General features: G+C 60.2%; 40 protein-coding genes. 30 read left to right on the plus strand and 10 right to left on the minus strand.

Annotated elements, in window-relative coordinates:
* Positions 1-437 (minus strand): transcription elongation factor GreA (greA, locus tag AC1D35_RS22655; protein ID WP_477940146.1); only part of this gene is annotated, 437 nt, incomplete at its 3' end.
* 249 nt (positions 438-686) lie between these two features.
* Between greA and AC1D35_RS22660 the strand changes: the two genes are divergently transcribed.
* Together AC1D35_RS22660 and AC1D35_RS22665 are read left to right on the plus strand one after the other, a co-directional pair.
* On the plus strand, positions 687-1,919 hold the full coding sequence (locus AC1D35_RS22660) for a putative DNA modification/repair radical SAM protein (protein ID WP_113308832.1): 1,233 nt from the start codon (positions 687-689) through the stop codon (positions 1,917-1,919).
* Positions 1,919-3,364, plus strand: a complete 1,446-nt coding sequence (locus AC1D35_RS22665) for a UdgX family uracil-DNA binding protein (RefSeq protein WP_477940148.1) — start codon at positions 1,919-1,921, stop codon at positions 3,362-3,364. Before AC1D35_RS22660 ends, AC1D35_RS22665 begins: the two co-directional genes overlap by 1 nt.
* Positions 3,365-3,485: 121 nt before the next feature.
* Here AC1D35_RS22665 and carB read toward each other — a convergent pair whose 3' ends face one another.
* Positions 3,486-6,971: a carbamoyl-phosphate synthase large subunit gene (gene carB, locus AC1D35_RS22670; protein ID WP_113297619.1), complete on the minus strand. Its 3,486-nt coding sequence runs from the start codon at positions 6,969-6,971 to the stop codon at positions 3,486-3,488.
* Between the two features lie 172 nt (positions 6,972-7,143).
* Complete coding sequence (locus tag AC1D35_RS22675) at positions 7,144-8,172, minus strand: zinc-dependent alcohol dehydrogenase family protein (RefSeq protein WP_113308834.1); 1,029 nt, start codon at positions 8,170-8,172, stop codon at positions 7,144-7,146.
* 169 nt (positions 8,173-8,341) lie between these two features.
* Between AC1D35_RS22675 and AC1D35_RS22680 the strand changes: the two genes are divergently transcribed.
* Together AC1D35_RS22680 and ypfJ are read left to right on the plus strand one after the other, a co-directional pair.
* Entirely contained in the window at positions 8,342-8,515 is a 174-nt protein-coding gene (locus AC1D35_RS22680) for a hypothetical protein (protein WP_477852522.1), read from the plus strand.
* A gap of 85 nt (positions 8,516-8,600) precedes the next feature.
* Positions 8,601-9,533, plus strand: a complete 933-nt coding sequence (gene ypfJ, locus AC1D35_RS22685; protein ID WP_113308835.1) for a KPN_02809 family neutral zinc metallopeptidase — start codon at positions 8,601-8,603, stop codon at positions 9,531-9,533.
* 54 nt (positions 9,534-9,587) lie between these two features.
* Here ypfJ and AC1D35_RS22690 read toward each other — a convergent pair whose 3' ends face one another.
* Positions 9,588-10,580: an aldo/keto reductase gene (locus AC1D35_RS22690; RefSeq protein WP_113308836.1), complete on the minus strand. Its 993-nt coding sequence runs from the start codon at positions 10,578-10,580 to the stop codon at positions 9,588-9,590.
* Positions 10,581-10,688: 108 nt separating this feature from the next.
* On the opposite strand from AC1D35_RS22690, the gene AC1D35_RS22695 reads away from it, so the two are divergent.
* The 3 genes from AC1D35_RS22695 to AC1D35_RS22705 all read left to right on the plus strand — a co-directional run bounded on the left by AC1D35_RS22695 (position 10,689) and on the right by AC1D35_RS22705 (position 14,518).
* Positions 10,689-11,594 carry a LysR family transcriptional regulator gene (locus tag AC1D35_RS22695; RefSeq protein WP_113308837.1) on the plus strand — a complete coding sequence of 302 codons (906 nt, stop codon included), beginning with the start codon at positions 10,689-10,691 and terminating at the stop codon, positions 11,592-11,594.
* Between the two features lie 133 nt (positions 11,595-11,727).
* Entirely contained in the window at positions 11,728-12,975 is a 1,248-nt protein-coding gene (locus AC1D35_RS22700; protein WP_113308838.1) for a TCR/Tet family MFS transporter, read from the plus strand.
* A gap of 139 nt (positions 12,976-13,114) precedes the next feature.
* Positions 13,115-14,518: an MATE family efflux transporter gene (locus AC1D35_RS22705; protein ID WP_477940152.1), complete on the plus strand. Its 1,404-nt coding sequence runs from the start codon at positions 13,115-13,117 to the stop codon at positions 14,516-14,518.
* Positions 14,519-14,534: 16 nt separating this feature from the next.
* On the opposite strand, the gene AC1D35_RS22710 is transcribed toward AC1D35_RS22705, so the two are convergent.
* The gene (locus tag AC1D35_RS22710; protein ID WP_113308840.1) at positions 14,535-14,855 is read right to left on the minus strand and encodes an antibiotic biosynthesis monooxygenase; all 321 of its coding nucleotides are present in this window, start codon (positions 14,853-14,855) and stop codon (positions 14,535-14,537) included.
* 113 nt (positions 14,856-14,968) lie between these two features.
* A complete protein-coding gene (carA, locus tag AC1D35_RS22715) occupies positions 14,969-16,174 on the minus strand; it encodes a glutamine-hydrolyzing carbamoyl-phosphate synthase small subunit (protein WP_477940154.1) in 1,206 nt (401 codons plus the stop codon).
* A 366-nt stretch (positions 16,175-16,540) separates the two neighbouring features.
* Between carA and AC1D35_RS22720 the strand changes: the two genes are divergently transcribed.
* Positions 16,541-16,993 carry a GatB/YqeY domain-containing protein gene (locus AC1D35_RS22720; RefSeq protein WP_113297627.1) on the plus strand — a complete coding sequence of 151 codons (453 nt, stop codon included), beginning with the start codon at positions 16,541-16,543 and terminating at the stop codon, positions 16,991-16,993.
* Here AC1D35_RS22720 and AC1D35_RS22725 read toward each other — a convergent pair.
* Together AC1D35_RS22725 and AC1D35_RS22730 are read right to left on the minus strand one after the other, a co-directional pair.
* The gene (locus AC1D35_RS22725) at positions 16,974-17,870 is read right to left on the minus strand and encodes a hypothetical protein (protein WP_113297628.1); all 897 of its coding nucleotides are present in this window, start codon (positions 17,868-17,870) and stop codon (positions 16,974-16,976) included. The two genes, AC1D35_RS22720 and AC1D35_RS22725, sit on opposite strands and share 20 nt — an antisense overlap.
* Before the next feature lie 66 nt (positions 17,871-17,936).
* Positions 17,937-18,476, minus strand: a complete 540-nt coding sequence (locus AC1D35_RS22730; RefSeq protein ID WP_162748478.1) for a hypothetical protein — start codon at positions 18,474-18,476, stop codon at positions 17,937-17,939.
* Between the two features lie 162 nt (positions 18,477-18,638).
* Between AC1D35_RS22730 and dnaG the strand changes: the two genes are divergently transcribed.
* From dnaG to AC1D35_RS22760, 6 genes are all read left to right on the plus strand, one after another.
* Positions 18,639-20,657 (plus strand): DNA primase, encoded by a 2,019-nt coding sequence (dnaG, locus tag AC1D35_RS22735; RefSeq protein ID WP_113308862.1) that lies wholly within the window; start codon positions 18,639-18,641, stop codon positions 20,655-20,657.
* Positions 20,657-22,522 (plus strand): DNA helicase RecQ, encoded by a 1,866-nt coding sequence (gene recQ / locus AC1D35_RS22740; RefSeq protein WP_113308841.1) that lies wholly within the window; start codon positions 20,657-20,659, stop codon positions 22,520-22,522. Before dnaG ends, recQ begins: the two co-directional genes overlap by 1 nt.
* A 92-nt stretch (positions 22,523-22,614) precedes the next feature.
* A complete protein-coding gene (locus AC1D35_RS22745; RefSeq protein ID WP_477940159.1) occupies positions 22,615-23,343 on the plus strand; it encodes a class I SAM-dependent methyltransferase in 729 nt (242 codons plus the stop codon).
* A gap of 66 nt (positions 23,344-23,409) precedes the next feature.
* Entirely contained in the window at positions 23,410-24,597 is a 1,188-nt protein-coding gene (locus AC1D35_RS22750) for a glycine C-acetyltransferase (protein WP_113308843.1), read from the plus strand.
* Positions 24,598-24,618: 21 nt separating this feature from the next.
* Positions 24,619-25,656 carry an L-threonine 3-dehydrogenase gene (gene tdh / locus AC1D35_RS22755; RefSeq protein ID WP_113297632.1) on the plus strand — a complete coding sequence of 346 codons (1,038 nt, stop codon included), beginning with the start codon at positions 24,619-24,621 and terminating at the stop codon, positions 25,654-25,656.
* A gap of 10 nt (positions 25,657-25,666) precedes the next feature.
* Positions 25,667-26,014, plus strand: coding sequence for a GFA family protein (locus AC1D35_RS22760; protein WP_113308844.1), 348 nt, complete (start codon positions 25,667-25,669; stop codon positions 26,012-26,014).
* A 9-nt stretch (positions 26,015-26,023) separates the two neighbouring features.
* On the opposite strand, the gene AC1D35_RS22765 is transcribed toward AC1D35_RS22760, so the two are convergent.
* Entirely contained in the window at positions 26,024-26,575 is a 552-nt protein-coding gene (locus AC1D35_RS22765) for a L,D-transpeptidase family protein (protein ID WP_113308845.1), read from the minus strand.
* Positions 26,576-27,094: 519 nt separating this feature from the next.
* On the opposite strand from AC1D35_RS22765, the gene rpoD reads away from it, so the two are divergent.
* The 8 genes from rpoD to AC1D35_RS22805 all read left to right on the plus strand — a co-directional run bounded on the left by rpoD (position 27,095) and on the right by AC1D35_RS22805 (position 34,656).
* Positions 27,095-29,149 carry an RNA polymerase sigma factor RpoD gene (gene rpoD, locus AC1D35_RS22770; RefSeq protein WP_477940161.1) on the plus strand — a complete coding sequence of 685 codons (2,055 nt, stop codon included), beginning with the start codon at positions 27,095-27,097 and terminating at the stop codon, positions 29,147-29,149.
* Positions 29,150-29,422: 273 nt separating this feature from the next.
* Positions 29,423-29,716, plus strand: coding sequence for a GYD domain-containing protein (locus tag AC1D35_RS22775; protein ID WP_113297635.1), 294 nt, complete (start codon positions 29,423-29,425; stop codon positions 29,714-29,716).
* A gap of 108 nt (positions 29,717-29,824) precedes the next feature.
* Complete coding sequence (locus AC1D35_RS22780) at positions 29,825-30,583, plus strand: DUF930 domain-containing protein (protein ID WP_477940163.1); 759 nt, start codon at positions 29,825-29,827, stop codon at positions 30,581-30,583.
* A 34-nt stretch (positions 30,584-30,617) separates the two neighbouring features.
* Positions 30,618-31,730 carry a DUF930 domain-containing protein gene (locus AC1D35_RS22785; RefSeq protein ID WP_477852526.1) on the plus strand — a complete coding sequence of 371 codons (1,113 nt, stop codon included), beginning with the start codon at positions 30,618-30,620 and terminating at the stop codon, positions 31,728-31,730.
* Positions 31,731-31,834: 104 nt separating this feature from the next.
* Positions 31,835-31,996 (plus strand): hypothetical protein, encoded by a 162-nt coding sequence (locus tag AC1D35_RS22790; RefSeq protein WP_477940165.1) that lies wholly within the window; start codon positions 31,835-31,837, stop codon positions 31,994-31,996.
* Between the two features lie 49 nt (positions 31,997-32,045).
* Entirely contained in the window at positions 32,046-32,843 is a 798-nt protein-coding gene (locus tag AC1D35_RS22795; protein WP_113311781.1) for an APH(3')-II family aminoglycoside O-phosphotransferase, read from the plus strand.
* A gap of 53 nt (positions 32,844-32,896) precedes the next feature.
* Positions 32,897-33,697, plus strand: coding sequence for an AraC family transcriptional regulator (locus AC1D35_RS22800; RefSeq protein ID WP_113311771.1), 801 nt, complete (start codon positions 32,897-32,899; stop codon positions 33,695-33,697).
* Between the two features lie 71 nt (positions 33,698-33,768).
* Positions 33,769-34,656: a DMT family transporter gene (locus AC1D35_RS22805; protein ID WP_113311772.1), complete on the plus strand. Its 888-nt coding sequence runs from the start codon at positions 33,769-33,771 to the stop codon at positions 34,654-34,656.
* Here the strand turns inward: AC1D35_RS22805 and AC1D35_RS22810 are convergent.
* Positions 34,653-35,516 carry an AraC family transcriptional regulator gene (locus tag AC1D35_RS22810; protein WP_113311773.1) on the minus strand — a complete coding sequence of 288 codons (864 nt, stop codon included), beginning with the start codon at positions 35,514-35,516 and terminating at the stop codon, positions 34,653-34,655. The genes AC1D35_RS22805 and AC1D35_RS22810 overlap by 4 nt on opposite strands.
* A 135-nt stretch (positions 35,517-35,651) precedes the next feature.
* Between AC1D35_RS22810 and AC1D35_RS22815 the strand changes: the two genes are divergently transcribed.
* From AC1D35_RS22815 to AC1D35_RS22850, 8 genes are all read left to right on the plus strand, one after another.
* On the plus strand, positions 35,652-36,587 hold the full coding sequence (locus AC1D35_RS22815) for a phytanoyl-CoA dioxygenase family protein (RefSeq protein ID WP_113311774.1): 936 nt from the start codon (positions 35,652-35,654) through the stop codon (positions 36,585-36,587).
* Positions 36,588-36,812: 225 nt separating this feature from the next.
* A complete protein-coding gene (locus AC1D35_RS22820) occupies positions 36,813-37,211 on the plus strand; it encodes a DUF427 domain-containing protein (RefSeq protein ID WP_113300019.1) in 399 nt (132 codons plus the stop codon).
* Positions 37,212-37,348: 137 nt separating this feature from the next.
* The gene (locus tag AC1D35_RS22825; protein WP_113311775.1) at positions 37,349-38,005 is read left to right on the plus strand and encodes a hypothetical protein; all 657 of its coding nucleotides are present in this window, start codon (positions 37,349-37,351) and stop codon (positions 38,003-38,005) included.
* A gap of 123 nt (positions 38,006-38,128) precedes the next feature.
* Complete coding sequence (locus tag AC1D35_RS22830) at positions 38,129-39,352, plus strand: MFS transporter (protein ID WP_477940169.1); 1,224 nt, start codon at positions 38,129-38,131, stop codon at positions 39,350-39,352.
* A gap of 106 nt (positions 39,353-39,458) precedes the next feature.
* A complete protein-coding gene (locus AC1D35_RS22835) occupies positions 39,459-39,812 on the plus strand; it encodes a DUF1428 family protein (RefSeq protein WP_113300022.1) in 354 nt (117 codons plus the stop codon).
* Between the two features lie 73 nt (positions 39,813-39,885).
* Entirely contained in the window at positions 39,886-40,308 is a 423-nt protein-coding gene (locus AC1D35_RS22840; protein WP_113311777.1) for a secondary thiamine-phosphate synthase enzyme YjbQ, read from the plus strand.
* Positions 40,309-40,474: 166 nt separating this feature from the next.
* Positions 40,475-40,780 (plus strand): hypothetical protein, encoded by a 306-nt coding sequence (locus AC1D35_RS22845; RefSeq protein ID WP_113311778.1) that lies wholly within the window; start codon positions 40,475-40,477, stop codon positions 40,778-40,780.
* Positions 40,781-40,963: 183 nt separating this feature from the next.
* Complete coding sequence (locus tag AC1D35_RS22850; RefSeq protein WP_113300025.1) at positions 40,964-41,335, plus strand: hypothetical protein; 372 nt, start codon at positions 40,964-40,966, stop codon at positions 41,333-41,335.
* Positions 41,336-41,614 lie beyond the last annotated feature (279 nt).

The following is a 41,614-nucleotide window of genomic DNA, read 5'->3' on the forward strand; positions in this document are numbered from 1 at the left end:
CCACCAGGGGCGTTGACTTCGATGGAGTCGCCGACTTCCTTGCCGATCAGCGCGCGAGCGATCGGGGAGGAGATGGAGATACGGCCCTGCTTCACGTCGGCTTCCTGATCGCCGACGATCTGATAGGTCTTTTCCTCTTCGGTGTCCTCGTCGACGAGCTTCACCTTGGCGCCGAACTTGATCTTGTCACCCGACATCTTGGAGAGGTCGATGATTTCGGCGCGCGCCGTCAGGTCTTCGAGCTCGGCGACGCGGCCTTCATTGTGGCTCTGCGCTTCCTTGGCGGCATGGTACTCGGCATTTTCCGAAAGGTCGCCATGGGCGCGCGCTTCCGCAATTGCCTCGATGATTCGCGGGCGCTCCTCCTGCTGACGCCAGCGCAGTTCTTCCTGCAACTTGACGAAACCACCCTGTGTCATCGGTACCTTATCAACCATTTTTTCGTCCTTCTCTCCCTGCGTCCACAGTTCTCGCAGACACAAAAGAAAACAGGTCCCGAAGAGAACTTCGGAACCGTGCTACAATCTTGGTTCGTCGGTTATAGCAGATCGGCACGCGCAATTTCCATAAAATTCGTATCGAAGGTTTCGACCTCACCCAGAAGTACCTGCTTTTGAAAGGAAGTTGGGTACTGACCTGCTTCTCCGTCTTGATTTTGCCATCGTGAACATTTAGTGAACATCCTTATGAAGAAGTCGCTTAAAGAACGATTGGCGATCCTTTCCGATGCCGCCAAATATGACGCTTCCTGCGCCTCAAGCGGCACGGTCAAACGCGATTCGACGGCATCAGGCGGATTGGGCTCGACTGAAGGTGCGGGAATTTGTCATGCCTATGCGCCGGATGGACGATGCATTTCGCTCTTGAAAATCCTGCTCACCAATTTCTGTATCTATGACTGCGCCTATTGCATCAATCGATCGTCCAGCAATGTCGAGCGTGCCCGCTTCACACCGGAGGAGGTCGTCTGGCTGACGCTGGAATTCTACCGGCGCAACTACATCGAAGGGCTGTTCCTCTCTTCCGGCATCATCCGTTCCTCCGATCATACGATGGAGGAAATGGTGCGCATCGTGCGGGAATTGCGGGTCTCCCATAATTTCCGCGGCTACATCCATCTGAAATCCATTCCCGATGCCTCAGCGCACCTGATCGAGGAGGCGGGCCTCTATGCGGATCGCCTGTCGCTCAACATCGAGCTGCCGACCGATAGCGGCATCAGCCGGTTTGCGCCGGAGAAAAAGCCCGCCAGCATCCGCCGCTCGATGGGCGATCTTCGGCTGAAGATCGAAGCGGCGGGCGAGCCGACGCTGCAGACGAAGAGGCGCAAACGGTTCGTGCCGGCCGGCCAGAGCACGCAGATGATCGTCGGGGCCGATGGCGCCAATGATGCGACGATCCTCTCTACCAGCGGTCAACTCTACAGCAGCTACGGGCTCAAGCGCGTCTATTATTCCGCCTTCAGCCCGATCCCCGACAGTTCGAAGAACCTGCCGCTCATCAAGCCGCCGCTGATGCGCGAGCATCGGCTGTATCAGGCCGATTGGCTCTATCGGTTTTACGGATTTGGCATCGACGAGATCACCTCGACGCAGGGCGGCGGTATGCTGGATCTCAATCTCGATCCCAAGCTTGCCTGGGCGCTCGGCCATCGCGGCGATTTCCCCGTCGACGTCAATCGCGCCGATCGCGAAAAGCTGCTGCGGGTGCCGGGGCTAGGCACCAAGACAGTGAAGGCGATCCTAAGCGAACGGCGGCAACGTCGTCTGCGGCTCGAGGATTTGTCGCGGCTCGGCGTGTCGATCCGCAAGGTGCAGGCCTTCATCACAGCCGAGGGCTGGACGCCGCACCGGCTGGTCGATCGGCCGGACTTGCGAGCCATGTTCGAACCGCAACCCGAACAATTGTCGTTGCTTTGATGCGCCGGGTCGTGCTGGAGGGCAGGGGCGATTTCGAGGAGTGGCGCAGGGCTGCCCGTGCTTTTGCGGCGGCCGGAATTCCGCCAGAGGAGATCGACTGGCAGGAGAAAAGCAGTGAGACGGGCTTTGCCTTCCAGCATGATGCCCTGCCGCCCGATCCACCCAGCAACGGCAAGCCGATGACTGTCCCGCCTGCCTTTATGGCACTGGCCGAAGCGGTGATCTGCCATAGTGATCGCAAGCGTTTTTCATTGCTCTACAACCTGCTATGGCGCTTGCAGGAGAACCGGCATCTGCTCGATCTGGCCTCGGATGAAGATGTGTCTCGCGCCCGGCTGATGCAGAAGAGCGTGCATCGCGACGCCCACAAGATGACCGCCTTCGTCCGCTTCAAGGAGGTTGCGACATCAGACGGCAGGCGGCGGAAATTCATCGCCTGGTTTGAGCCGGATCATTACATCGTGGCACGCAAGGCGCCTTTCTTCCAGCGCCGTTTCACCGACATGGACTGGTTGATCGTCACGCCGAAAGGATCGGCTGCCTGGGATGGCGAGCGGCTGACAACAAGCAATACGCCCTGCCAAAAGCCCGATATCAGCGATGCGACCGACGATCTCTGGCGCACCTATTACGCCAGCATCTTCAATCCGGCTCGGCTGAAGGTTAAGGCCATGCAGGCCGAGATGCCGAAGAAATACTGGAAGAACCTTCCGGAAGCCGATCTCATTCCGGGCCTGATCGCCGAGGCGGAAGCAAAAGTCCTCGCCATGGCCGAGCGTGAAGCGACCATGCCGCTTCCCTATCATAACCGTATTCAGGAAGCGGCGTCCYGGATGCCGGTGCCACAAATGGCGCCAGTCGGGACGCTGGAGGCATTGCGCGAGGAGGCAGCCGTCTGCAGTCGATGCCCGCTGCATGCGAAGGCGACGCAGACCGTCTTCGGTGAGGGTCCTGCCRATGCGGAGATCATGTTCGTCGGCGAGCAGCCGGGCGACCAGGAGGATCTTGCAGGCCGACCCTTCGTCGGTCCGGCCGGAAAGATTTTCGACGAGGCGATCACTGATGCCGGCATCGACCGGTCGAGGCTCTATGTCACCAATGCCGTGAAGCATTTCAAATACGAGCCGCGCGGCAAGCGGCGTATCCACCAGAAGCCCAATATGGGCGAAGTGCAGCATTGCCGCTGGTGGCTGAAGCTGGAACTCGATCTGGTGAAGCCAAAACTGATCGTGGCGATGGGCGCGACGGCGCTGTTTTCCCTGACCGGTGAGAAGCAGAAGCTGGGGGATGTCCGCGGGCGCCCGATTGCGATGGAGGAGGGGCGATCGCTCTTCGTCACCGTGCATCCCTCCTATCTGCTGCGGATTCCCGACGAGGAGAGGAAGGTGCAGGAGCTTGCCCRCTTCCGGCAGGACATGAATCTGATCAGGCATTTGGCGGCCTGAGTGCAGAAAGTGATTCACTGCGTTCCAGTGTTTTTGAAGAGGACGAGGATATGCTGCTCCCGATCCAAGAGCAGCAAACTCGGGGTATGTTCCGGACGAGGAGGCAATGCCTCCTTGCGGATCAGAAGTAGCTCTGCAGCGGGCGGACTTCGAGGTTGCCGGCCTTGAGCGCCTTGATCGCCTGAGCGGCAGCTTCGGCGCCGGCCATCGTGGTGTAATAGGGCACCTTCTGCATCAGCGTGGCGCGGCGCAGCGACTTGGAGTCCGAGATCGCCTTGTTGCCGTCGGTCGTGTTGATGACCAGCTGGACCTGGCGGTTGCGGATGGCGTCCTCGATATGCGGACGTCCCTCGAGAACCTTGTTGATCTTGGTCGCCTCGATGCCGTTCTCGCCGAGGAAGCGGGCAGTGCCGCCGGTCGCCAGCACCTTGAAGCCCTGTTCGACGAGGATGCGGATCGCCGGCAGAACGCGGGTCTTGTCGGCATCCCGTACGGACACGAAGACCGTGCCTTCACGCGGCAGTTCGACGCCGGCGCCGAGCTGCGACTTGGCGAAGGCCAGCGCGAAATCGGTGTCGAGACCGATGACTTCGCCGGTCGAGCGCATTTCCGGGCCAAGCAGCGTATCGACACCAGGGAAACGGGCGAAGGGGAAAACGGCTTCCTTGACGGCGATGTGCTTGAGCGCGCGCGGATCTGGCTTTTCGCCATAGGCCGCGAAGGTCGCATCGAGCTTCTCGCCGGCCATGACGCGGGCGGCGATCTTTGCGATCGGCGCGCCGATGGTCTTGGCGACGAAAGGCACGGTGCGCGAGGCGCGCGGGTTGACTTCGAGCACGTAGACCGTGCCGTCCTTGATGGCGAACTGCACGTTCATCAGGCCGCCGACATTGAGCGCCTTGGCCATGGCCTTGGCCTGACGTTCCAGCTCGTCGAGCATCTCGTTCGAAAGCGTGCGGGGTGGCAGCGAACAGGCGCTGTCGCCCGAATGGATGCCGGCTTCCTCGATATGTTCCATGATGCCGGCGATGTAGACGTCGGTGCCGTCGGAGAGGCAATCGACATCGACTTCGATAGCGTTGCTGAGGTAGCTGTCGAAGAGCAGCGGGTTCTTGCCAAGCAGGGTGTTGATCTGGCCGGTCTTGTCGTTCGGGTAGCGCTGCTTGATATCCTCGGGCACGAGTTCCGGCACGGTGTCGAGTAGGTAGCTCTGCAGCTGGCTTTCCGCATGCAGAATCTGCATGGCGCGGCCGCCGAGAACGTAGGAGGGGCGCACGACCAGCGGGAAGCCGATTTCGCTTGCGACGAGGCGGGCCTGCTCGACGGAATAGGCGATGCCGTTGTTGGGCTGATTGAGGTCGAGCTTCATCAGCAACTTCTGGAAGCGGTCGCGATCTTCGGCGAGGTCGATCATGTCGGGCGCGGTGCCAAGGATCGGGATGCCGTTCTTTTCGAGCGCTTCGGCGAGCTTCAGCGGCGTCTGGCCGCCGAACTGGACGATAACGCCGACGACTTCGCCGCTTTCCTGTTCGGCGCGGAGGATCTCGATCACGTCTTCGGCCGTCAGTGGCTCGAAGTAGAGGCGGTCCGATGTGTCGTAGTCGGTCGAAACCGTTTCCGGATTGCAGTTGATCATGATCGCTTCATAACCGGCATCCTTCAGCGCGAAGGCGGCATGGCAGCAGCAATAGTCGAATTCGATGCCCTGGCCGATACGGTTTGGGCCCCCGCCGAGGATGACGACCTTTTTCCGGTCTGAGACCTGGGCTTCGGAGCGGGCAATGCCGACGAAGGGCGTCTCGTAGGTCGAATACATGTAGGCGGTCGGCGAGGCGAATTCGGCAGCGCAGGTATCGATGCGCTTGAAGACCGGGCGAACGTTCAGCGCGTTGCGAACTTCGGCCACTTCCTTCGGACGCTTGTTGGCAAGCGTCGCCAGACGCGCGTCGGAAAAGCCCATCGCCTTCAGCATGCGCAGGTTTTCGGCATCACCGGGCAGGCCGTGCTCGCGAATGCGGGCCTCCATGTCGACGATGTTCTTCAGTTGGGCGAGAAACCACGGGTCGATCTTGCAGCCTTCGTGTACTTCTTCGATGCTCATGCCCTGGCGTAGTGCCTGGGCGACCATGCGCAGGCGGTCGGGCGTCGGCGTGCCGATTGCGGCGCGGATGGCGTTCTGGCTGGATTCGCCTTCTTCGACGCCGGGGATTTCGATTTCGTCGAGGCCGGTAAGGCCGGTTTCGAGGCCACGCAACGCTTTCTGGAGGGATTCGGCAAAGGTGCGTCCGATAGCCATCACTTCGCCGACCGACTTCATCGCCGTCGTCAGGACAGGCGAGGCGCCGGGGAATTTCTCGAAGGCGAAGCGCGGGATCTTGGTGACAACATAGTCGATCGACGGTTCGAAGGAGGCGGGGGTAGCGCCGCCGGTGATGTCGTTGTCGAGTTCGTCCAGCGTGTAGCCGACGGCGAGCTTGGCCGCGACCTTGGCGATCGGAAAGCCGGTGGCCTTCGATGCCAAGGCGGAGGAGCGCGATACGCGCGGGTTCATTTCGATGACGACGAGGCGGCCGTCCTTGGGATTGACGGCGAACTGCACGTTCGAGCCGCCGGTCTCAACGCCGATCTCGCGCAGAACCGCGATCGAGGCGTTGCGCATCATCTGGTATTCCTTGTCCGTCAGCGTCAGCGCCGGGGCKACGGTGATCGAGTCGCCGGTATGGACGCCCATCGGATCGATATTCTCGATCGAGCAGATGATGATGCAGTTGTCCGCCTTGTCGCGGACGACCTCCATCTCATATTCCTTCCAGCCGAGCACCGATTCCTCGATCAGCACTTCCGTGGTCGGCGAGGCATCGAGGCCGCCGCCGACGATTTCGAAGAATTCCGAGCGGTTGTAGGCAATGCCGCCGCCGGTGCCGCCCATGGTGAAGGAGGGGCGGATGATGGCCGGCAGGCCGACGACGTCGATCGCCTGCGCGGCGATTGCCATGGCATGACTGATATAGCGCTGCTTGCGGTCGGTCTCTCCGAGGTTCCACTGGTTTTCGAGTTCGTCGAGCGCCTTGTCGAGTTCCGGACCCGAGAAACCCTCGCGCAACTTGGTGCGTTCGGCCTCATGCGTCTTGCGGTCGGCATCCTTGATGTCGGTGGCGTTGGCCAGCATCGATTGCGGCGTTTCGAGGCCGATCTTGGCCATCGCCTCGCGGAAGAGGGCGCGGTCTTCGGCCTTGTCGATCGCGGCAGGCTTTGCGCCGATCATCTCGACATTATAGCGGTCGAGCACGCCCATGCGCTTCAGCGAAAGAGCGGTATTCAGTGCGGTCTGGCCGCCCATGGTAGGCAGCAGCGCGTCGGGGCGTTCCTTGGCGATGATCTTGGCGACGACCTCAGGCGTGATCGGCTCGACGTAAGTAGCGTCGGCGAGGCCGGGATCGGTCATGATCGTTGCCGGGTTGGAGTTGACGAGGATGACGCGGTAGCCTTCCTCTTTCAGCGCCTTGCAGGCCTGGGTGCCGGAATAGTCGAATTCGCAAGCCTGGCCGATGACGATCGGTCCCGCGCCGATGATGAGGATCGATTTGATGTCTTGGCGCTTCGGCATGGGCGATATCCATTTCTAGCTGCGCAAAAAGCCGGCCAGGGTGGGAGGGCACCGGGTCGGGTCGCGCATTGAGGGTCTTTTCAGGCTAGAAGCGGCTTATAGGCAAATGTTTTTGCAAACGGAACCCCATAAATCACGGAATCGACAGGAATCCCGGATCGCTTTTGGGGGCCTATTGCCCGGCAGGTATCGCCAACGTGCGAATCTCGCCGCCGGGGGCCGGATTGGCGATCGCATTGGGCGTCTGTTCGAGCGTGATCCGGCGCGAAATCAATGGCTCAACCTTGATCGCACCCGTCGCGATGAGATCGGCAGCGCGCTGGTGCGTGAAGGGGTTGAGGAAAGAGCTGACGAGGTTTACCTCGCGGAACAAGAGGTCGAAGGGTTCGATCTCTATCTTTGCACCTTGCGGCATGACGCCAAGGATGACGGCAGTGCCGCCGCGTCTTGCGAGCCGTGGTGCCTGTATCATTGTTTCCGGCACGCCGGCGCATTCGAAGACGACGTCGGCTCCGCCAGGAAGCAATCCGCCGTCGCCGGTAATGCCGCTGATGGTATCCGCCTGCGACGGGTCGACGGTCGCGGTGGCACCAAGTTTTTCAGCGAGCGCGCGTTTGTCCGCATTACGGGTGACGAGAAGAATGCGCGTCGCACCGGCAAGCCGGGCAAGCTGGACGGTGAGCAGGCCGATCACGCCGCCGCCGAGCACGATGACGGAAGCGCCGGTCCTGATATTGGCGAGATCTACGGCGTGCAGGCAGCAGGCGAGAGGCTCGCAAAAGGCGCCGTGCAGCGGATCGAGTTCGAGCGGCAGCGCGAATGCCTGGCTTTGCGGCATGCAGACGTATTCAGCGAAACCGCCGTCGCGGTGGATGCCGATCGCCTGCAGGTTCCGGCAGAGATTGACGCGGCCATTGTGGCACTCCTCGCAACGGCCGCAGGCGATATTGGGATCGCCGGTCACGCGCATGCCGGAACGGAAGCTGGTGACCTCGGGTCCGACCGCTTCGATGATGCCGGCGAATTCATGGCCGAGGGTTACCGGTGGATGGGAGGGGAATTCGCCGAGGAAAAGATGCCGGTCGGTGCCGCAGATGCCGCAAGCTTCGATGCGCACCAGCAGGTCGCCCGGTCCGGGAACGGGCTTTTCGACCTCGCGCATATACAGTTTTCCGGTCGCTTCCAGGCGCACAGCTTTCATCGACATCCTCCTGCAGATCTCCTCACCATCAGGAAGCGGGAAAGCTGGAGTCGCGTCAAGCAGTTGCCGGCATTTCTTCAGCCGAAGCGTCGGCGGGGCCGGAAGCTGGCGGGCGATCCTTGCCGCGCGGCGGCACGATATCCACACGCATCGCCGGATCGTATCGGGCATGTATTTCGGCGGCATCGTCGTTGCGGGCCTTGCCACGCTGCTGCCGGGCCGGTTGATGAATGCGGTCGCCTTCTCCGGCAACAGCTGGCTGGCCGCAGCGGTGTTCGGGCTGGTCGTCGCTGCGATTTTTGGCGCTATCCGCTTTCGTGCGCGCCGCAGCCGGGCGGCGTGAGGAAGCGGCTGGAATTCGTCCTCGCACCGGATATATAACTTACTCCTGAGAGCATGCATGGCGCGCATCGCCGGGGAGATCGAAGATGGAATGGAAAGGCCGGCGTCAGTCCGACAATATCGAGGATCGCCGTGGCGATCCCTCCGGTGGTACGGGACGCAATCCCTTCGGCCGCGGTGGCGGCTTCAGTTTTCCATCGGGCGGCGGTGTCGGCCGTCGCGGTGGCGGGCTCAGCATCGGCATGATCATTTTCCTCGTCGTCATCTACCTGATCTTCAAGGCGATGGGCATCGATCTCATGCAGGTGATGGATGGCGGTGGTGGCTCAATGGGCGATTCCGGCTATTCGCAGAGCGAATCTTCCTCACAGGCGCCCGCAAATGACGAGATGACGGCCTTTGTGCGCACGGTTCTTGCCGAGACCGAAGATACCTGGCATGGCATCTTCCAGTCCCAGGGCAAGGATTACGAAGAACCGCGCCTCGTGCTCTTCTCCGGCCAGACGCAATCAGCCTGCGGTTTCGCCTCGGCTGCGACTGGTCCCTTCTATTGCCCCGGTGATCACAAGGTTTATCTCGACACGGCCTTCTTCCAACAGCTTTCCGACCAGTTCGGCGCATCCGGCGATTTCGCCGAAGCCTATGTGGTCGCCCATGAGGTTGGCCACCATGTGCAGAACCTGCTCGGCATCCTGCCGAAGTTCAATCAGGCGCGCCAGAGCATGAGCGAGGCCGACGCCAACAAGATGTCGGTTCGTGTCGAACTGCAGGCGGATTGCTTTGCCGGTATCTGGGGCAAATATACGCAGCAGAAGGGTATTCTCGACGCCGGCGATCTGGAGGAAGCGCTGAATGCCGCCCAGCAGATCGGCGACGATACGCTGCAGAAGCGCTCGCAGGGCTATGTCGTGCCTGAGAGTTTCAACCACGGCACGTCGGCCCAGCGCGCGCGCTGGTTCAAGCGCGGTTTCGACAGCGGACAGCTTGCGGCCTGCGATACATTCTCCAACCCGATCTGAGTTCGAGAGCCGGCACCCAGCCTCAAGGGCAGGGTGCCGGGACGTCGGGGCAGCTTACTTTTCGCTGTCCATGTGCTTGAGCTGGGCTTCCGGATAGCGGGCGCCCTTGGCGGCACCTTTCGGCACGGCGCGTTCGATGGCGGAGAGGTCGTCGTCGGTCAGTTCGACCGCGCGGGAGCCGAGCGCTTCCGTCAGGCGGTCGCGGCGGCGGGCGCCGACCACCGGCACGATATCCTTGCCCTGTGCCGCCACCCAGGCGATTGCGACCTGGGCGACCGAGGCGCCCTTGAGGATGGCGATCTTCCTGAGTTCTTCCACCAGAGCGAGGTTCTCATCGATATTGCCTTCTTGAAAGCGGGGGCTGACGGCGCGGAAATCGCCTTGTCCGTGCTGGCCCTTCTGCCAGTGGCCGCTGATGAGGCCGCGCGACAGCACGCCATAGGCGGTGATGGAAATACCGAGTTCGCGGGTCGCCGGCAGGATTTCATCCTCGATGCCGCGGGAAATCAGCGAATATTCGATCTGCAGGTCGGCGATGGGTGCCACGGTGGCGGCCCGGCGGATCGCATCGGCGCCGACTTCGGAAAGCCCGACTTGGCGGACATAACCCGCCTTGATGAGATCGGCGATGGCGCCGACCGTTTCCTCGATCGGAACGTTCGGATCGAGGCGGGCGGGACGGTAGATATCGATGTAATCGACACCGAGTCGCTGCAGCGTATAAGCGAGGAAGTTCTTCACCGCGATCGGGCGGGCGTCGTAACCGTTCCAGCCATTCGAGGGATCGCGCAGCGCGCCGAACTTGACGCTGATGACGACGTCCTCGCGCTTGCGGCCTTTCAGCGCTTCGCCGATCAGCATTTCATTGTGGCCCATGCCATAGAAATCGCCGGTATCGAGCAGGTTGACGCCGACATCCAGCGCGGCATGAATGGTTGCAATGCTTTCAGCGCGATCGGACGGACCGTACATGCCCGACATGCCCATGCAGCCGAGGCCGATGACCGAAACTTCCGGGCCGGTCTTTCCCAAACGATAGGTCTGCATCTTCTTCTCCTTCAGCGCCCCGATGGCGTCTTCGGATGCGGTTTTACCGCTGTTAACTCTGTGCGATAATCCGGATAGTTTCGAACAGGCCGTACGGGTCAATGCACAATGGACGATCTTCCCCTCAGTGATCTGGATGCCTTTGCTGCAATTGCAAGGGAGCGCAGTTTTCGGTCTGCGGCCCGTAAGCGCGGCGTTTCCGCGTCCTCCTTAAGCGATTCTCTGCGGCGGCTGGAAGAACGGCTCGGCGTGCGGCTTCTCAACCGCACGACGCGTTCCGTGACACCGACGGCAGCCGGAGAGCGGTTGCTCGAACGGCTGTCCCCGGCGCTTTCGGAAGTCGCTGCCGCGCTTGGTCAGCTCGACAGTTTCCGCGATAAACCGGCGGGCACTCTGCGGCTCAATGTGCCAAGCATAGTCGTGAAGCTTTTCATGGCCGGACTCGCCGCACGGTTCCTCGCGCTCTACCCGCAGATCACGCTGGAGATCATAGCCGACGATAATTTCATCGATGTGCTGGCCGCCGGTTTCGATGCCGGTGTTCGTTATGATGAGAGGCTGGAACGCGACATGATTGCCGTGCCAATCGGCCCACGCAGGCAGCGCTATGTGACGGCTGCCTCTCCTGCCTATCTCGAGAGGCGAGGCGTACCGCAGCACCCGCGGGATCTGCTGGAGCATAGCTGTATCCGCCATCGCTTCCTGAGCGGCGCCTCTCTTGCATGGGAGTTCGAACGCGGCGATGAGACGCTGGTCATCACTCCGTCCGGTCCGATCATCGCCAATGCGGCGGAGATGGAAATTGAAGCGGCGCTTGCCGGGCTTGGCATCATCCACACGTTCGAAGAGCTGCTGACGCCCGGCATAGCGGATGGCCGGCTGATGCCCATTTTAAGCGAATGGGGTAGCGAATTTTCCGGCCCCTCCCTCTATTATCCGAGCCGCCATCAGATGCCCGCGCCGCTGCGGGCTTTTGTGGATTTTGTGCGGATGGAGCAACGGAAAAGTGTCTGAACCATCTGTTTTGGCGGCCCCGCCATCAAAACATTGAAATGTTCACGTATTGTTTCGGCTATTTCAATCGGCTATGTCATATACTCGGCGACGAGATCGTCTTTTCAGAAAATACCGGCTGTAGAGATGTCTCATGCTTGATCCGAAATTCGTTCGCCGCGGCCTTTTCCTGGTCTTCATCATTCTCTTTCTGGATATTATCGGCATTGCCATCATCATGCCGGTGCTGCCCGTTTTTCTGGAGGAGTTGACGGGTGGCACGGTCAGCGATGCGGCCGTCGACGGCGGCTGGCTGATGCTGATCTATTCGCTGATGCAGTTCCTGTTTGCGCCGCTGCTCGGAAACTTGAGCGACCGTTTCGGGCGCCGCCCGATCCTGCTGCTCTCCGTGCTGACCTTCGCGTTCGATAATTTCATCTGCGCCATTGCCACCAGCTACTGGATGCTCTTCGTCGGCAGGGTGCTCGCGGGCATCAGCGGCGGCAGTTTCGCCACCTGCTCGGCCTATATCGCCGACATCAGCAATGAGGAGAACCGCGCCAAGAATTTCGGCCTGATCGGCATCGCCTTCGGTGTCGGTTTCACGGTCGGCCCCGTTATCGGCGGCTTCCTAGGCGAGTTCGGGCCGCGCGTGCCGTTCTTCGGTGCGGCCGCGCTTTCCTTCATCAATTTTGTCGCCGCCTGTTTCCTGCTGCCGGAGACGCTGGAAGCGAAGAACCGCCGCACCTTCGAATGGAAGCGAGCAAACCCGCTCGGCGCTTTGCGGCAGATGCGGCACTATCCCGGCATCGGCTGGGTTTGCCTCGTCATGTTCCTGTTTTTCCTCGCCCATGCCGTCTATCCCTCGGTCTGGTCCTTCGTCTCGACTTTCCGTTACGGCTGGAGTGAAGGGCAGATCGGCCTGTCCCTCGGCATCTACGGGATCGGCGCAGCTCTCGTCATGGGACTCGTTCTTCCGCGTGTCGTCCCTGTTCTCGGTGAATGGAAGACGGCGCTGCTTGGCCTGTGTTTCTCGATGACCGCTCTCACAGGCTATGCCTTCGCCTGGGAGGGCTGGGTCGTCTATGCCGTGATCGTATTGACGGTCATGGAGAATGTCGCGGATCCGCCGCTTCGCAGCATTGCGGCCGGCAAGGTGCCGCCTTCGGCACAGGGCGAGCTGCAGGGCGCGCTCACCAGCATCAGCAGCATCACGACGATTATCGGCCCGCTGATCTTCACGCAGATGTTCGGCTATTTCACCAAGCCGGACGCGCCGGTCATCTTCGCCGGTGCGCCCTTTCTCTTGGCAGCGTTTTTCATTCTTTTCGCGGCAGTTGTATTCCTGATGCGGGTGACGACGGCGAAGACGCCGGCAGGCGCTTTCAACGCCGCCGAGTGATCTATCAAAATCAGTGAAGCCATGATGAATTTTTCAGCATCTGCCCGTTTCAGGGTGGTTCTTTGCGCTATTTTGCTCTAAGGCGACAGGATATTTGCCGTAATATGGCCCAAACAGATTCAATTACAGGAAGAGTGTCATGGACACGCCGATCGAGGTGCGCGCCGCCGCGCCTGCCACCGACAACCGCTGGTCTGCGCATTTCCGCGCCACGCTGATGCTCGGCGTGCCGTTGATCGGTGCCCAACTGGCGCAGTTCGGCATCGGCATGACCGACGTTATGATCGTCGGCCAGCTCGGAGCCGAGCATTTGGCTGCCATGGTGCTTTCGGCGCAGTTCCTGTTCACGATCCTGATCTTCGGTTCGGGTTTTGCGATTGCCGTCATTCCGATGGTGGCGCAGGCCTATGGCCGCGGCGACGTGGTGACGGTGCGCCGGTCGCTGCGCATGGGTATCTGGGTGGTCATCTGCTACTGGCTGCTGATGCAGCCGGCCTTCTTCAATTCCGAGGCGATCTTGCAGTACTTCGGTCAGAAGCCGGAGGTCGCGAAGCTCGCCCATGGCTATATCGTCATCGGTCAGTTCGGCGTGCTGCCGGGCCTGCTCTACAATGTGATGCGCGCACTCGTCAGCGCCATCGGCAAGGCCGGCGTCATTCTCCAGGTCACCATCGCCATGCTGGTGCTGAATGCGATCGGCGCTTACATCCTGGTGCTCGGTCATTTCGGCCTGCCGGTCATGGGCCTTGAAGGTGCTGCCATCGTATCTGTTGCGGTGCAGGCGGCCGGTTTCCTGTTCATTCTGTCCTACGTGCAGAGCAGGGAGGAGACGCGGCGCTACGAGATCTTCGTGCGTTTCTGGAAGCCGGACTGGCATGCCTTCTTCGAGGTCATCCGCTTGGGCTTGCCGATCAGCATCACCATCCTGRCCGAAGTCAGCCTGTTCACCGCCGCCTCGCTGCTGATGGGCCATATCGGCACGATCGAACTTGCAGCCCACGGCATTGCCCTGCAGTGGGCTTCGATGGCCTTCATGATCCCGCTCGGTCTTGGCCAGGCGGCAACCGTCCGCGTCGGCGTTGCGCACGGGCAGGGCGATCACGCCGGTCTGGTGCGGGCTGCGATCACCGTGCTGATCATCGCCAGTGTTGCCGCGATCATCGGCAGCATCATCTTCGCGACCATACCGCAGGTTCTCGCGCGCCTGTTCCTCGATGTCAGCCTGCCGGAGGCGCCTCAGGTGCTGGCCTATGCCGGTCCGCTGATCATCATTGCCGGCCTCTTCCAGTTCGTCGACGGCCTGCAGGCAATCGCCAGCGGCTTGTTGCGCGGACTGAAGGATGCGCGCGTGCCGATGATCATGGCGCTGATCGCCTATTGGCCGATCGGTTTCTTCCTCGCATGGGCCTTTGCCTTTCCGTTCGGTTTCGGCGGGCTCGGCATCTGGTACGGCTTCCTCGTCGGGCTTGCGGCCGCTGCCGCCATGCTCTGCGCGCGCTTCTATATCCTCGTTCGCCGGGAAGGGGTCGCGGCCGGCGCGTAGGCCGGCCGTTTTTTTGTCAGGCAGCCACTGGCTTGTAGCTGGCGAGATCGGCGCGAATGCCAAGGCGCGCAAACATTTCCTGCGGGTCGAAATTGGCCGCCTTGTGGGCTGCGGCGACAACTGCCCGCACACGCTCGACAACATCGGCGCTTTCCCACTCGGCAACTGTTACAAAATTGAATTCGCCGGGGCCGGCAACCTGTTCCAGCACCGCATGATTGACGAAGCCTTCCTGGGCTTCCAGCACCTTATGGGTCATCATCACTTTGACGAGAAATTCCTCGCGCGCCGCAGCCGGCACGACGAATTTGTCTATTCTGTAGAAAGCTCCGCTCATCCAGTTTCTCCTGCATCTGATGTGTTGCAGGCACTTCTGTAATTCCTCAAGTTATGTTGAGGTCAATATGCGGACAAAGAAAAAGGCCCGCTTGAATGGGCCTTGAACTGATATCAGCGTTCGGCGAGTGCCGGTTCGCCCTTCTTCTCGCGCACCATGTTGACGAAGCGGCGGAAGAGGTAGTGGCTGTCCTGCGGACCGGGGGAGGCTTCCGGATGATGCTGGACGGAGAAGAGCGACTTGCCGAGAACGCGCAGGCCGCAATTCGTACCGTCGAACAGCGAAACGTGAGTCTCCTCAACACCTTCGGGCAACGACTTCGTATCGACCGCGAAGCCGTGGTTCATGGAGACGATCTCGACCTTGCCGGTCGTGTGGTCCTTGACGGGATGGTTTGCGCCGTGATGGCCCTGGTGCATCTTCTCGGTCCTGGCGCCGAGTGCCAGGCCCAGCATCTGGTGGCCGAGGCAGATGCCGAAGACCGGGATATCGGTGCTGATCAGTTCCTTGATGACTGGCACGGCATATTCGCCAGTGGCGGCTGGGTCGCCCGGGCCATTCGACAGGAAGATCCCATCCGGCTGAAGGGCGAGCACATCCTGTGCACTCGCCGTTGCCGGCATGACCGTGACCTTGCAGTCGAGACCGGCGAAGAGGCGCAGGATATTGCGCTTCACGCCGTAATCCAGGCAGACGACATGATACTTGCTGTCAGCGGCGGCGAGTTCGCCGTAACCTTCGTTCCAGATCCAGGGGGTCTGCGACCATTGCGAGGACTGCCCGGACGACGCGATCTTGGCAAGGTCGAGGCCTTCGAGGCCGCTCCAGGCCTTGGCTTCTGCCTTCAACGCGTCCACATCGAAGTTGCCTGTGGGGTCATGGGCGATAACGGCGTTCGGAGAGCCGTTTTCGCGAATCCAGGCGGTCAGCGCGCGCGTGTCGATGCCGCAGAGGCCGACGATGCCGCGGGCCTTAAGCCAGGCGTCGAGGTGCTTTGCGGCACGATAGTTCGAGGGTTCGGTGATATCGGCCTTGAAGATCACCCCGACTGCGCCGTGGCGGGCAGCCGGCGTCAGGTCTTCGATGTCTTCTTCGTTGGTGCCGATATTGCCGACATGGGGGAAGGTGAAGGTAACGATCTGGCCGAGATAGGAGGGGTCGGTCAGGATTTCCTCGTAACCGGTCAGCGCGGTATTGAAGACCGCCTCGGCCTGGACCTTGCCGGTGGCGCCGATGCCCTTGCCTTCGATGACGGTGCCGTCGGCGAGAACGAGCAGGGCGGTCGGCTTTTCGGTTGTCCAGGGTGCTGTCGCGGTCATCTTCATCCCGTTTCCGGCGGGCTCTTGCGTTCGGTAACGCTGGCCGGCCATTTGATCTCGCAGGTGCAGGCGCGCGGCTTTGGCCGCGTTTGACGCCTGATCACGAATTTTGGTGCAGGTGGCGGTAGATAGCCACGCTCTTTGCCTAGGTCAATCTTTGTACCGCAGATTGCTGCACTTTTCCTGCTGATATTGCCGGGATTCTCGCAATTTATTTGATCCCACGCATCAGCCTGGTTTATGAAGCGCCATTCTAAAGCGGCGGTCCAAGAGACGGATTCGTCGCTCCAGGTTTTTGTTCAAGCATCGGACCACCCGAAAACCGCTTCGCACTTTTCGGTGCGATGCTCCAGAAGGAGTAACGACATGCTGCGCGATCAACTCAGCACCCAGCTCAAAGAGGCCATGAAGGCGAAGCAGACGGAGCGTCTTGGCACCATCCGCCTCATCCAGGCGGCGATCAAGGATCGCGACATCGCCAATCGCGGCGTCGGCAAGGAAGAGGCTGGTGACGACGAAGTGCTGCAGATCCTCGCCAAGATGGTGAAACAGCGCGACGAGTCGGCAAAGATCTACGAAGAGAACGCTCGTCCCGAGCTTGCAGCCAAGGAGCGTGCCGAAATCACCTTTATCCAGGACTTCATGCCCAAGCAGCTTTCCGACGACGAGGTGCGCGCAAATATTGCTGCCATCATCAAGGATGTCGGCGCCGAAGGCCCGAAGGACATGGGCAAGATAATGGCTGCCCTGAAAGAGCGCTACGCCGGCCAGATGGACTTTGCCAAGGCCTCCGGCACCGTCAAAGAGCTGCTGAAATAAGACGTCTTGCCTGCGGTTGTTCTTCGACCGCAGGCCCAAGCACCGTTTCGGCGCCAGCGTCGATAATGGCGAATTTCGCCGCCTGATAATTCCAATATTCGAGCACGAAGCCGCGGGAGAGCCAGAAATCGCCCTTTCTCGGCGGCTCGGTCCAGCCCACGCTTCCCATATCCGCCGCCTGCGTGAGCAGGCGCTTTAGGTGCGTATTGGAAATCATGAACTGATCGCGTATCTCGCGCAGCGACAGTGGACCGACGGCGACGCGGTCGGCGGAACGGGGAAAGTCCGGCAGGCGCGAAATCAGATAGTCCATGACGAGGCCGCCGGAATTGGCCCAGTTGAAGAGGTTGAAGGTGGCGCCAGGGTCACGGACAGCTTCAGTCTCGATGATCTTTCTGGCAATGACCGGCTGCAGGCGCGCGATCAATTTGGGATCGGTCGTCAGATTTTCCGCGCGGCTACCGCCATCGAGGCTATCGAGAATCATCAGGTGGGCGGTCAGCCATTTGGTGAAATGGTGTTCGGCCGTTTCCGTCGGTTCGAGAAAGCGGGTGCGTTTGTCGTCGCCCGGAACGGGGCGCAGGAAGCGATAGGCCAGCATTTCCTGCACGAAGGCGGCTGCGGTGTTGCGGCTGGCGATCTTGTTCTGGATGACGAAATCGATGAAGCGGCCGGAGTAAAGGCCGCGCTTCTCATCACCGGGATAGCCATAATAAAGAGCAAAGCCCGCATGCGCCATCAACCAGCGCTGTTGTGCTGCGAATATCGATGCAATACGCGGGCTCTCGCGATAGATCGCGAGCATTTGATTGGCACAATGAAGAATTGCAGCAAGAAAATTATCATCGGCTGCAAGTTTTTCTGCGGTGTAGGCCATAGCGCTGTCCAGGAGTTTTGCGCATTCATTTGCCACGCCTATTGGAAGTGTCAATGCTTTTGTATTTTAGGGGTTAATCAGTAAGGTAAAGCTCAATAAAAGCCACGGCGAAGAGCCCTGAGCATTTCCGGTTTTCTCCGAAAGACGGAAATACTCCGTCGCTTTGCTTTTACGCAATTCCGGACGCAAAACCGCAGCGCACTTTTGCTGAAATTGCTCCCAAAAATAAGAAGGCAGGAGCTGGGGGCGCTCCTGCCTTCTTGCTCTTTGCTTCCGTCGGCGACGCAGGGTCGAAACCCAAGCCGGCGGGTATTTGCAAAGGCACCCTTGCGAGGCGGCGCCGGGGGTAGGGATGGTGCCTCGCTCGGGGATCGCTTTGTTGAGACCGAACTTATTGCGACGCCCCGGCTTATTCAAATTACAAAAATATAATAATCCCGAATCCGACCTTCCGGATTGTGTATACGGACGCGTGTGGCGCTCTTCCGGGAGGGTAATCAAAACTGGCCATTTCTTTTTTAAATTATTGTTTTCACTTTGTCTTTCGAAGCGACGGGCTCTCGCGGCGTGGATGAAACCGGTGCCTCGAAAATTGAGAGATGTCAAAAATGTCGCACCCCCTGCGCGATGCCGATAACGCGTTGTTGAATGGCGCCGGCAAGCGTTTGTGACAGTGTCTCCCGCCCTGTGAAAAGCGGGACTTACGGCAGAAGTTTCGTGGCGCGGCGCGGCAAAGCTGCTTATATGGAGGTTCTGCAAGAGGTAGAGATGCGCTTTTCCCCCACCTTCCTGGACGATATCCGCGATCGCGTTCCCATTTCGAACGTGATTGCGCGGCGCGTGAGCTGGGACAAGCGCAAGACCAACGTTTCGCGCGGCGACTATTGGGCCTGCTGCCCCTTCCATGGCGAGAAGTCGCCGAGCTTCCACTGCGAAGACCGCAAGGGGCGCTACCATTGTTTCGGCTGCGGCGTGACCGGTGACCATTTCCGCTTCCTGACCGAACTCGAAGGCCAGAGTTTCCCAGAAGCCGTGCAGACGATTGCCGACATGGCCGGCGTGCCGATGCCGGTTGCCGATCCGCAGATGGAAAAACGCGAGAAGGAGCGCACGTCGCTTCTCGACGTCATGGAAATGGCGACGCAGTTCTTTCAGGGCCAGTTGCAGACGGCGAATGGCGCGCGAGCACGCGCCTATCTGCGCGAACGCGGGCTGACGGGCCGTACCATCGAGACCTTCCGGCTGGGTTTTGCGCCTGACAGCCGCAATGCGCTGAAAGAATTTCTGGCGGGCAAGGGCGTGCCCAAGGAGCAGATCGAGGCCTGCGGGCTTGTCGTGCACGAGAATGTGCCTGTTTCCTACGACCGGTTCCGCGACCGCATCATGTTCCCGATCCTGTCCTCCCGCGAGAAGGTCATTGCCTTCGGCGGCCGCGCCATGTCGCCGGATGCGCCTGCGAAGTACCTCAATTCGAATGAGACCGAGCTCTTCCACAAGGGCAATGTGCTTTACAATTTCGCCCGTGCGCGGCGCTCGATGCAGGGGGCTAATGGCGAAGGCACGATCATCGCCGTCGAAGGCTACATGGATGTGATCGCGCTGCATCAGGCGGGCATCGAGAATGCCGTGGCACCGCTCGGTACCGCGCTGACGGAAAACCAGCTCGACCTGCTCTGGAAGATGACGTCGCAGCCGGTGCTCTGCTTCGATGGCGACGGCGCCGGTATTCGTGCCGCCAACCGCGCCGCCGATCTGGCACTGCCGCATCTGAAGCCGGGACGCAGCGTGCGTTTCGCTCTGCTGCCTGATGGCAAGGATCCCGATGATCTCGTGCGTCAGGACGGCAGGGCACCTTTCGACAAGGTCATGGCGCAGGCAAAACCGCTTTCGGAGATGCTCTGGGATCGCGAGGCGAGAAACGGCACTTTCGATACGCCGGAAGCGCGCGCCGAGCTGGAAGCGCGGTTGAAACAGCTCGTTGCCGTCATTGGTGACGAGAATGTGCGCCGCCATTACCAGCAGGATATGCGCGACCGGCTGAACAGCTTCTTCCAACCGCAGTTCCAGAATCGCGGCGGCGATCGTCGCAACTTCGGTGGCGGCGGCAATTTCGGTGGTGGCAGCAATTTTGGTAGGGGCGGCAATTTCCGTGGGCAGAAGGAGCAGGGCGGGAAGGCCGGAGGACCTCGAACGCAGGCGTTCGCATCGGATCGCCTGACCCGTTCGGGCCTCGTGCGTGGCCATCAGGAAAATGCGGCGCTCCGTGAGTGTGTGCTGGCGCTGACTGTCGTCAACCATCCCGCGCTGATGCTTGACGACTATGACGAGATCGCTGCCATCGATTATGACAATCGCGATCTGCAGAAGCTCTGGTCGGCGATGCTGGGAGCGGCTGCCATTGTCGCGGGGCCGCATCTGACACGTGATTACCTGTTGGAGTGCCTCGATGTCGCGGGCTTCGGTTCGCTCCTGAAGAACCTTGATCAGCAGGTGCGTAATGCCCGGCTCTGGACGGCCACCGAGCAGGCAGCGATGGAAGATGCCCGCGAGGGTTATCGCCAGGCGCTTGCCTTCCACAAGCGTGCCAAGGATCTGCGCTGGCAGAAGATCGAACTGGAGCGTGATATCGCGCAAGCGACGGAGGCGGGCGACGATGCCGAGATCGATCGGCTGATGCGCGCTTCACAGGAAGTCCATTTCGAGGCGTTGCGGCTTGAGAACCAGGAAGCCATCATCGATGGCTTCGGTGTGCTTTCCGGCCGCGTCAAGGGCGCTGCGAGCCACTGATGCAGCAGACCGAACGCAACGAACCGCCGCTCTCCGCATCGGACGCCCTGTTTGCGGGCCCGGCCCAGCCGCTTGACGTATTGAAGCGCATTTATGGCTACCCCGCCTTTCGCGGGCGTCAGCAGGAAGTGGTGGAGCATGTCGTTGCCGGTGGCGATGCAGTCGTGCTCTTCCCGACCGGCGCTGGCAAATCGCTCTGCTTCCAGATCCCTGCGCTTTGTCGCCAAGGCCTCGGCATTGTCGTCTCGCCGCTGATTGCGCTGATGCGTGATCAGGTGGAAGCGATGAAGCAGCTCGGCATTCGCGCCGCCGCACTCAATTCCTCCATTTCTCGCGAGGAATATGTCGCGATCCGCCGTGCTATTTCCTCTGATAATCTCGACCTGCTCTATGTCACACCGGAACGCATCCTCACGGATGGTTTTCGCGAAATTATCAGCAATGCGAAGATCGCGCTTTTCGCCATCGACGAGGCGCATTGTGTCTCCCAATGGGGCCATGATTTCCGGCCGGAATACCGCGAACTCGGCAGGCTTGCGGAGCATTATCCCGGCGTGCCGCGCATTGCACTGACGGCGACCGCCGATCCGCATACGCGGGAGGACATTATCGAGCGGCTGATGCTCGACAATGCCGAGGTCTTCACGACGAGCTTCGACCGGCCGAACATTGCCTATGAGATCGTCGAGCGGGATCAGCCGCGCCAGCAGCTCTTACGTTTTCTCGCCGGCCACAAAGGCAATAGCGGTATCGTCTATTGTCTGTCGCGCGCCAAAGTCGAGGATACGGCGGATTGGCTGAACACACAGGGTATCCGGGCACTTGCCTATCATGCCGGCATGGACCGGGCGCTGCGCGACGCCAACCAGGATGCTTTCCTGAAGGAAGAAGAACTCTGCCTTGTCGCCACCGTTGCCTTCGGCATGGGCATCGACAAGCCTAACGTGCGTTACGTCGCCCATCTCGATCTGCCGGGCTCTGTCGAGGCCTATTATCAGGAGACGGGCCGTGCGGGCCGCGACGGCCTGCCCTCCGAAGTCTGGATGGCCTATGGCATGGCTGATGTGATCCAGCGCCGGCGGATGATCGATGAGGGCAATGCGGCAGACGAGATCAAACGCATAGAGCGCGGCAAGCTGAATGCGCTGTTGGCGATCTGCGAGACGGCGTCCTGTCGGCGACAGGCGATCCTGGCGCATTTCGGCGAGGCGCATGGCGGCAAATGCGGCAATTGCGATACCTGCGTGAAGCCGGTCGAAACCTGGGACGGGACGGAAGCTGCGATCAAGGCGCTGGCCGCTATCTACCGCACCGGCGAGCGTTTCGGGGCAGGCCACGTGATCGATGTGCTCATAGGCAACATCAATGAGAAGACCGAGCGCTTCGGACATGTCGGTATGCCGGTCTTCGGCGTCGGCAAGGATATTCCGGCGCGCACCTGGCAATCCGTCTACCGCCAGCTTCTGGCGATGGGGCTGGTGCGTACCGATCACGAAGCTTTCGGCGCCTTGAAGCTGGAGCCGGAGGCGCGTTCCGTCTTCAAGCGTGAGCGGGAAGTCTTCTTCCGTAAGGATCGCGCGCCTTCCGAGCGCCGGGCGAAAAAGACCGAGCGTGCGGAGCGCAGGACCGGGCTTTCGGGTGCAGATGGCACGCTCTTCGAGGCGCTCAGGGCCGAGCGCATGTCGATCGCCAAATCGCTCGGCGTGCCGCCCTATGTCGTCTTCCCCGATACGACGCTGATTGCCTTTGCCACCGAACGGCCGCGCAGCCGTAAGGAACTGCTTGGCATTTCCGGCGTCGGCCAGTCGAAGCTCGAGCGCTACGGCGACGCCTTCCTCGATATCATCCTGTCTCACGATGAATAGCGCGGCTATGTAGGCTTTAGCCTTGCGACCCCAGGATGCCTTATTCTTGAGAGGATGACGGGTGTCTTACAGTTGCTCTCGGGAGGATCGTCATGAGCCAGAATATCTATGATACGGCGGAATTCTTCGCCGGATACAGCGTCATGCGCCGCTCGATCGAGGGGCTTGATGGCGCTGCCGAATGGCCGGCGGTTCAGGCGCAATTGCCGGATCTCACGGGCAAGCGCGTTGTCGATCTCGGCTGTGGTTTCGGTTGGTTTGCGCGGTATGCCCGTTCAGCCGGTGCCGCAAGCGTGCTCGGTCTCGATATCTCGCAGAAAATGATTGCCCGGGCGAAGGCGGATACGCGGGATGAGGCGATCACCTATGGGATTGCCGATCTCGAAGAGCTGCAACTGCCGGCAGCCTCGTTCGATTTTGCGCATAGTTCGCTTGCATTTCACTATGTCAGCAACTTCGTGCGGCTCGTTGCGATGGTTCACCGGGCGCTCGTTCCCGGCTCGCATTTCGTCTTTACGATCGAGCATCCGATTTTCATGGCACCGCGCAATGCCGGCTGGAGCACCGATAGTGAGGGACGGCGCATATGGCCGCTCGACAGCTATGCGGTCGAGGGAAGCCGGACGACGGACTGGCTGGCCAAAGGTGTCGTCAAACAGCATCRCCGCCTCGGCACGACAATCAACACGTTGATCGCTGCCGGCTTTACCATCCGCCATGTCGAGGAATGGGCGCCGAGCGAGCCGGATCTCGCCGAACATCCTGAGTGGGCCGAGGAGCTCGACCGGCCTACCTTTCTGCTTGTCACAGCTGAGCGTTGAGCAAGACAAGCCGATGGCGATGTGCTAACCGACGCTCAACGGGAAACATCAAGAGAAGGGCCTATAATGACCTCGAATTTCCTCTCGCATCTGCGCAGCGAACTCGCCGCTCTCAAGGATGCCGGTCTCTACAAATCCGAGCGCATCATCACCTCCAAGCAGGCTGGCGAAATCGCTGTTGCCTCCGGTGAGCGGGTACTGAATTTCTGCGCCAACAACTATCTGGGTCTGGCCGATAACGAAGAGCTGGCGGATGCCGGCAAGAAGGCGCTCGACCGGTACGGCTACGGGATGGCCTCGGTGCGCTTCATCTGCGGCACGCAGGAAGAACACAAGCAGCTCGAAGCGCGGATCTCCTCCTTCCTCGGCATGGAAGACACGATCCTCTATTCCTCCTGCTTCGATGCCAATGGCGGCCTGTTCGAGACGCTGCTCTCCGAAGAGGATGCGATCATTTCCGACGCGCTGAACCATGCCTCGATCATCGACGGCGTGCGCCTCTCCAAGGCCAAGCGTTTCCGCTACGCCAACAATGACATGGCGGCCCTTGAGGAAGAGCTGAAGAAGGCCGAAGGCAGCCGCTTCAAGCTGATCGCAACCGACGGCGTCTTCTCCATGGACGGCATCATCGCCAATCTGCAGGGTGTGTGCGATCTCGCCGAGAAATACGGCGCGATGGTCATGGTGGATGACAGCCACGCCGTCGGCTTCGTTGGTAAACATGGCCGCGGCTCGCCGGAATATTGCGGCGTCGAAGGCCGGATCGATATCATCACCGGCACGCTCGGCAAGGCGCTCGGTGGTGCGTCCGGCGGCTATACCTCGGCCAAGGCCGAGATCGTGGAATGGCTGCGGCAGCGTTCGCGCCCCTATCTCTTCTCCAACACGCTGGCGCCGGTTATTGCCGCTGCCTCGCTGAAGGTCTTCGACCTCATCGAAAACGGCGATGCGCTGCGCGAGCGGCTGACGGCGAATGCGACGCTCTTCCGCTCGGAGATGACCAAGCTCGGCTTCACGCTGGCAGGCGAGGGGCATGCGATCATCCCGGTCATGCTGGGAGACGCGAAGCTCGCGCAGGATATGGCGGCACTGATGCTGAAAAAGGGCGTCTACGTAGTCGGCTTCTCCTTCCCCGTCGTGCCGAAGGGTCAGGCGCGCATCCGCACGCAGATGTCGGCTGCGCATTCGAAGGCGGATGTGGAGCGGGCAATTGCCGTCTTTGCCGAAGCAGGCCGTGAACTCGGCGTTATCTAAGGGCCTTGAGGAGAAAAGATCATGTCCAACATGATGAAGGCACTGGTCAAGGCGAAGCCCGAAGTCGGCCTCTGGATGGAAAATGTGCCGGTGCCGGAAGTCGGCCCGAACGACGTGCTGATCCGAGTGAAGAAATCGGCGATCTGCGGCACGGACGTGCATATCTGGAACTGGGACCAGTGGGCGCAGAAGACCATTCCGGTGCCGATGGTCGTCGGCCATGAATTCTGCGGCGAGATTGCCGAAATCGGCTCGTCCGTCACCAAGTACCATGTCGGCGAGCGTGTCTCCGGCGAGGGGCATATCGTCTGCGGCAAGTGCCGCAACTGCCGTGCGGGCAGGGGCCATCTTTGCCGCAACACGCTCGGCGTCGGGGTCAACCGGCCGGGCTCGTTCGGTGAGTTCGTCTGTATCCCGGAAGCCAATGTCGTGCCGATCCCGGATGATATTCCGGATGAGATTGCAGCGATCTTCGATCCCTTCGGCAATGCCGTCCACACGGCTCTTTCCTTCGATCTCGTCGGCGAAGACGTGTTGGTCACCGGTGCCGGACCGATCGGCATTATGGGCGCTCTCGTCGCCAAACGCTCGGGCGCGCGCAAGGTCGTCATAACCGACATCAACCCGAACCGGCTCGATCTCGCCCGCAAGCTCGGCATCGACTACGTGGTGGACGCCTCAAAGGAAAACCTTGCCGATGTGATGAAGGCGATCGGCATGACCGAAGGCTTCGATGTGGGGCTCGAAATGTCCGGTGCGGCACCGGCCTTCCGCGACATGATCGACAAGATGAACAATGGCGGCAAGATCGCCATCCTCGGCATTGCGCCTGCCGGTTTCGAGATCGACTGGAACAAGGTCATCTTCAAGATGCTGAACCTCAAGGGCATCTATGGCCGCGAGATGTTCGAGACCTGGTACAAGATGATCGCTTTCGTGCAGGGCGGCCTGGACCTGTCGCCTGTCATCACCCATCGCATCAAGATCGACGAATTCCGCGACGGTTTCGAGGCGATGCGCTCGGGCAATTCCGGCAAGGTCGTGATGGACTGGATGTGAGGAGGCGGGCATGAAATACGAGGGAAGCTGCCACTGCGGCAATATCGCCTTTACGGTCGAAGGCGCGTTTACGGAAGCAGTCGATTGCAACTGCTCGCTCTGCCGCCGGCGTGGCGGCCTGCTCGGCTTCGTACCGCGCGAGCAGCTACATCTGACGGTGCCGGAAGAAAACCTGTCGACCTATACGTTCAACACCCATGCCATCAAGCATCATTTCTGCGCCAAGTGCGGCATAGCGCCCTTCGGGGAAGCGACGGCGCCCAATGGCGTCGAGATGGCTTCCGTCAATCTGCGCTGCATTCCGGCGCTCGATCTGTCTGTCCTGACGGTGAATGCGTTCGACGGGCTGTCGCGCTAGGGCGATAGTTTAGGGCGCAATGTCAATGGGCGTATTATCGGGGACACGCGCCCAGATATCGCGCATCTCCTGGTCGGTCACGGCAATACACCCATCCGTCCAGTCCCACAGCCGGTGCATGTTCTGGAGAAAGCCCCAACCGTTAGGAAGCCCGTGGATCATGATATCGCCGCCGGGAGCAAAGCCTTTCGCTTCGGCATTCTGCCGATCGGCCGGATTTGGATAGGAGATGTGCAGACTGAGATGCGCCATGGACCTGGGATTTCGCCAGTCGATTTCGTAGCGTCCTTCGGGAGTTTTTTCATCGCCCTCCCGTTGCTTCGGCCCCTCATCGGCAGCGCTGCCGAGAGAAATCCGATACGTCGAGAGGGGAGTGTCGCCTTTGAAAAGGACCATGCGGCGTTCGGATTTATAGACACGAATGAGGTCAGCCTGTTGCGCCAGCGGCGCGTCCGGAGGCGGCGAGCCTGAGCCGATCCTCGCCATTACCTTCGTATAGCCGAGAACGTTGATGGCGACGACTGCTAGGACGGCTGCTAGAATGATCAGCTTATTTTTCAACGCGATCCTCGCCCCACTCCGGATCACGGCTTTTGAAGATTCGCCATAATCGTGCGCGATTTGCTTTTGCAACTCATGTTGGCGATTTGCGAAGAATCTGTGGCGTGAGGTTGGAATGATCCGCGGCTATTTCGGTGTTTATCCGAAAGCCCTTGTCTTTCCCCGGTGACATACTAAATAAGCGAAGCAATCGCTGGCGCGGTTCAAAGCCTGTGGATAAGGCTTTTTCCGGGTTTTCGGTGGCTTTTTTTCTGGAAAAGCTTGACGAGAACAAATTTTGTGGGAATCACCATTCGACTTGAGCGGTGAACTGGGTCAAGGCGGATCGCACAACCATGGCCGGAAATCCAATAGCAATGAAGATTTGCTGTCCGATGCCGGCAATCGTGGTTAATCAGGCTTTAAATGTCATCCCGTTAGGTGGGTATAGGTGATTCGAGGCCGGCGCGCACGTGCCAGGCCACGACAGGGTCATTCACCGCAGCGAGTATGAATAGCGTCAGGAAGGCGACGATATAAATGGCAACGAAAGTCAAAGAGAACGAAGAAGCGGAAGTCGAACGCGACGGCGCAAGCGACGGCCCTCTTCTCGATCTTTCCGATGACGCGGTCAAGAAGATGATCAAGGCCGCCAAGAAGCGCGGCTATGTGACGATGGACGAGCTCAACGCCGTCCTGCCTTCCGAAGAAGTGACGTCCGAACAGATCGAAGACACGATGTCGATGCTGTCCGATATGGGCATCAATGTCATCGAGGATGAAGAGGCTGAGGAAGCCGGCGCTTCGAGCAGCGACGATGACGACAGCTCCGACAATGACGAGAGCGAGGGCGGGGAGCTTGCGCCTTCCAGCGGCACCGCGCTTGCGACCGCCAAGAAGAAGGAGCCGACCGACCGTACCGACGACCCGGTGCGCATGTATCTGCGCGAAATGGGTTCAGTCGAGCTTCTGTCTCGCGAAGGCGAAATCGCCATCGCAAAGCGCATCGAGGCCGGCCGCGAAACGATGATCGCAGGCCTCTGTGAGAGCCCGCTGACCTTCCAGGCACTCATCATCTGGCGCGACGAACTGAACGAAGGCACGACGCTGCTGCGCGAGATCATCGATCTCGAAACCACCTATTCCGGTCCGGAAGCCAAGGCCGCCCCGCAGTTCCAGAGCCCCGAGAAGATCGAGGCCGACCGCAAGGCTGCCGAGGAAAAGGAAAAGACGCGGCGTGCGCGTTCCGGTGACGACGACATTACCGATGTCGGCGGCGAAGGCATGCCTCCGGAAGAGGAGGAAGAGGACGAGGACGAATCCAACCTCTCTCTCGCCGCGATGGAAGCCGAGCTTCGCCCGCAGGTCATGGAAACGCTCGACATCATTGCCGAGACCTACAAGAAGCTGCGCAAGCTGCAGGACCAGCAGGTCGAACAGCGCCTTGCCGCCACCGGCACGCTGTCTTCCGCCCAGGAGCGCCGCTACAAGGAGCTCAAGGACGAACTGATCAAGGCCGTCAAGTCGCTGTCGCTTAACCAGAACCGCATCGATGCGCTGGTCGAACAGCTCTATGACATCAACAAGCGTCTCGTTTCCAATGAAGGCCGCCTGCTGCGTCTGGCTGAATCCTACGGCGTCAAGCGTGACTCGTTCCTGGAACAGTACCAGGGCGCCGAGCTCGACCCGAACTGGATGAAGTCGATCGGCAATCTGGCCGCCCGCGGCTGGAAGGAATTCGCCAAGAGCGAAAACACGACGATCCGCGACATCCGCCAGGAGATCCAGAATCTCGCGACGGAAACCGGCATTTCGATCTCGGAATTCCGCCGCATCGTGCACATGGTGCAGAAGGGCGAGCGTGAAGCGCGCATCGCCAAGAAGGAAATGGTCGAAGCGAACCTTCGTCTCGTCATCTCCATCGCCAAGAAGTACACGAACCGCGGTCTGCAGTTCCTCGACCTCATTCAGGAAGGCAATATCGGCCTGATGAAAGCGGTCGACAAGTTCGAATACCGCCGTGGTTACAAGTTCTCGACCTATGCGACGTGGTGGATCCGTCAGGCGATCACCCGTTCGATCGCCGACCAGGCCCGCACGATCCGTATTCCGGTGCACATGATCGAAACGATCAACAAGATCGTTCGTACCTCGCGCCAGATGCTGCATGAAATCGGCCGCGAGCCGACGCCGGAAGAACTGGCCGAAAAGCTCGCCATGCCGCTCGAAAAGGTCCGCAAGGTCCTGAAGATCGCGAAGGAGCCGATCTCGCTCGAAACCCCCGTGGGTGACGAAGAAGATTCGCATCTCGGCGATTTCATCGAAGACAAGAATGCGCTGCTGCCGATCGACGCCGCCATCCAGGCGAACCTGCGCGAGACGACGACACGTGTTCTGGCATCGCTGACGCCGCGCRAAGAGCGCGTTCTGCGCATGCGCTTCGGTATCGGCATGAACACGGACCACACGCTCGAAGAAGTCGGCCAGCAGTTCTCGGTTACCCGCGAACGTATCCGTCAGATCGAAGCGAAGGCGCTGCGCAAGCTCAAGCATCCGAGCCGCTCCAGGAAGCTCAGAAGCTTCCTGGACAGCTAAGATCGCGCAAGCTGCGTTCATTCCTCGACAGCTAGTTTCAAGCTCCGACAACAATCGAAATCAGAACCCGGCCAGCCCTGTTGGCCGGGTTTTCTTTGAACGGAAGCCGCGGATTAATCCGCAGCTATTTTACTAAGCCGGATTGATGGCTGCGCATTGCTTGTCCCTCATTGGTGACAGGCTTATAATTTCGGTCGCGGGGGAAGGGAGCGGTCGCGGCGTGCGAGCGGTATCATGCGCCGCGTGACCGTAGCCTCCGCCGGGAGGTGCAGCATGACCACCTACATTCTGCTGATAAACTGGACCGATCAGGGCATCCGGAACGTGAAAGACTCTGCCAAGCGACTGGATGCGGCAAGGAACATGCTCGGCAGCATGGGCGGTTCCTTCGACAAGTTTTATCTCACCATGGGCGAGTACGACATGGTGGCGACCTGCGAGGCGCCTGATGATCGCGTGATGGCACGCTTCACGCTTTCTCTGGCCACGGGCGGCAATGTGCGTACGAAAACCCTAAAGGCATTTTCGGAAGTGAATTATCGCGACATCATCGCGTCGCTCTCATAGGTCAGGATGGCCGATAGCTGGTGATGAGCCAGATGCGGCGTTGCGGTTGCTCTGCGGCGCTGGCAATGTCGCTGCGCCTTGAACCCAGAGCATGGATTTACCCTGCCGATGGAACATGCCGGCCTGTTGCAAAGAGGAAAGTTCGATCCGGCGTGGCCGGCATCGCTCGTATTCCATCTGGTCGTCGGCGTGTTCTTGCTTGCTTTTTTGCCGAAGGTGGAGCCGGTCAGGCCGCCGCCGGAAGACAGTATCGACGTCCAGGTCGTATCAGTGCCTGCAATGGCCGCTCCATCTCCACTGCCTGCCGTCCAGGCACCGCGGGATGATCACGAAGTGAAGGCTGGCGCTGCTGCGCAGGAAGCCGCGTCAGCGGCGCCCGAAACGGCTGCGAGAGAGGCGCCTCCTTCACCGCCGGCTTTGCCGGGGCCGGTGACATCAGACCCGCCGCTGACATCAGGCCCGCCGCAGCTTGTGCAGGCGAAGGAACTATTTTCGAAAAGGACGCTTGCCAGCCCGCGTAGCAGGAAAGCGCGAGAGATGCTCGGTTCATTGTCGGGCGGGGAGCGCAATCTACAGCTCTGCAATCTCGAAGCACTGGAGCAGATCAACCGTCTGCGTCCGGGCTCGGCACCCGATCTCGTCGCGCCCTACGCCATGAAGGCGGAGAAGGTGAGGGGCAACAGCGTCGAAGTCGACGGTGGCGCTTTCCGAAGCAAGCGCAACTGGTTCAACATCAGGTTCAACTGCGAAGTCGATCCCACCGGCCAGGCGGTGGTGGCCTTCRCCTTTGCCATCGGCGATGCCATTCCGAAAGACGAGTGGCAAGAGCACAATCTGGTGGCAGACGACGGCGAAGCCGACCAGTGAGCTTTGGGCCTGGCGATCACAAGGTTTTTTTGATTTGTGGCTTGATGCTGCCGGTTTTAAAGGCCACATCGCTGCTGTGATAGAAGAAGAAGTCGAGCCGGCAGATACCGATCACGAAAAGGAGCACCAGGAGCCTCGGGCCCGCTGGGGTGTCATCGCGTCGGTGCTCGTACATGTTCCCCTGGTCGCACTCCTCATTTTCGGCCTCCCGAAGATCCAGCCGAAACCTGCTGAAGACGAAAGCGTGAAGGTCGAGCTCGTCCCGCCACCGGAGGAAAAAAAGCCCGAGGAAAAGAAGGCGGAGGAAAAACCGAAAGAGGAAGAGAAGCCGCAGGAGCATGCAAAGGCCGAGCCGCCACCTCCTCCGCCACCACCCCCACCCCCACCCCCGACGGCTGAGAAGGCTCCGGAGCAGGCAAAGCCTATGCCTATGCCGGCTTTGCAGACGATAGCCGAATATGGCGACAAGGATACTGGTCCGCAAAAGTCGATGACCGGGAATTCTTCTCAGGGCGAAGTGAAACCTGCCGAGACTGCGCCGCCCCATGATGCTCAGGCAAATCAGCCGCCAGCAGAGGCGGCAGCGGAAAAACCACAGACGGAGACGCCTCCCGCAAAGCCAGTTCCTGAAGATGTGAAGTTGCCCGAGACTGCGGCGGCTGATGTGTCTCACGAGCGCAATGCACCACTTGCGGAACTGTCTGGAGAAGCCAAGACGAGCATCGAGCAGACGAAACCGGCTGAACCAAAGCTGTCTGAAATAGCGAAGGCGGAGCCGGTGAAGGATGAGCTAACAGAAGCCAAGACCTTGTTTTCGCAGAACGATGATGACGATCCCGTTGCAAGAACAGCAATGGAGGGAGTACCACGCGGCATGCGCGCCGGAAAGCTCTGCGCGAGCGAACTCCAGCAACAGCTGATCCATGCATCGCCCAGTGTTCGGCCTATGCTGGTCCCGACCTATGACCTATCAAATGGGACAGTTCTCGATGTCAGGGCTGGGGCCTTTCGTACGATCAAAGGGTGGTACAACGTTCGTTTCCGCTGCGCGGTGGATGAGAATGCCACAAAGGTTGTTTCCTTTGCCCTTGATGTCGGGGATGCCATACCTCGGAGCCAATGGAAAAGCCGCGGGCTCGGGGATTGAGAAAGCAGCGGTGTTAATCCCATCCTGGAACAAGCCACACGCAAGGAACCACCTCTATCGTTTTCCCATGGCCGTTATGGTACGGTAGAGAAGGGACAAATGATATGTCGAACGAGATCGAGCACTTCTTCGAACGCCAGGACGAAGCCGTCAGCCTGATGTTTCTCGAAAACAAGGCAGACGAGCTGACCGATATTCTGGTGGCTGCTCTGGAAGAARCTCTCGAAATTCTCCTGGAAAGCGCGCCCGCCGRAACCGTCCACTGAGCCTGCCATCCCGAAGCTCCTGATGGAGCTTCTTCCCCTAGGGGTCATCATGGTTGTTCCGCTTCAGGACGATGGCAGACTTCCGGCCTCTCTCCGGAGCCATCTTGGCGGTTATGAATGGCGTCGTGACGCTCTTGGCCGTTCCTCGGCCAGCGTTTTCCGCCTTGAAGGCGAGGGGCGTCCAGGGCTTTACCTGAAGGTCGAAGAGACAGGGCCTTTTTCCGAATTGTTCGACGAGGCCGCGAGGCTCGCATGGCTTGCGGGCCGCGGTCTGCGATGCCCCAAAGTCGTCGCCCATGAGAGCGACGGCGAGCGCAGCTTCCTGCTGATGACGGCGTTGCCGGGAGACGATCTCGTGACCGCCGCAATGCTGCTGCCGGAAGAGCGTGTCGAAATCCTCGCTTCCGCCCTGAGCACCCTTCACAGCCTCGATATCGGCAGTTGCCCTTTCGATCATCGTCTCGACAACCGCCTTGCAACCGCCGAAGCGCGCCTGCGGGCAGGTCTCGTCGATGAGACGGATTTCGACGAGGCGCGGCTCGGTAAAAGCGCCTTCTTCCTCTTCGACGAATTGCAGCGACTGCGGCCGGAAGCCGAAAACCTCGTCGTCGCGCATGGCGATGCCTGCCTGCCGAACTTCATGACGGCGGATGGGCGGTTTTCCGGTTATATCGACTGCTGCCGCCTTGGCGTTGCCGACCGCTATCAGGATATCGCGCTCGCCTGCCGCAGCGTTGCCCATAATTTCGGTGAGGAATTCGTGCGGCTGTTTCTCAACGCCTACGGGCTCTCCATCATCGATCCCGAGAGGGTCGAGTATTATCAGCTTCTCGACGAATTTTTCTGATCTCTTGCCCGGTTCGTCGCCGGCTGGCACAGTCGGCCGCGAGGGAGATTGCGATGGCAGCCAGTCAATTCAGGATGCTGCGCTCGTCCGTGCCGGGCGTCGAGGCCGTGGTGGCAACATCAGGTCATCGTTTTGGGCGCCACACGCATGAACAGTTTGGCATCGGCCTGATCTTTTCCGGCGCGCAGAAATCTCTGAGCGGGCGCGGCATGGTCGAGGCGGAGGCCGGTGATCTCATCACCGTCAATCCGAATGAGGTGCATGACGGTGTGCCGATCGGCGAGGCGCGTTCCTGGAGCATTCTCTATTTTGATCCCGCCGTGATGGATGGCCTTGCGCGTGAAGTTTCGCAAGGCGGGACGAGCAGGTCGGAAATTCCGCGCCCTGTCATTCAAGACAGCCTACTCGCGGAACGGTTTCGCACACTGTTTTCTGCCGTGACCGGCGACGAGGAACGGATGCGCTGCGAGGAGCTACTGCTCTCGGTCATTGCCGATGCGATGCGCGAAACGGCAATACAGGAGGCGCCAGCACCCACGCCGCGCTCCATTGTCCATGCCCGCGGCATGATCGACGACGATCCGGCGGCCGAGATTTCGCTCGCTGATCTGGCGCGGGAAAGTGGCCTCAGCCGGTTTCAGGTGCTGCGCGCCTTTGCGCGGATAACAGGTTTTACGCCGCACGCCTATCTCGTTCAGGCCCGCATACATCTGGCCCGGCGGCTGATCGCCAGCGGTGCGCCACTGGCGGAAGTGGCTTTCGAAAGCGGCTTTGCCGACCAGAGCCATATGACGCGTGCCTTCGTTTCCCGCTATGGCCTGACACCCGGCGCCTATGCGCGCGGCCATTCCTGACGCCCTGCAATTTCGTTCAAGACCCCAAGTCTCTCGTGCTGTTTTCTTCCGCCGTTTCGAGGGAGCAGCAGATGATCAGGGAATTTCGGGGTTATATCTATCTCACGCTGGCCATGGTGACGGTCGGCAGCACGGTTATCGCCAGCAAGGTCATTGCCTCGGGGCTGCCACCGTTTACGGCGACGGCGCTGCGTTTTGCCGTGGCTCTTCCTTTTTTCCTTTTCCTGGCGCGCTGGACGGGATCGCGGCTGCCGCGGCTTTCCGGGCGGGACTGGCTGATCCTCGTGACGCAGGCCGGGGCGGGAAGCGTCGGCTATACGACCTTGTTGATCTCAGGACTATCGCTGACGTCTGCAGCCAATGCAGGCGTCATCATCGGCACGCTGCCGGTCGTCTCTGCGGCAATCTCCATCCTCGTGCTCGGTGAGAGGCCACATCGTTTCCTGCTGCTGGCGATCGGGCTTGCGGCGGCAGGTGTCTTTTCCATCGTCTTTTCGCCGGCAGCCGGGCAGGGGTCTCTTGTGGGCGATGCGTTGATTTTCGGCGCCGTCATCTGCGAGGGGTTGTTCATTCTCTTGAACAAGAGGCTTGCTACGGCCATTCCGCCGTTGACGCAGTCGGGGCTGATGACCGCGATCGGCTTCGTGGTCGCGGCCGTGCCTGCCTTGTTCGAGCATCATGATATCGGCGTCGGCTCACAATCCGCTTTGCTTGCCGTCCTCTATTACGCGCTGGTCCCGACGGTCGGCGGCTTCGTGCTCTGGTATGCGGGGGCGGAGCGTGTCAGCGGTGCGGAGGCGTCTCTTTTCACTGCCGTGGCGCCGGTCTCGGCTGTCATCTTCGCCTTCCTCGTGCTGGGCGAAGCGATCGGTCTCAACCAGATTTTCGGTATCGCTTGCGTGCTTGCAGCCGTCATCGGCCTTGGCCTTGCCAGCCTGCGGCGAACCGCCAAAGCTTAAGCGCGGCGAAAGACGTTGCGGTATTGGCGTGGCGTCATGCCGGTCTGCGCTCTGAACTGCCTGTTGAAATTGGCAAACGAACTATAGCCGACGGCATCGGCGATATGGCCGACGGGTTGGCCAGTGGCCGAAAGGCGGGCGCAGGCATCGCCGATGCGCATGCGGATCAGATAGTCGGAGACAGTCGTGCCGGTGTGGCGGCGAAAGAGTCGGTGCAGGCCGGAGACGCTCAGTGCCGCAATATCGGCGAGTTCTTCCAGGGCGATCGTACGGGCGTAGTTCACATGCAGATGGGTCAGCACCCGGTCGATGCGCTCGCGGCTTTCCTGTAATCCACGGCCCTGGCCGGGCGTGCTCGCCAGCACAGATGCCTGGCGGTCGCCGGCAATCCGGCCGAGGATGTTAAGGAGCGAAAGAAGCCGCTCGGCGGGAGACTTTGAAAAGATTGCCTCGATCTCGCCGCGTATGACATCGGCCGTTTCTCTCGAAAATTGCAGCCCCCGATCGGCGCGAGACAGCATTGCCTCGATCGGGCGCAGCTCGACTGCACCTGCCGTCACCTGTCGGATCCAGTCCGGATGGAACCAGAGCACGAGGGCGATATGCGGGTTCGCCTCGTCATATTTGGCGCGGGATACCCAGGTGTGCGGCAGGTTCGGGCCGACGAGCACCAGGTCGCCGTCCGCATACTCTCCCGTGTGGTCGCCGATGAAGCGCTGGCCGATGGAATTCAGCGTCAGGGTCAGCTCGAATTCGGGATGGTGGTGCCACTGGAAGGGGATCGCGTCATCCAGCCGCCGGTTCAGCATGCTCCAGGAAGCATCGGCATGTCGCGGCAGAATTTCGAGATAAGGCCTCATCAGGCGCCTTTCGGATTATTGACGCCAGAATAGTATCATAGTTTGCCAAAGCCGCACAACATAGTGCGCCCAACGCAGCTACACTCTCATCATCGCCTGAAACCACAGGGATGGAACACATGATGGGAGGATCTCATGGAACTGGCAGTGAAACGCGACGCTCATCCGACGGCCTCGTCGGTCACCACCCAGCTCAAGGACATCCAGAAGAGACTGCCGCTGCGCGTGCTCTCGGAAGCGGACTGGAAGCACTGGACAACGAAGGGCTATGTCATCGTTCGTCAGGCCGTTCCTGCAGCCAATGTCGAGCGGCTTGCGGAGGTGCTCTGGCGTTTTGACGAGAAGGACCCGAACGATCCTTCCACCTGGTATGCGCCGCAGCGCCGTGAGCACAAGATGAAAGAGCTCAACAATACCGGCATGCTGGAGATCTATAATCATCAGGCCATGTGGGATAACCGGATGGAGAAGCGCGTCTATGACGTCTTCGTCGATATCTGGGACCGCGAAGACCTGTGGGTGACGATCGACCGAGCCAATCTCAACCCGCCGAAAAAGGTCAAGGGCAATCCCAACGGTTTCATCCACTGGGATGTCGATACTTCCATCCGGCCGATGCCGATCGGCGTGCAGGCAGTGCTGAGCCTCAAGAAGCAGGACGGCGATGTCGGCGGCTTCCAGTGCGTGCCCTATCTCTTCGAACATTTCGACGAATGGGTGAAGACGCAGCCGGAGGATCGCGACCCGATGCATCCCGATATGACCGGCCTTTCGACTGTGAATATCGATATGGAGCCGGGCGACCTGATGATCTTCAATTCGCTGCTCGCCCATGGCGTTCGCCCGAACCATGCGGAGAACCGCGTGCGCATGGCGCAATATATTTCCATGCACCCGGCCGAATACGACAATGCGGAAGAGCGCGACGAGCGTATTCGCCTGTGGCGGGAACTCGACCATCCGAAGCGTGATGCTTTCCCCGGCGATCCGCGCGAATGGGAAAAGCATAATGCCAAGACCGCCGAGCTGACGCCGCTCGGCCGCAAGCTGCTCGGTCTCGACCGCTGGTAAGACGCTAGAAGATCAAAGCCGCGGAGGTGACGTTTCCGCGGCTCTTCATCATCATCGGCGACATGATCGCGCGGTCCGGCATAAAACCGCCGATGCTGTCTCTCATTCCTACAGCAACGGGCTTATGAAATCCGCCGAGAATGAGAAGGGAGCTGCGGACCCCTTGGGATGACCGCTTGTCTACCCTATCTCTTTCGGAGAGATATCAATCCGGAGATGACATCCATGTCAGGCAAGCCGATCAAGATTCCCGGGCCGGACCACCCGATTACCGTCGAACACAATCCCTCCCATATCGTCGTCAAGCTGGGCGGCCGCGTGATTGCCGATACGCATGATGCGCTGACGCTTCGCGAGGCTTCCTATCCGCCGGTGCAGTATATTCCACGCAAGGATGTGGATATGTCACTGCTGGAGCGCACCGACCACGAAAGCCATTGCCCTTATAAGGGGGATGCTTCCTACTACAGCATTCCTGATGGCGGTGAGCGTTCGAAGAATGCGATCTGGACCTATGAGACGCCCAATCCCGCCGTTGCCAATATCAAGAACTATATGGCCTTCTACCCCGATAGGGTCGATTCCATCGAAGAGCTGCCATCGCCGGAAGCGGGACAGTTCTAAGGGATAACTTGACTTCCACTTCTGATCTATCGCGGCCGGCGCAAGTAGTCCCGCATGCTAAGCGTAATGGATTAATATGAAGCCTCCTCAGGTTGAAGTATTCTCGCTGAGCGCGCGTATTATGCAGGCTGGGGGCCATGAAACTGGATCAAGTGGAGCTTCGCTCCGAAGCATTGGATATCCGCATCGTAGAGAGCGTCGGCGATGGTTCGTTCAATTTTGAATTCGATGTCTCGTACGGCGATGGATATATTCTAATCCTTCTGGAAATACTGGCAGGAAGGGGCGATTTTCTTGTTCAGGGTTTCGACGAGGCAAACAGCGCCGCAGCCTCACTGCAGAGGCGTCAGCGTGTTTATATATTGAGACCGGTAGAAGCCAACCGCAGGATCGCCGTCGGCATGTTTGCGGCCGTCAACAGCAAGGTCCGGGCGACGATCGCCTGCTTCAAGAGAAAGATCGTCGACACATCGGCGGAACTGTCCTTTCCGCTCTGCCGAGCGCTCTGCAAACTGCTCGTTGCTTCGTCGCTTGCCTGGATGGGCATTCCGTCTCCCGACATTCTCGATAGGGTCGAGATCTCCAGCACTCCCTCTGTCGAGCAGATGAGGCAGCTTCTCATTGGCACGGAGACGACAGGCAGTTCGCAGAACGAACTGCTCGCTCTTGTCGATCCGGATTTGCGTACGGCAATCCTTGATGTCATGGAGGAGACCATGTGGCTGCTCGACATGCGGGACCAGATCCATACCGCCGCGTGCCAGATGGTCGGCTGCTGTCCACCCCCAAGGTGATGCGGCAATTGCACGCCGGAGCTTATTCCGATTGACATAAATCATTTTCAAGCAGAACACCGTTCCGTTCTTATAAGATTCCTATAAGCGCCTGTGGCCTGCCCGCAGGCCGGTGACTGAACAATGGACATACCAGTGGACAAGCGGGAAAGCGTTCTGCGCCATCCCGGCTATCTGAACTTCGCCGCCTCCCGCGTTTTCTCCTCGCTTTCCTTTCAGGCCGTGGCGATCGCCATGGGATGGATGATTTACGAACAGACTCATAGCGCCTTCGCGCTTGCGCTCGTCGGCCTCTGCCAGTTTCTGCCGATGGCAGTGCTAACCTTCGTCGTGGGCCATGTCGCCGATCGGTTCGACCGCCGACGGATTGGACTTGCCTGCCAGCTTATCGAAGCGATTACCTCGCTGGTGCTGGCGATCGCGACCTGGCAGCAGTGGCTTTCGCCTGTCGGAATGCTTGTTGCGGTCACCATCATGGGTGCAGTTGTCGCCTTTGAAAGGCCGACTATGGCCGCCCTTTTGCCCAGTATCGTACCGGCCTCGATGCTACAGCGAGCGRTTGCCACCTCGACCTCGATGATGCAGACGGCTCTGATCATCGGTCCGTCGCTCGGCGGTCTTCTCTATGGCGTCAGTCCCATAGCACCCTTTGCGATCTCGGCCGTCCTTTTCGCCGTGGCAAGCTTCAACGTGATTTCCATTCGCATGGAGTGGACGCCTTCGAAACGCGAGCCGGTGACCGTGTCGTCCGTCTTCGCCGGGGTTTCCTTCATCCGCAGCCGGCCGGTGATGCTCGGCACCATCTCGCTCGATCTTTTCGCTGTTCTGCTTGGCGGCGCCACAGCGCTGCTGCCGATGTTTGCCAGTGATATCCTGCATGCCGGCCCATGGGGGCTCGGTATGCTGCGCGCGGCACCAGCGATCGGTGCGCTTGCCATGTCGATCGTGCTTGCACGGCGGCCGCTGACATCGGATGTCGGTCGCAAGATGTTGCTGGCAGTCGCGGTGTTTGGCGTGGCCACCATCGTCTTTGCACTGTCCACCAACGTTGCGCTTTCCGTCGTCGCACTGTTCGTCGTCGGAGCCTCGGACACCGTGAGCGTCGTCGTTCGCAGCTCGCTGGTGCAGCTTCTGACGCCGGATGAAATGCGCGGGCGCGTCAATGCGGTGAATTCGCTCTTCATCGGTACCTCGAACCAGCTCGGCGAATTCGAATCCGGCATGCTTGCCGGCGTGCTTGGCCCGGTCGCGGCCGGTATTGTCGGCGGGGTAGGCACAATCGCAGTCGTGCTCATGTGGACGCGATTCTTCCCTGATCTCCTCAAGGTGAAGACGCTTCAGGGTTAGCTCTCATCTCCTAGCCGCATCGGCCGCAGGCATTAGTTGACGCGGTAATGTCGGATGTGGCCGGCGTCGCACGTCTTTCGGACGTTAACGCAAGAGGAGAAGTGCAATGTCCTATGTTGATGGTTTCATCGTCGCCGTTCCCCGCGAGAATGTCGATGCGTACAAGGAATTCTCTGCCCACGCCGGATCGATCTGGAAGGAATACGGCGCGCTCGAATATGTCGAATGCCTCGGCAATGACGTGCCTTATGGCGAATTGACCTCGTTTCCACGGGCTGTCATGGCTGCGGATGACGAGGTGGTCGTCTTTTCCTGGATTCGCTACAAATCCAGACAGCATCGCGACGAGATCAATAGCAAGGTCATGGCCGATCCGCGCCTTTCCAGCGACAAATGGAAAATGCCGTTTGACGGCAAGCGGATGATCTATGGCGGCTTCGAGGAGTTGCTGCGGCTTTAGTTTCGGCCCATCTCCATTGACTTCAGAGGCAAGGCGCGCCACCTCGCGGAGACAATCTGCGACGGAGACCGCCTTGCCTCAGACCATCCTTACGCTTTCCACCCGCGGCCAGGGTCTCTACGAATTCACCGATCAGGCCAATGCCTTCGTGCGTCATTCCGGTATGCTGGAGGGCCTGCTGACGGTCTTCGTGCGCCACACCTCCTGTTCGCTGCTCATCCAGGAAAATGCCGATCCCGACGTGAAGACGGACCTCAACAGCTTCTTCCGCCGCCTCGTGCCGCCATCTTCCGATCCGTCGATGCGGTGGGTCGTTCATACGACAGAGGGACCAGACGATATGCCCGCCCATATCAAGGCGGCACTGACGCAGGTTTCGATCGGTATTCCCGTCGGCAACAGCCGGCTGGTGCTCGGCACCTGGCAGGGCATCTATCTTTTCGAACATCGCGACCGGTCGCATCGGCGCGAGGTGGTGCTGCATCTCAGCTCATAATTAATCACGCAATCCCGCTGCACACTTTTGCTGGAGTTGCTCTAACGCCATTAACCCTTGTGAACGCTGACTGAATGGGCAGTTCGAACGGCATTCAGCTTCATGCGTTTAGTCTCGAGACAATCCCAAAAGGGAGATCGAGGACACATCACGAGGAGACAACCCGATGTCGCATTTCCTTGCCAAGACTTCGCTTGCCGTACTGCTCGCCCTGAGCTCCATCCCGTTTGCCGGCTCCGTTGCTTTCGCCGCGCCCCAGACGGATCTCGTCGTCAAGGCGCAGTACCATCGCCCGCCGGTTCGCGGCTGCTCGCCGATGGAGGCCATCCGCAAGGCCCGCTATTCCGGCCTGCGCGACGTACGCATTTCCAACATCACGCCGCGCCGGGTCGTCGTTGCCGGCCGCGATCGCCGTGGCTGGGACCGCATAACCTTCGCCAATGTGCGCGGCTGCCCGCTCATGTATCGCTAATTCGTTCGGCCAGAGCCAGGAAGACTTGGGGCCGGTAAGACTTGGACCCGGAAAACTTAGGCTCGACCCATTTTGCCTTGACCGCGACACCTTCGACCGTCTTTTCTCGGAACTGTATGTAAGTGATTCCGAAACAGGCTCCGGCAGTTGCCCGCGCGGCTATCAACCACGAGGATCTTTTTCATGATGCAGTTTCTGGCGAAAGCGGGGCTTGCTGCCCTTCTTTCCGCTGCTGCGCTGGCCGGCACCGTTGCGCCGGCTGCAGCACAGGTGAATATCATTATCGGCGAACCGGACCGTCGTCCGCCCCCGCCGGATTGGCGCCGCCCGCCACCGCCACCGCCGGGATACGGGCGTCCGCCAGGCTACGGCCGTCCGCCGCGTGGCGGCTGCGATCCGCGCATGGCGGAAAACATCGCCGAGGATTACGGCCTGCGCCGCACCCGCGTCGTCGATGTCTCGCCTCGCCGTATCGTCGTGCAGGGCTGGAGCCGTCGCGGCCCCGACCAGATGACCTTCGGCAACGTTCGCGGTTGCCCGCTCATGCGCCGCTGATACCACAGCATCGGTCTGAAAATCGGGATCGATGTCGGAACCCCTGATGCACCGATTCAAAGAGTTAGAGCGTCCTTAGTCCGTTCTAATGGCCCCACGGCGCTCCAGCGGACGATCGTCCACCGCACAAAAAACCGCCCTTGCAGACAGCAAGGGCGGTTTTCTTTTGAGTGGTTTTCCGTCGGGGGCAGGGCGCCGAAGCGCCCTGTGGGGTTTTACTGCTCGATCGCGAAAGTCATGCTGACGGTCACATTGTAGCTGTTCTCGCCGCCCTGGACC

The organism is Rhizobium sp. P1_E6 (assembly GCF_056405875.1).

Coding starts and splice junctions, on each gene's coding strand:
- AC1D35_RS22805 (WP_113311772.1), top strand. CDS start 33,769: ATGATCAGGGAATTTCGGGGTTATATCTATCTCACGCTGGCCATGGTG.
- AC1D35_RS22835 (WP_113300022.1), top strand. CDS start 39,459: ATGTCCTATGTTGATGGTTTCATCGTCGCCGTTCCCCGCGAGAATGTC.
- AC1D35_RS22690 (WP_113308836.1), bottom strand. CDS start 10,580: ATGCAGACCTATCGTTTGGGAAAGACCGGCCCGGAAGTTTCGGTCATC.
- recQ (WP_113308841.1), top strand. CDS start 20,657: ATGCAGCAGACCGAACGCAACGAACCGCCGCTCTCCGCATCGGACGCC.
- AC1D35_RS22825 (WP_113311775.1), top strand. CDS start 37,349: ATGAAACTGGATCAAGTGGAGCTTCGCTCCGAAGCATTGGATATCCGC.
- ypfJ (WP_113308835.1), top strand. CDS start 8,601: ATGGAATGGAAAGGCCGGCGTCAGTCCGACAATATCGAGGATCGCCGT.
- AC1D35_RS22795 (WP_113311781.1), top strand. CDS start 32,046: ATGGTTGTTCCGCTTCAGGACGATGGCAGACTTCCGGCCTCTCTCCGG.
- AC1D35_RS22775 (WP_113297635.1), top strand. CDS start 29,423: ATGACCACCTACATTCTGCTGATAAACTGGACCGATCAGGGCATCCGG.
- AC1D35_RS22800 (WP_113311771.1), top strand. CDS start 32,897: ATGGCAGCCAGTCAATTCAGGATGCTGCGCTCGTCCGTGCCGGGCGTC.
- carA (WP_477940154.1), bottom strand. CDS start 16,174: ATGACCGCGACAGCACCCTGGACAACCGAAAAGCCGACCGCCCTGCTC.
- AC1D35_RS22710 (WP_113308840.1), bottom strand. CDS start 14,855: ATGAGCGGAGCTTTCTACAGAATAGACAAATTCGTCGTGCCGGCTGCG.
- AC1D35_RS22845 (WP_113311778.1), top strand. CDS start 40,475: ATGTCGCATTTCCTTGCCAAGACTTCGCTTGCCGTACTGCTCGCCCTG.
- AC1D35_RS22815 (WP_113311774.1), top strand. CDS start 35,652: ATGGAACTGGCAGTGAAACGCGACGCTCATCCGACGGCCTCGTCGGTC.
- AC1D35_RS22810 (WP_113311773.1), bottom strand. CDS start 35,516: ATGAGGCCTTATCTCGAAATTCTGCCGCGACATGCCGATGCTTCCTGG.
- AC1D35_RS22725 (WP_113297628.1), bottom strand. CDS start 17,870: ATGGCCTACACCGCAGAAAAACTTGCAGCCGATGATAATTTTCTTGCT.
- tdh (WP_113297632.1), top strand. CDS start 24,619: ATGTCCAACATGATGAAGGCACTGGTCAAGGCGAAGCCCGAAGTCGGC.
- AC1D35_RS22850 (WP_113300025.1), top strand. CDS start 40,964: ATGATGCAGTTTCTGGCGAAAGCGGGGCTTGCTGCCCTTCTTTCCGCT.
- AC1D35_RS22750 (WP_113308843.1), top strand. CDS start 23,410: ATGACCTCGAATTTCCTCTCGCATCTGCGCAGCGAACTCGCCGCTCTC.
- AC1D35_RS22820 (WP_113300019.1), top strand. CDS start 36,813: ATGTCAGGCAAGCCGATCAAGATTCCCGGGCCGGACCACCCGATTACC.
- AC1D35_RS22760 (WP_113308844.1), top strand. CDS start 25,667: ATGAAATACGAGGGAAGCTGCCACTGCGGCAATATCGCCTTTACGGTC.
- dnaG (WP_113308862.1), top strand. CDS start 18,639: ATGCGCTTTTCCCCCACCTTCCTGGACGATATCCGCGATCGCGTTCCC.
- AC1D35_RS22720 (WP_113297627.1), top strand. CDS start 16,541: ATGCTGCGCGATCAACTCAGCACCCAGCTCAAAGAGGCCATGAAGGCG.
- AC1D35_RS22675 (WP_113308834.1), bottom strand. CDS start 8,172: ATGAAAGCTGTGCGCCTGGAAGCGACCGGAAAACTGTATATGCGCGAG.
- AC1D35_RS22700 (WP_113308838.1), top strand. CDS start 11,728: ATGCTTGATCCGAAATTCGTTCGCCGCGGCCTTTTCCTGGTCTTCATC.
- AC1D35_RS22660 (WP_113308832.1), top strand. CDS start 687: ATGAAGAAGTCGCTTAAAGAACGATTGGCGATCCTTTCCGATGCCGCC.
- AC1D35_RS22695 (WP_113308837.1), top strand. CDS start 10,689: ATGGACGATCTTCCCCTCAGTGATCTGGATGCCTTTGCTGCAATTGCA.
- AC1D35_RS22680 (WP_477852522.1), top strand. CDS start 8,342: ATGTATTTCGGCGGCATCGTCGTTGCGGGCCTTGCCACGCTGCTGCCG.